This is a genomic window from Metallosphaera javensis (ex Hofmann et al. 2022) (assembly GCF_022064045.1).
GTDB classification, from domain to species: domain Archaea; phylum Thermoproteota; class Thermoprotei_A; order Sulfolobales; family Sulfolobaceae; genus Metallosphaera; species Metallosphaera javensis.
Genome location: NZ_JAKNCW010000012.1, coordinates 1 through 55852, shown reverse-complemented (window position 1 = coordinate 55852; position 55852 = coordinate 1). Strand labels below are relative to the sequence as shown.

The following is a 55852-nucleotide window of genomic DNA, read 5'->3' as shown; positions in this document are numbered from 1 at the left end:
CCCTAGAATTCTCAGACCGAATGTTGTGAAAATTGATAACATTTGAGGAAGATAAAGAAAAGTTACAAGGAGGCTGATCAAAACCATAATGGAACTAAGAAAGAAGTTTCCTTACACCTAAGTTGTATCTAGTGAAGTTATTCTTTACTCGCTTATGGAGTTTCCTTGCGCTCTGGGCTTGAATAATCACTTAGAGATAATTTATTGTGTGAGAACTTTTCAAATACCGAGATATGAGAGAAGTTATTTACCTAAATATGGTCATAGTGTCGTCATGTTGGCATTTTTGAAGTTTCAAGGAATTCAATGAGAAGGTACGAGGTCATAAGACGAATTTATGCAAGTTCGACAACACTATGGTCACACTCTGCTTCTCTGTAGTTTTTCATATAAAGAAGAACCTAGTCTTTCGTATGCTTTTTTGAGTAATAATCTTCTCTTTTTCTCATCAATATTTTTTATATCAGCTATTTCAAACCACTTTTCATAACCATGTTCAAAGGCGCGTTACGTAATTTTTCCTCTCGCGTTATGCTATGGGAATAAGACCGGCGGAGTTCAGTGAAAGTAACGTAAAAGTATGGACCCGGAGGGATTTGAACCCTCGACCTCAGCCGTGTGAGGGCTGCGTCCTAACCAGGCTAGACGACGGGTCCTCAGCACACTATTCGTTTATCCCATAAAAAATTTGCTAGTTCAAGCCTCCACAAGGATAGCGTAACCAGTATTAAAGTCCCCAAGGTCCGGGTCTATGTCAACTGCCAAAATTTTCTCCTCTGGTACTGATAGGTCCACAAGGGAAACGCGAAAGTCCGGGTAAAGTTTTCGCGCAACTCTAAGTGCCTCCTTGGCCTTATCAGCCTCGAGAAAATATCCGAAGACGCCAGAGGCACCAATTATCACAGGACCTACTGCGGATTTCATGTGATATTCAACGTCATGAGGATAATATTTTCATTTCACCGATCTCACGATCATCTAGCCCTTAAACTTGCCACCTTCAAGGCGAAATCCTTAATCTCTGGGAGAACTGGAAACTCCTCAAAGGTTCCTGTGAACTGGAAGAGGTCCTCTGAGAAGGGCAACAATGCACCAAACCTGGCATTCAGCCTTTTCATCGCGTTGTCCAGCACTCCTCTGAACCTCTCCGCCTCCCCGGGACGTATCATGTTTATGATGAAACCTAGCACTGTACCATCCCTGACAGAGCCTATCGATTCAGCGTAAGCTATGTTGTCCTCAATGGTCCTGTTGAGGGAATCTGACACGAACAACTGCCAGATGGGGAACCCTGGATAAACTTCCTTGAACTTCTCCAGTTCATGTTTCACTATGTCGTCCTCAGGCCTTACCAGCTGGGCATTGTCCACAATCACGAAGGAATATTCCTTCATTCTGAGGATCCTCGTGTATATAGCCCACCCCTTATCCCCAAGTTTACTATCCATGTGAAACTTGTCAATGTCAGTCTTGTATCGAGGGCCATCCCCAAAGTATTTCAGGACAGTGACGGAACCCTTGCCTACCGCTATGTCCCGATACACCGTGGACTCAATCCCGTCCGATACGCTGGATACCAATCCAGGACCCTTAATCCCGGCCGTATATGAGGCGTATCCCACAAGGTCCCTATCCACCAGGAGAACGGGAAATCCCATCATGGCGAGGACCTTTGAAAGTGAGATGGCTACTGTTGATTTACCAACTCCTCCCTTGGAGCTTAGAACTGATATTCTCATCGATTTAACTAAAGAAAACAGGTTGTTTTATTTTTTGTTAATCTAATGATTCCTTCCAGGTTAGTAGCTAAAAATCTACAGGCACGTAAAAGCAAAAATAGGTCATACAACATAGTTCTCTTATCTTATGAACTCTCTTACATTAGCTGAAAGAGTAGCCGTCACGGACAAGGTGGACTACCTCATCCTCAAATACCTTATTGAGAAGAGGGAGAGATTTGAGTACGTCCCGCAAAGCATTCTAAAGGACAGCTTGGCCCTAACTGAGAGGGAGATCCAGATAAGCCTGCTGAGGCTCACCAAGACCGGAGCCATAACCAAGAGGAGAGTAAGGGGAGAGGACTCCTTCTCCATAACCTTTACTGGACTTGACATTGTGGCGACCAAGTCCCTTTACTCCAAGGGAGTGATCAAAAGCCTGGGAATCACAATAGGTGAAGGGAAGGAGAGCAGGGTCATGTTTGGATACGATCGTGGGGATAACACAGTGGCGGTGAAGTACCACAGGGTCGGAAGGAAGAGCTTCAAGAAAAGGATCAGCGACTTTTCCAGTAAGAACTGGGTCTCCATGACCCTTGAGAACGCTAGAAGGGAGTACGAGGCGCTCCAGTGCGTAAAGAATAACATGGGCTATGTTCCTACCCCTATTGCCTTCACAACGAACGCTGTGGCCATGGAGTACTTCGAGGGGCTTCCCCTGTATAGGGTGGAGCTGAATGATCCTGAGAAGGTTCTGAACTCAATCCTTGGAACCATGAGGATAGCATATGTGTACTGTAGGGGATTAACCCACGGTGATCTGAGCCAGTTTAACGTTCTCGTGAACGGGGATGAGGAGGTGAGGGTCATAGACTGGCCGCAGGCAACCAGAGATGACGACGTTCTGGTTGAGGACCTGAGCAGGATACTATCCTATTTTGAAAAGGAATATTCCCTTGAAAGAGACCTCGAGGAGGTTTTGGACTACGTAAAGGGATACTCATGAGGGTAATGGGTATTGATATAGAGAAGGGCTCACCTAGTTCCACGGAACAGCCGAGATATTCGGTGGCCATTCTGGACGAGAACGGGGAACCGGTAGTCAAGGCAGAGGACGTCACGAAGAGCAGGCTAGTGAGACTGGCGTGGGAATATGACGTGTCCCTACTCGGAACGGACAACATTTACGAACTGGGTAGCAACGACAGGGAGGTAATATCCCTTCTCTCGCTTCTCCCAGAGAAACTGGAGGTGATCCAGGTCACGGTGAAGAACGGCGTCTTTCTGGACCTGAGGGACGTTGCCAAGGAGTACGGAATTGAGGTTCAGGGGAAGCCAACTCCAGCGAGAACTGCATTCATCGTGGCGACCCTAGCCCTTAAGGGAGCAGGTACCAAAATTAAGTTCGTTGAGAACAGGACCAAAATCATCATTTCCAAGGGGAGAAGATCAGGGCCGGGAGGAATGAGCTCCAACAGGTACAAGCGGCACCTGAGGGGGTTGGTGCTGAGGGTGTTCAGAAGGGTAAAGGAGGAGCTTGACAGACACAACTTCGACTATGATGTGGTTGTGAGGAGGACAAAGGCCGGGATGGAGGGAGCTATGTTCATAGTGTATGCCCCCAGGGAGAGCCTCTACGGGTTAGTGAAGAAGATGAGCGGTCACGACGTTAACCTAGAGATAAGGGCCTATTACAGGGACAGGATTGAGTTCGTGGACACCAAGAGAATCTCCCAGAGACCCGTGATCGTGGGGCTTGACCCGGGTCTGGAGGTTGGAATCTCCATCCTTGATATGTACGGAAATCCCGTCCTCCTCACAACCAAGAGAGGGGTGGACAGGGAATCAGTCATTGAACTCATCTTGGAGAAGGGAACTCCAGCCCTAATTGCCACCGACGTTAATCCCGTCCCTGATACCGTTAAGAAAATGAGTGCAGTCCTGAAGGCCAGACTCTACGTCCCTGAAAAGTCCCTCTCGGTGGATGAAAAACAGTCCCTCCTGGATGAGTACTCCACCAAATATGGTATTCACGTAAGTGATCCGCACATAAGGGACTCCCTGGCTGCTGCTATTGTGGCCTACAGGGAAGTGGAGAGGAAACTGAGGCAGGCTGAGGGCATGATAACCAGGTTCGGAATAGACATTGATAGAAATAACGTGTTCAGATGCGTGGTGAACGGGAGCACCATTGCGGAGTGCATAGAGAACGAGATAGAGAAGAAGATATCCGTTCCGCAGAACACAGGTGTGGTTAAACAGGAGGTTAAGGCAGAGCACAACGAGAAACTGGCAGAGGAGAACACACTTCTCAAGCAGGAGTTGTTGAGACTCAACAGGACGGTATCTAGGCTGATTCATGAGAAGGAAATGCTGGAGAGGAGGGTGGAGGAAATAAAGAGACTCTACAACGCTGAACTGGACAGGGATAGGCGAGTTGAGGAGCTGAAGAGAATACTTGAACAGAAGAACAGGGAAATAATCAAGCTGAAGGAACAGGCCCAGGCCCAGTCGGAGATGGAGACTAGACTTGCTTCCGTCATTGAGAAATTGGTCAAGGATAGGGTCACTGTGGTAAAGGGAAATATGAAGGGGTTGGAGGTTAGGGATGGGGAACTCTACTTTGGGGAATGGAGAATCAACAACGACCTGGCCCTGTACGTAGGGAAGGATTTCGCCATAGTTGACGAGTGCCTCATAAAGGATCTCAACCTATTGAAAAAGGAAAGGGAATTAAATCAGGAAATGAGTGAGGATCTGCTAAAAAGGCTGATTGAGGAATATAGGTCTTCTAGGTCTAGAATAGCATGACCTTTCCTTCCAGAATCATCTGGGTTATCTTGTCAAATGAGTCCAGGTACTCCTCGGCTATTCCAGATATCTCTGCCTTGGTGTCAGACGTTATTGTCCCGGAATGAGTGGCAACTTCAACGTTAACTATCAGAGGATCGTTTATGGGTCTACCTATCTGACCCAGGACCTCTATCTGCACATTTCTGACGTCCTTAACCTGTTCCGATGCTTTCTTGGCTATTAGGTTCGCCACGATGTTGTAGAGCTTGCCCACATGGTTAACGGGGTTCTTGCCCGCGGTGGCCTCAAGCGACATGGGCCTCATGGGAGTTATGAGACCTATTCCCCTATTTCCCCTTCCTGTCATTCCATCGTCTCCGTGCTCTGCGGACGTGCCGGTCACGGTAAGATAGAGTATTCCCTGGTCCTCCCTGTCACCCGTATTAACGTTAACCTTGACGCTGAGGTCTGGGGCTATCTGAGAGGCCAGGTCCAGTACCTTCTCTTTCACCTGTTCCTTCACGGAAATGTAATGGTTCTTATCCTCTATGAGTGGACTTATGGCGGCCATTGCTATGGTGAGCGTGACTTCCTTTCCTCTTCTAAGCCCCATCACTTTTATGTCCTCACCGACCTCCGGAAGCTCAGTTTTCACCTTTTTTGAGTTGAGCATTCTCTCGGTCTGGAACACCAACTGCTCCAGCTTGGAGTAGGGTGCGAAACCCACACCGAAACTGGTATCGTTGGAGAGAGGAACGGACTTCCTTCCCTTGTCAAATATGCCCACTAGATCCGCTGAGCCCTTTCCTATCTTGTAGTCCACTATTACGTGCTTCTCTGCATCGAGATATCTGAAGTTTTCCCTTATCCAGTTCTTGACGCTCTCCACTATTATGGTACCCACTGGAACGTTGTCAATGCCGTCATTGGTCCTTACCTCGGTTGTGGCCCTGCCAGCCACTACAATATAAATAGGATGAATCACGTCACCGCCCTTGAACTTGGGAGAGGCCTGACCTCCTACCAGAAGGGTCTTATCAAGGTTGTGGTGAAGAATGGTCCCGTACGTCTTTAGATAGTAAAGGGATAGTTTCCTACTGGCTTCCTCGGATGCTGAATCTGCAATGTAGTCCGGGTGTCCTGTCCCTTTCCTCTCGGCTAACTCAACTGGTAAGGAATCTGGTTCTAAAGTTCTGAATGATTCAATGTTGATGTTTTTCATTTCACCCTCAACTGCCCTGCTACTTTTAAAAAATTACTTGCCCGTGTTAATGATGTTTTCGTAGTCAACGCTTACAAATAGGACATTGCTACCCCTTATGAGTACCCTGCCATAATTGGCTATGGGTTCGTCACTACCTTCCCTCATTTCCTTGCAGTCCCTGAGGACTAGGTTCATGGTTCCGTCAGATTGTTCCATCTTACCAATATACTCTGATCCGTCCTTGAGCTTAACGAGAACTATTTTGTTTGTTGCCATCCTTAGGCTTTTCAAAGGATTCTCTACCTTTGCCTGCAAAATTTTACCTCCTCCTTTAATCTTAAGACTTCACCACTATAAAAGAATGACGTGAAGAATTCAGGGACAAACCCTTTTGAATAGAGCTAAAAATATAGTTTCATGGAACTGGTGATCTCTGACGTTGAGGATATTGTAAGAGTTACTGAAGCTCTTTCCTCCGTCACCCGTGTTAATATTCTCAGACTGATAGCCGAGGGCGAGAAGAGCATCACGGACCTCAGCGAGGAATTGCACATGACCAAGGGAAACGTTAGCTCTCAGGTGGCGTTACTGGAGAGTTCAGGACTTGTGGAGGTGAGATACACCGAGGGAAACAAGGGGTTGAAAAAACTGATCAAAGCCAAGTACTCCAGGATTATAATCTCCCTAGCTTCCGACGACCGCCTTGAGGAAGCTCATGAACAGGGGAGCGGGGTTTAGGGGTCTACTCTTGAACTCTGGGTGAGCCTGGGTGGCTATGAAGAACCTGTGATCCTTGAGCTCAATCATTTCCACCAGACCGTTCTCGCTGATTCCAGAGATGACCAGTCCATGTTTCTGAAGTAGATCCACATAAGATGGATTCACCTCGTACCTGTGCCTGTGCCTTTCGTAAATCACATCCTTACCGTAAATGGAATGTGCAAGAGTTCCGTGAAGCAGGTTTATCCTTTGCGCCCCAAGCCTCATAGTCCCGCCAAATTGGGTGACCTTTTTCTGCTCATCCAGGAGGGTCACCACAGGATGGGGAGCGCTAGGATCTATCTCAGTGCTGTGCGCTCCCTGAAGACCCACCACATTTCTAGCAAACTCCACCACAGCCAGTTGTAGCCCAAAGCATATACCCAAAAAGGGTACGTTGTTAACCCTTGCGTAGTTTATTGCCCTGATCTTACCCTCTGTTCCTCTAGATCCAAATCCGGGTAAAACTATGATACCCTCGGCCTGCTTTAGTACAACCTCAGGGTTCTCCTTCTCCAGGTCTGAGGACTCGACCCAAAGTAGTTCCGGAATCACGCCTAGATGGGCAGAAGCGTGATATATGGCCTCCTTTATGCTGAGGTAACTGTCCTTAAGCTTGGTGTACTTCCCCACCAGGGCTATCTTCACTCTCCTGCCCTCCTTCCTTTTGACTGAGTACACGAATTTTTCCCATTCTCCGAAATCTGGCTTCCTTTGCGGTAGCCCAAGCTTAGATGTCACCTTATCCCCCAGACCCTGTCTCTGGAGAATAAGGGGGACTTCGTATGCAGTCTCCACGTCGTAACTTGAGAAAATGTACTCGGGTCTCACGTTGGTGAAGAGAGCGATCTTCCTCCTGGTATCCTCGTCTAGCTCCACGATGGATCTGGCGATCACTATATCGGGTTGTATCCCTATTCTCCTTAGTTCCTGGACGCTGTGCTGTAGGGGTTTTGTCTTCAGTTCTCCCGTAACGGAAAGGTACTCCACCAGCGCTACATGAACAAATATTACGTTATGCTCTTCCTCCTCCAGCCTGAGCTCTCTCATGGCCTCAAGGAAGGGCAATCCCTCAATATCCCCGACGGTTCCACCTACCTCTACTATCACTATATCCGCCTTCTCCACCTCACCAACTTTCCTCACCATAGCCTTGATTTCGTCAGTGACGTGGGGTATTATCTGGACCGTCTGGCCCATATACTTGCCTTCTCTCTCCTTTCTTATGGCCTCAAAGTAGACCTTCCCGGCAGTTATGTTGTTGTGCTTACTTGTGTTAATGTTGAGAAATCTCTCGTAATGACCCAGGTCTAGATCAGTCTCGGCTCCATCCTCAGTAACGAAGACCTCCCCGTGCATGTAGGGGTTCATTGTGCCGGCGTCCACATTAATGTAGGGATCTACCTTGATTATGCTCACGTTATAGCCCATGTTTTTCAGGATGAGACCGAGAGAAGCTGAAACGGTACCCTTTCCGACACTCGAAAGTACTCCACCAGTAACTATGACGTATTTTGTCACTAGGAAATCACAGTAATCAAGTTTCTCACGGCGGGAATAAAAAGCCATTGCAGGTTAGTTTAATTATTACCCCCGAGTAACTAAAGCAAGTATGAGATCTGAGATTCTTGAAAGATTAAAACAAATGAAACATCTGCAGGTGGCGCTGGACTTCATTACCATGGATGACGCCCTCAAGGTGGCCAAGGAGGTGGCAGATTTACGGAACGTCATAATTGAGGCAGGAACTCCCCTCGTGAAATCCGAAGGAATAAGGGGGTTGTTGAAGCTCAGGGAGTTCAACAACATAGTCCTAGCTGACACCAAGACAGCTGATGCTGGAGATGTTGAGGTAGAGATAGCCCACAGGGGTAAGTCAGACATTATGACCGTGTTGGGCGCAATGGACGATTCCACGGTGGAAAGTGCGGTGAAAAGGGCTAGAGAGGTGGGAATAGTAGTTCAGGCAGACCTCATAGGCGTCAAGAACACCGTGGAAAGGGCAAAGGAGCTCTTCGGTCTCGGGGTGGATATAGTGGGATTTCACATAGGATTGGACGTGCAGAAGAAAAGAGGAGTAACAGTTGCCGACCTAAAGGAGGAGATTAGGCAGGCCAGCAAGTATGGATTGATCTCAGTGGCAGGGGGATTAAGTCCAAAGACCATACCGGAGCTAGCTGAGCTTCCCGTTTCCATTTATGTTGTAGGAGGGGCAATAACTAAGAGCAGTACTCCGAGAAAGGTGGCTGAGGAAATAATTAAAATCCTATCCACCAGTACTATAGCAACACGGTGATTGAATGTCTCAACCAAATCAGGGAGGACAGCCGGGTAAATCCAAGGAGCTGAAAACGTCATCAAAGCAGGTTATCTCTCCCTCTGTACTTAAGGAGGACAAGAGAAAGCTCCAATTGCTTTATATCATAAAGGTTCTTGGGGGAGTTACGGAAAAGGGTCTTATCACCTTACTCTACGAAGGGGCCCAGAAGGGATTGAATATGGGTCATCAGTTTAACACACTGGGAAACAACCTGATCAGTCCAACAGTCAAGGAGGACATAACTTCGCTTCTCTACCTAGGTTATATAGAGACTGACCAGACGAAGAAGCTAAAACTGACCAATGATGGAGAGGAAGCCTTAGCGGCAAATAAGCAACTACTGGATGAAGGTTTCATGAACACAGTGAATAGCGTGGTGACAGAGTTGAAACAGAAAATAGTATCAATTGACCAAGAGTACAATCTCAAGTTAAGATCCGAGAGGAGAAGGAGAAGATAAGAGTTTTATCCCGAACAAAATTTCTATCTTACTTGGTTAGTAACTAACTGTAATTTCTCATTTCACGTTTAAAGAGTGAAAATCTGATACCTTAGAATTGTCGCGTGCCTCAAAAGGTTTAAGTGATTAAAAGGGATCACATTGTGGTGAAGGTTCCCCTCTTTGGCTGGCTAGGCTGTTCCTCCACGGGTGGCCTACTCCATATAAGTGGGTCTAACTTCCCCTCCTTTCCCAGTTTTGTTATGAGTTCCTTGGCTTGGCTGGTATGCCTCACATCAAGTTCCAAGAGCTGTTGAAGTATGGCCCAACTTGTCTTTTTGACGTCCTCCAGCATCTCCCTGGGCATATGCTTAATTATCATGGGGTCCTGCAACCACTGATCGAAGGCCTTCAGGGTCCTCATCATATGCTGAAAAGCTACCCTAGATGCTAGAATTAAATCCAGCCTGTCCTCTTCCATTGTCTCCTCTCTCTTCTCCATGTCCTTGATCGTTGCAAGGAGGTTCTTCTGCATTTTTATCCATTCATCCAGATTACTAATGAATGAGCCTTCCATAATGTTTACACCAATGTAACTTAGGGAATGGCCATTAATAAGCTCATTTTAATTTTGATATCGCGAAACTAGTTAACTCTTGAGGTTAAAGGGAAGTCCGCTCTCCAGCACCTTTTGAGGAATTTTGGATCTATACTTTTCCAGAAACTCTAGATCGCTCTCCCTTTTCCTCAGTTTATCGGGTAGCATCCTTGGTATTTCGTCTATTATTGGGTACCATCTGTTACAGGAGGGGCAAACCAGAAGGCCTTCCACTACCTCCTTCTTTATGCACTCGCCACATGGAGGAGATTCCAGAGACCTGACATCAGCGTTCTTGTAGGCACAGTAGATTTCGCAGAGTGGAGGTTGCCCATTAGGCTCCCTCTTGGGATAGTCCTTTTCCTGAAATACGTAGAGATCCAGATGGAAGTGTTTGCACATGGGACAGGCAAGTATATCCATTAACCTGTACTTCATGATGAAGCACCAATTATGCTCTTTACCTGAGTTGCCAGCCTCTCTGCCATACCTTCATCCTTGGCCTCGACCATGACCCTTATGATGGGTTCAGTACCGCTCTTCCTCACCAGGATCCAGAAGTCCTTGTTAATGATCTTAACTCCGTCAATTTTCACTATCTGATTCCCAGCACCCAGTTCTCTCTCCACCCTTTCATACACCTTGGAGACGTCCATTCCTGGTTTGAGGTCTACCTTGGTCTTCACCAGGTGATACTGGGGTAGTCTATCGAAGAGTTCAGCAGAACTCACACCCTCAAATGCCATCATCTCCAGCATTAAAGCCAAGGACATGGCCCCGTCCCTCACGTATTGATGACCCGGGAAAATGAACCCTCCATTTTCCTCGAAACCTGCTATTCCCTTTTCCTGGATCAGCTTTCTCGCTATGTCCACACTTCCTACCTTTGTCCACACAACCTCTATTCCATACTGCGACAGAAACTCCTGAACAAGAGAGGAACTGGAAACAGCGGTGAACACTCGTCTCGGGAAGTTCACCTTTCGTGAGGCCCACCAGCTGAGGAGAGATCCACTCCTGTCTCCCCACTGTACCCTCCCCTTGGAGTCAATGAAGATTGCCCTGTCTGCGTCTCCGTCGTGTGCAACAGCGAGATCCACCTTGAGCGAGGACGCAATACCTGCAGTCTCCCTCAGGGACTCCATGGTTGGTTCTGGATTCCTTGCAGGGAATGTGGGATCTAGGTTCGCGTTGAGGGTGAAGATCTTGCATCCAAGCAGTCTAGCGACAATAGGAGTGGAAATTGATCCCACGCTATTGGCGCCATCCATCAGAACCTTGAAGTTTCTCGCCCTTATCTTCTCTACGTCCACATGAGAGAGAACTCCCTGCACATAGGTGTCTATGACCCTATCGTCCCTCTTTACGTCGTGAGTTAGCCTGTTCCAGGGAATTGTGTTGAATCTCCCTGAGAAATATATTTCCTCTATTCTGTCCTCCTTCTCTCTGGACACTTCCACGCCGTCTCTATCCAGAACCTTGATCCCGTTATGCTCCCTGGGGTTGTGGCTTGCAGTTATTATGACCCCACCGTCATATCCAAGGGTCTTCACGGCATACTGAAGTGCCGGAGTGGGAGCAAATCCGCCCTCGAAAACCCTTACCCCAGTGCTAAGGAGACCGCTCTCCACAGCCCTGCTTAGCATGTCTCCCCCAGCCCTAGCATCTCTTCCCAAAAGGATGTTACTCCCCTCACCGAAGAAGGTACCTATTGCCTTCCCAAGTCCCAGAGCCAGTTCAACCGTTAACTCCTGGTTTACTATTCCTCTAACTCCATCGGTACCAAACAGTTTTCCCATAACAATCTAAATGAGAGAAGATTAATAAAAACGCCCGGCACCTGTAGCCAGAAATAGGCCATGTGCACTGGCTTGTTTCGCGACGTTAGAAACCCAATAACCTGCTAACTGTTCACGTTAGATAACCATTCTCTCATCTACTAGCCTGTTTTTCTCAAACCTTTCTGGACTGAAAATGTCAATAAATCTACTCTTCACGTTGTCTAGAATCAGATCCGCCATTATCTTTCCAGAGTAGGGTGAAAACATCATTCCATGACCGCTGTAACCGGCGTCAACGAAAAGGCCCTCTGGCCATGACTCAGAGTAGCCCATCACATGGGAGTGGTCCGGCGTCATCTCGTAATAGCCTGCCCATCCCCTTAATACCCTTATTCCCTCAGCCCCTTTAACTAACCTTCTCACGTCTCTCAAGAAGAGTTTCATCCTCTCCAGCGACACGTTAAAATCAAGAAATCCTCTTTCCCTAACGTCCTCAACTCCACCTATTATTTCGCCCTTTAGAGTATGGGAGAAGTAGACCTTAGGGGTTATGACAAGGGGTTTCACGCGATACTTAAGATCCTCAGTGATGAAAATCTCCTTCTTCTCCGGCTCCACTGGAAGAGATATTCCGTTTTCCTTCATGAACTTACCGCTCCACGCACCGAGAGTGACCACAACAGCGTCAGCACTTATCAACTTTCCATCAACCTTGACTCCCTTAACCTTTCCTCCGGAGATAACCAGTTCCTTTGCCTCTCCAGGTATCAACGTTACCTTGTCCTTAACTTCCTCATACATCCCAAAGGTTAGGTAGTCGTGGTGAAAGGCTCCATCCTGGGGAGCCAAGTAGCACTGAGCTTCACTCTTTATGTCCACCTCTGCACAGTCCAGGAACTTACCACTCACACCCAGGGATTTCCATATTCCATCCATTCTTTTAATGGTATCCAGGGTCCTATCATCTTCAAGAACCCAGAGATAACCAGTTTTGACACAGACCGGATTGAGGGGTAGCTCCCTGCACATTTTCAGAAGATAGGGAATGGCCTCCTTGGCGAACTCCACGTTCTCCCTTGTGTAGAAATGATATCTGAACCTCCCCGCGTTCCTCCCGCTCGAACCATAATTAATCCTGAACTTCTCAACCACTGTGGAAGGAACGCCTTTCTTAGCCAGGTGATAGGCCAGGCTTATCCCATGACCTCCAGCACCCAGAATAACCACCATGATCATCACATCGGATAAAGCGGTGATCTGAAGGTTATCAGCTTCTGACTTGAAAGAACGCTACCCGTAACGTAAGTACAGACCTTTCCCTGACACTCCCCAAGGCCAATCCCTCCTACCCTCTTGGCCAGTTCCACATTGTCGTAGCCCATTTTGGTGACCTGCTCCACATCGCTCCAGAGCACATCCTCACAGAAACAGGCGTATCCACCAGGAGAGTAGTAGTATGGACTCCTCACGGACACGAAGTTCCTCGTATAATATTCGTGAAGGGGCATTTCCTTGAGGTGATAACTCAGGGAAGATAGGGCCTCAGCGTTAAATGGTGCCTCCCCGCTTAGCATTGATGCCTCGTCATCCCAAATCCCCCTAGCCCCTCCAACCACGAAATGCCCACAGCTCCTCATGTAACCGTCCATGTCGTGCTCCGGGAGATATATTCCCATGTTGGGGTAAAACCTGTACTCGCAACCGGCATTGGCCATTGACTCTATCCTTGGTTGCTTCACCGGAGCGAACACCACTGCATCCACAAGCTGATTGCCCCTATCCCACTCCACGGAAAGCTTGCTGTTCTTAGGTTTCACCCTCAGGAAGCTGACCTCTTCTATCTCCACCCCTTTAGTCTCAGCCAACTCCAGGTACCTCCTTGAGAAGAGTCTCACCCCGCGCGGAATGAGGATCTTGGCACCGGCTACCAAAGCTGTCTTAATTGCGTCATCTGAGGAGCCAAGGACCACAACCTTACTGTAAATTGATCTCCTCTTGAGATATAACCTTCTAGAAATCACGTTCGGGTAGTCGTTACCCTCGAAAATTGGGGGCAAATATCTTCCGCCCACGGCAAAGATAACCTTGGAGGGTGAAATAAGGAGCAGTTTTTTACCCGCTCTGACCACGAAACCTTCCGTGAACTTTCCCATGAAGTCGCCCTGGATGATTCTGCTCTCGTTCTGCTTGATCACTTCCTTGATCTTGCTCACTAGTTCTCCTTGATGAAGGGGATCATCAAAGAGGTCAGTAAAAAGGTCGTTTGTCACCAGTATACCCTTACTCCTGGAGAGTGCGGTCAGGCCAGAGAGTCCTGATCCTATTATCAATGTATCCACGTTAATCCTCTCCTCCGCATATTCCTCCAGGGCAGAGTAGCGTTCTGGAACGTTCATTCTTTCAGCTATCTTCTCCAGGAGCCAAGGAACATGTCTTATGAACTTAACGCGGTGCAGGTACATCCCGCTGAAGGGGAGACTGAAGCCTTTAAGTCTCGTTACAGGCTCGCAGTTTTCCATCAGTTTCCCATTCAAATTGACCTCGGTGTAGGGCAACCCCTTCTCGCAATCAAAGGGTGCCCTGATCCTACCATGTCTCTTACTCCTGGCCTCCATTACTCAGGGCCTCCACCAAGACCCTTCCCTCCATCTTGGAACCCTGAACGTCCATGATTTTCAGGATGGTTGGAGCTATGTCAATGATCTTTGCCTTTATCTTCCTACCCTTAGCCAGACTGGGACCTGACCCCAGCACTACCCCGTAAAGATCTTCCTTCCTGTAGAATCCGTGATCACCCGTGGAGGTGGAATAGGGTCTTACAGGATCTATTTCGTTCTCATGGTCAACGTTGGAGCTCAGCGAATAATAATCCCTTATACTTAACTCTATGTCGCCCTGCCTATCTGAGGCCGGCGTATCCCTCATGTAAATTCCGGTGAAAATTGATTCTCCGTCATCCTTCAGTTCCTCCAGGTTCTTCACAATGTATCTCACAAGCTTCTGATACTCCTTTGGATAAACCACGCCAGCCTCTTCCCTATCCCTGAGGTTTATTCTGATCATCCCTCCTCCACCATAGTAGGCCTTGGTCTTCCCCCAGTTTATCTTACCGTCATCCATCTTCAACACGTTCAACCTCTCCAATATTTTATTTACGTAGACTCTCTTCTTTATCTTTGTTATTCCATGATCGGAACAAAGGAATATATTTTCTGCTAAACCCCGATGTAACATTAGAAACTTATCAGCCATCTTGTAGGCTTCAAAGATGAAATCCAACGCCTTTCCATCATCTACGCCATACAAGAGATGCTGAAGATTGTCCACTATGGGAAGGTAAGTTATCCCGAAGTCCCAATCCCTCTTCCTGAGGAGATAGAGGGAGTACTCCACAAAGAAGTTAAAGGAAAGCTCCGCAGTCTTCAGGTACTCATCGAAACTTATGATACCCTTGTTCAAGCCCTTGTAGTCCCCATCCAGTAGCATACCTACTCTCTTGACCACGTTCTCCCAAACCTCAAGTAGAAGCTCCCTGTTATTACCCCACTTGAAGTTCAGAAAGGCTGGAGGAGTCACATACACTCCGTGATTGTTCCCGTGAAGGAAGACTGAGAACTTCAGCTCCTCCTCTCCGCATTTACCATCAAGTTCCAATGGTCCAAGCCATGAGTCTTTCTCTACCTTGAATTCCCTTCCTTCCACCTGGACAATGTAGGCCCGGTCCTCTCCCTTCACGCTCCACTTCATTCCAAGAAACTCGCTTTCCCCTTCCTTGAGGACTATGCTCTCCGAGCACTTCTTCAGCTTTGCCTTATACGGATCGAAGAGAATTACGTTATCAAGTTTCCACTTATCTGGCAAAGCCTGGGGAGCAGAGGTTACCATGACCCTGTAGCCCTTCCTTCCCAGTATAGTCCAGAGGGGATCCACCAAAAGGGAATTACTGGAGAAGGCGGAGATACTGGATTGGATCTTTCTACCTTTAACAAATATTCTAGGTGCCACAACACCGTGAACCTTAGGTGATACTCCGGTAAAAAGTGAGGCCAAGGCCACAGGAGTTATGGATGGGAAGGTGCTCTCCAGTGGGCCGTATACTCCGTTCTCAGCCATTTCTTGGATAGCTGGTAACTGATGTATGAATCTCTCCATTAGATGATAGGCCAGCCCATCCACAACTACCAATAAAACTTTCAATCAATCACCTTTATCGTAAACTTTACGTTCTATGTCATCCCTGATTTTGTGAGGGGCTATCATGTTAACATGTTCCCTCTTTATGTTCCCCTTGTTATCAAAGCTAACAGCGAATTCGTAAATTCCCTTGGCGTTCTTGAACTGTCCAAATACGTCATATCGATCCTTGAAGTTCTGTATGAACTTTATGTCCACGGTATCCTCAACCACTGTAGGATCTATCTTCCTGAGCACCTTGAGGAGCAGATCCCTAATATCATCCATTCATTTCACCTCCTCTCAAATTCTTCATAACCTTAACGGTCCCTTCTATTGTGGACTCGTCGCTTTCAATGAAACTCAAGTCCGGTCTAAGTGTTTTCAGTGAAGCAGATGTCATTGGTCCTATGGTAACTACTCTATGACAATCCCTTATGAAATTAGCTACACTTTTAGCTATTAATGAACTCGTGAGCACCACAACGTCCACGGAACAGGTTGAGAGAAGTTCCCTAACCTGGTTTAGTTTGCCGTCGTCGAGAATGAGGTCGTAGTTATACACCTCGTGGTAGGATATGGAAACGAGGAGTTTCCTCATATCATCTGAGGCCTTAAGACTTCTGAACGCGGTGACCTCTCGAATCCCGCTACCCAGAATGAGGAGGGCCAGATCCCTGCTGGTATACCTGGTGGGGTAGGTTGACTCAAAGCCGTGCTTCCTCAACTCCTCTGCTGTCCCTGGCCCAATGGAAAATATCCTTTTATTCCCTATCCTGTTGAAGTCCTTGAAACATTTCACCGCGTTCACACTGGTGAAGGCTATTCCCTCACTACCAAGGTAGGAGTCATTGTACTCCAGACACTTCACGGAGAAAATTGAGACGTTAAGCACTTCAAACCCTGGAATCTCCGGTAGAGAGCTCCCCTCAGGTCTAAGGTATAAGACCCTCATTTTTCATCGCCTTTACCAGCATCTTTCCCAGTTCGCGTCCCGCGATCTGAGGTGATTCGCGGGTGGAAACCTTAACCGTAACGCGCTTCATCCCATTACTGTAACTTGCTATCCCAGATAAGACGTCATCCTCCAGTCTAAATAAAACCCCCAATGGGGAGTGACAGCCACCTCCCACTACCTTCACTGTCTCCTTTTCAGCCAGGGCCTCCATCATGGTCCCTACATGATTAAGTTCTTGGAACATACCCCTGAGCTTGGAGCTTCCCACAACTGCTATTATTCCCTGATTGGGTTCTGGAGTGAAGCTATCAACATCAAGGGGAAATCTCTTAATGTCAACCCCAAGTCTCCTTAATCCTGCCTCAGCTAGGATGATACCATCATACTCACGGTTCCTGTATTTCCTTAACCTCGTGTCCACGTTGCCCCTTATGTTCTCTACCACAAGGTCTGGCCTCATGACCTTGAGGAAGTTGGCCCTTCTTAGACTCCCTGTACCTATTCGCGATTTTTCTGGCAATTCGCCAAGGTCAAGCTCAGAGACCAGAACATCTACAGGGTCCTCCCTCCTGGGAGTTGCGAGCAATTCAAGGCCAAGGGGTAACTCTGAGGACATGTCCTTCATGCTGTGCACCGCCACGTCTGCCCTACCCTCCAGGACGGCCTCGTTCACTTCCTTCTCGAAAACACCCTTCCCTATCTCATGGAGGGGTTTGTTTCCGAACAGGTCTGCCTTAGTCTTGATCTCAATGAATTCTGTCTCATATCCCTGGCTTTCCAGGAAAGAGGTCACTATCTCTACCTGTTTAAGGCTGAGCTTGCTCCCCCTGGCTGCAATCCTTATCTTCACGTTAGATCCTCCAGGACCTTCTTGAAAACCTTGGCGCTCTGGTTCACAACCTCCTCGTCGTGAGCCCCGGAGGTAAATAGGGCCTCAAACTGGCTTGGAGGGATAAAGACCCCATCCCTTAGGAGATTCTCGTGAATTCTGACGTAAAGGTCCCTCTTTGCCTTACGAGCGTCACCGGCGTTCTTAACATCTCTCACCCCCAGGAAGAATTGGAAGAAGTTATAGACCCTGTTCACCACGTGGTCCATCCTTATTGCACCATCTATTTCCTCAGAGAGTATCCTTGCGGCCTTTTCACTAACCCTGTATACTTCCCCTCTCTCAAGTTCATGGATTGTGGCTATCCCAGCTGTCATGGAGATAGGGTTGGCATTAAAGGTTCCAGCATTGAACACCCTTCCAGAGGGAGTGAGCTGGTCCATTATATCCTTCCTTCCGCACACCGCGCCTATGGGAAAACCTCCTCCTATAATTTTCCCCAGTGTTGTCAGGTCGGGTTTCACTCCAAAATACGATTGCGCACCGCCCAGTCCCAGTCTGAAACCCGTTATCACCTCATCGAATATGAGCACTGCCCCGTATTCGCTGGTTAGTTTCCTCAAACCCGGTAGGAAGTCCTTCTCTGGAGGAATAACTCCCATGTTTCCCATTACTGGTTCCACTATAACCCCAGCTATTTCCTCCCTCCTTAGCACAGATTCCGTACACACCAGATCATTGTAGGGGCAAACCAGCACTGTGGATGATACCTCGCTTGGTATGCCATGGGAAAAGGGTACACCGAACTCTGAAGCTGCGCTTCCCGCGTCAATGAGAACGTAATCATGTGCCCCGTGATAGTTACCGTCAAACTTGAGTATCTTACTCCTGCCTGTGAATCCCCTGCTCAGCCTAAGTGCAGTCATGGTCGCCTCAGTGCCGCTGTTCACAAACCTGACCTTCTGGGCAGTGGGTATATGCTTCGTTATAAGGGAGGCCAATTCCACCTCAGCCTTGCTTGGGGTTCCATACAACCATCCCCTCTCCAGCTGATCCTTTACAGCCTCAATAACTCTAGGATGAGCGTGACCTAGGATGAGGGGGCCGTAGCCTAAAACGAAATCGATGAGCCTTTTGGAGTCCTCTGTAACCAGATATGCCCCCTTTGCCGACCTAGTATAGAAGGGAAAAGGTTTCACTGCTGCCCTAACGGGACTATTCACTCCCCCGGCAAAGAGGCTCTGGGCCTTGTTCCATAACTCGCTGCTCAAAACGGACTCGCCTCCGAAATCCATTCAGCAAGTTTCGGGGCATAATATGTCAGGATCATGTCGGCTCCCGCACGTTTTATGGCGTAGGTGATCTCCAGAACAGCCGCTCTTTCATTTAACCAGCCGTTGAGGACCGCGGCCTTAATCATGGAGTATTCCCCACTAACATGATAAGCCGCCAGGGGATATTCGGGATAGGTCTCCTTCACCAGCCTAATCACATCAAGGTAAGTGTGAGCAGGTTTAACCATGAGGATGTCAGCTCCCTCCTCCACATCTAGCCTAGCCTCCTTTATTGCCTCATGGGCATTGCGTGGATCCATCTGGTAACTTTTCCTGTCACCAAAGGCAGGGGCTGAGCTCGCTGCCTCCCTGAAGGGGGAATAGAAAACTGAGGCATATTTCACGCTGTATGACATTATTAGGGTGTCGGTGAAGCCGTTCTTATCAAGTTCCTCTCTTATGGCTCCAACTACTCCATCCATCATGCTGGAGGGCGCTACCACGTCTGCACCCGCCTCAGCTTGAGATAGAGCTATCTTGGCATGAACCTTCAAGCTCTCGTCATTATCAATGTAATATTGACTCCCCCTGTAATTCACTATCCCGCAATGCCCGTGACTTGTGTACTCATCGGTGCACTCGTCAGCGAAGAGAAGTATCCTGTCCCCGAAGGTTTCCCTCAATATTTTCAAAGATCTCTGAATTACCCCATCCTTCTGAAAGGCTGAGCTTGCCACGTTGTCCTTGAAGGATGGAATCCCAAAGAGGATGACCTTCCTTATGCCCTTAGAGTAATTCTCCTCGACGAACTTGATGAGAGGGTCCCCCACGGGGTATCTGTAAACGTCGGGCATTGAAGATATTTCCTCAGGTTTGGATATACCTTCCTTGACGAAGATGGGCAGGATCAGATCATCACGACTCAGCTTCGTCTCCGCTACTGCGTCCCTTATATTCTTGTTCTGCCTTAACCTTCTCGGTCTTATCTTGGGATATCCCACCATGAGTGAATAGTGATGTGGCTAAGTTAATGTAGTTTATCTCATTGTTTTCAACTGCCCGTCTCATGTTCTGAAACATTGGAGAGAAAATCTTCTTGATCATGGACCTAGTCATGGCATCCAAGACATCCCTGGTTTCCTGGCTATTATCTCCGAGTACCCTCAGGGCCCTCTCCACTTCCTCCTTTCTAGTCTCCTCAACTCTAGACATGAAAGATGAAACAAAATCGTCATAGACCAGTTTCAGACAGTCCTTCCTGAAGTCCTCTAACCCCTCTTCAATTATAGACTGTGCCTTCTCAACCTCCTTCTGCCTTTCCTCCAGCTTAGCCCTTGATAGTTCCTCTAGATCCTTGAGGGTGTACACGTTTGGACCCTCAAACACTGGCGGAGATCCCAGATCTATGACAACCGTTCCTTCAGGGGCCTTAACCTTGTCTGGATAGAATATGGCTGAGAAAATTATATCGTAGTTATGTAGCCTGCTGAAGTCCAGTGGGAAGTAACTATATCCGTACTTGATAGCCAAGTTCCTCCCGCGCTCAAAGGTCCTGTTGAAGATGGTCACGTCAGTTGCCCCTTCGTTGTGGAGAATGAGAGCGAGTTTTCCCCCAATCTCTCCTGCCCCAAGAATGGCTATTCTCTTATTCACAATGTCGCCGAAACGACTTTTGGCGAACTCCACGGCAAGTGAATATACGCCTACCTTACCACGAGAGATTGCAGTCTCTAGTCTGACTCTTCTTCCTACCTTCAGGGATCTCTCAAGAAGCGCCCTCATGTAACGGGATCCTATGCCCAACTTCATGGAGTCCCTCATGGCATCCTTTATCTGCTTCAGTATCTCATACTCGCCCACAGATAGGGAATCAATACCTGATGCAACTTCGAATAGATGTTTGACCGCGTCCCTTCCCCTCAGAATCGTGGCATCTGTGGATATGACCTTGTTGTGAACCTCGTTAAGATAATGGAGTATCTCGCTTACGCTTGACCTGTCTCTCGAGAAAAGGTAAATTTCTATCCTGTTGCACGTCTGTAGAACGGCCATCTCCCCGTCATAATACTTGGAGAGCTCCTTTATCTCATTCCAGCCCAGATAATGGGAGGCCAGCTTATCCACTCCAACGGTCTTGTGAGTGTAAACTATTGCAGAGTACGAGTCCATGATATCATTGGCTATGTTCATTGACGATCTCCTCTGCCCTTTTTAATGCATTACTCACATTTCCGTTATTAATGAAACTTTCGAATTCTCTATCAACAAATATTTTTTGATAGAGAGTATATCTAGTGCCTGGGTCACTCACCCTTCTCTTCAGCATTGTCTTTACGTCAGACATAACCTTCAATTCAAGCAATATCCTGGGGTCCTCCCTCACAGCTTCCAGGGCCCTGTCAAGTATCACCTTTGACATTATGCTCGACTTTCCCATGGTAGTAACGGCAATACCTATGTCCTCGTCTTCATAAAAAATGGGAACAATGAAAGATGAATCGGGCGGGTTAGTTGGGTTATTACACAGCTTCCTTGCCTTCCTGCAGAGGTCGCATATCCTGGAGTTTAACTCGGGGCTATTGGTTGCCGTCACCACTATGTCGTAATCCCTCAGGAATTCCTGATCGACTTCCCTCGCATCCAGCTCGATCCTCCTGATGTCTTCCCTCTTGGAGAGTTCATCTGAAAATGATAGGGAAACAACCGTAACGTCAGCTCCGTATTCCCGGAACTTGAGAGCCCGTTTAGTCCCAACCTTACCTCCACCAACAACTAGGATTCGCATTCCTGCCAGGTTAAGAAATACAGGAAAATAGCGAGTACTCGTAAATGACACAAATCAAATATGCGTGTTAAGATTTAAATTCACATTATGAACCTGTTAAAACCACTGATCCAACCCTGTTTGCCTTTTTATGTCCCTTATCTCCTTCATGGCTTTCTGAAGTCTCTCTACGGCCCCTCTCACCCTCTCCTCATTAAAATCGTTTTCATTCACGAGAAACTGAATTATCTTACTGGGATCTGGATCGCCTAGTTCCAGAGAGACTGAGGGAAGAACTACCTGGGGTTTCAGGAACAGTTCCCTTATCTTCTCATAATCGAAGTAGATTGGCTCGGGCAGTTCTTTTTTATCTATATTTTCAATTTTCTTGTAAGTCTTTATCAGTTTATAGGCTTTCTTGGGACCTATTCCCTTTATCCCTTCAGGATTGTAATCTGTCCCCACCAGGATCGCAATATCGATGAGTTGCTCCCTCGTTATCTCCAGTTTCTTCAAGAGAATGCCCGATTCAATAATCTCAGGCTTTACTTCCACATAAACGTCCTTATTGGGCAGTTTCCTTTTCCCGCTAATGGTGAGGTTTCTTATCAACCTCTCTGCGCCGAAGAGCAATGAGTCGTAATCCTGGCTTGCGGAGGCGTATACAATCCCCTTGGAATTAAGGAAGGCAGCCTCAGCTTCGCCCTCTGATGGAGCTTGAACGGTGGGGATCCCCATATACTCTAGAAGTTCCTTGCTCTCCCTCGCCATATCAGTTGTCAGTCTGGACGTCATTTGGGAGTATTTCCTGACTTCCTCCAGCTTCCCGGATTCCTTGGCCTTTTCCAGCTTCTTTTCAGCCTCTTCCTTTATCCTTTTCCTGTTCTCCAGTTCCTGAGCTTTCAACTCTGGTGGTTTTCCGTCAAAAACATAAATGGGGATTACTCCCTCCTCGAGCAAGTTCACTGTTCTGTAAAATACCCCATTCAGGTGACTGGTCACCTTGCCCTGTCTATTCATGAGGGGAGTTCCGTCATACTGCCTGATGGCAGCAAGAAACTGGTAAATGGCATTATACGCGTCAATTCCGACCTTCTTTCCCTTGACCTCAGCAAGGTTAAGATCCCTCTTTATATCCGAGACCAGATCGGAAAGATCTACGCCTATTCCTTTTCACCTAGATAAGTAACCATTCTGGTGTTCTCCCTAATTAACGATACGCTAATGACCCCCCTTATTTCCAGAGCCATTAGCGCCTTAAGAAAATCGCTAAATGAAAACTCGTAATTCACGTCCTTCTTTATTTCCTTGTAGAGGTCCTCATCCCTTATGGTTCCATTTATCTTGCGTAGCTTCTCGAGCACGATGTAAATCAGAGGTGTGTCTCTCCACATGAATTGTCACGTAAATGTGCTGGGTTTTACGGTTTGCCTGGGTAGTTGCTGCCTCGCCTTATCGATCCACGTCTGGTAGAATTGTATCATTTCCTGGCTCAGAGATGGCTTAACCTTGGTCAACGCCTCATTGAAATGTCTGTTCTCTACCTTGATGGTCGCTCCCTTCATGCAATCTCTCATCTTAGCGTCGCGACAATCCTTATCGTTGGGCGGACAGGCTGCACTGACCTTGTTCACGCATTCCCTCATACCCTCCCTGATGGCCCTCATTGCAGCTTCTCTTACTAGAGCTGCTAGATCTGCACCCGTATATCCCTCGGTCCTTTCCGCCAGCTCCTCCAAGTTGACCTCGTCTGATAGGGCTACCTTCTTGGTATGAACCTTCAGGATATCGTACCTAGCGTTCTTATCAGGTGGAGGTACGTACATAAGCTTCTCAAACCGTCCAGGTCTCAGTAGGGCCGGATCCAGTATGTCTGGCCTGTTGGTTGCCGCCACTATAACCACATTGTCTAGGTTCTCTATGCCGTCCATCTCGGCAAGTAACTGATTAACTAACCTCTCTGTTACACCGGAGTCTGAGGAAATTCCCCTCATGGGGGCTATGGCATCTATTTCATCGAAGAATATCACTGAAGGCGCGTACATCCTAGCCTTCCTGAATATCTCCCTGATTGCCCTTTCGCTCTCACCCACCCACTTGGAGAGAACCTCTGGCCCTCTCACAGCGATAAAGTTAGCTCCGCTCTCTGTGGCAACGGCCTTAGCCAGCATAGTCTTACCTGTGCCTGGGGGTCCAAACAGTAGTATACCCTTGGGTGGCTCAACTCCTGCGGTTTCATAGTAATCAGGGAACTTTAAGGGATATTCGGCAACTTCTCTTAATTCTTCCTTAATCTCGTTCAGACCGCCTATATCATCCCACTTTACCTCTGGAACCTCAATGTAAATCTCCCTCATGCCGCTGGGCACAATTTCCTTGAACGCGTTCATGAAGTCCTCCATTTTTACCTCCATCCTTTCTAGGATCTCTGGTGGAATCTTATCCTGGCTGATATCTATCATGGGTAGGTATCTTCTCAGGGCATTCATCGCTGCTTCCCTAACTAGAGCTGATAGGTCGGCTCCAGTGTACCCGTGGCTTATGTCAGCTAGTTTCTCAAGTTCCACATCCTTGGATAGAGGCATATTCCTGGTGTGAATCTGAAGTATCTCTAGCCGGCCCTGTTTATCTGGTAGAGGTATCTCTATTTCCCTGTCAAATCTTCCAGGTCTTCTCAGGGCAGGATCGACAGCGTTTGGCCTGTTTGTAGCAGCTATTACTATCACATTTCCCCTGCTCTCTAGACCGTCCATAAGGGTTAACAACTGGGCCACAACACGTCTCTCAACCTCACCAATCACCTCATCCCTCTTGGGTGCTATGGCATCCACTTCATCTATGAATATTATGGCTGGAGCATGCTTCTTGGCATCCTCAAAGATCTCCCTGAGTCTCTGCTCGCTCTCACCATAGAACTTGCTCATTATTTCTGGCCCATTTATCGAGGTGAAATAGGACTCGGTCTCATTAGCCACTGCCTTAGCCAATAGGGTCTTACCCACACCTGGAGGACCATACAGCATTATTCCCTTAGGCGGTTCAATGCCTAGTCTCTTGAACAGCTCTGGATGCCTGAGTGGTAGCTCCACTAATTCCCTGATCTTCTGTATGACATTCTTCATTCCTCCTATATCCTCATACGTGACCCTAGGATACCTAGTCTGCTCTATGGGTTTGTCGGAAATTGATATACTGGTCTCATCAACGACCATGACAATTGATGCCGGCCTAACTTGAATCACAGTGAAGGGGATAGCCTGACCCAGCACGGGGATCAGAACCGTGTCCCCCTCAACAAGGGGAAATTCCTTGAGCTTCTTCTTTACGTATGCCACAAAGCCTGGATCCACGGTAATGGAGAAGTTTGAGGGGGCAAGCTTAATGGACGCCGCTTGTTTCACAGAGGCCTTCCTCACCGTTACCTTGTCACCTATGGAGACGCCAGCATTCTTTCTGGTTATTCCATCCATCCTGATTATATCCCTCTCACTGGTAGCATCATCGGGGGAGAGTGGCCAAGCTATTGCAGCAGTTTTCCTCGTACCCTCAATTTCAACCACATCTCCTGGGCTTACATCTATTTGAGCAAGCATCTCAACGTCTATTCTTACCTTTCCTCGGCCTACGTCCTTTTGCCTTGCCTCCATAACCTTCAGAGACAATTCTCGCCTTGGCGACCTTTGCTCTGGGGTAGAACCAGCACTCAAATCTAATCAAGTTAAATATGCACTACAGGATAAAAGAGATTAACTTATACACTGCTTTAAAACCCGAGCCTTGTTATTCCCACTACTTCTGCGTGACTGACCCCTTCTATGCCAGATGCTAGCTCCTCCAAGGTATCAGTCCCACCTTCTGTTTTCTCAGGCATGGAAACATATACAACTAGGGCCTTCAATCCAAAGGCTATGGGCTCGGTTTCCTTCCTAACTAGCTTGTAACCCTCTGGAAGTTTTGAGACCAGCTCGTTGGCGACTTTTTCGAGATCCGTCTCATCTCCTTCTGGGAAAACCTTCAAGACCACCATAACATCCGTCATGAGATCACCTCAAGGACCAACGAATCCGCATTTGGGGCAGGTGTAGGAAACTCCCTGCAGTCTACAGTACATATCCCTGTATATGGTGACTTCGCCACAGTTGGGACAGTTGAAAATCGCGCCCTTCTCCTTGGGATGCATTATCTTCCCGCAACTGGAACACACAGGCGGTTCCACTTCTTCCCTTAGACTTAGCCTCATCGACATAATGAATAACCTCTCTAATACCAATTCTCTGGGTTTATAAAATCTAATATATCTGACCGTACAAGATCCTGGACCAGGAAGGGCAAGGCTTAGTTCTATCTGATTACATTAAAATGGTTGTTGGCGTCCATAGATGGGGAATCATATGAAAATGGTGGTAATGGTAAGAACGGACATCAGTATGGGGAAAGGTAAGATAGCTGCACAGGTCGCCCACGCTGCGGTCAGTCTTGTCTTGGACTGTCTTACCAGATCGAGCTGGAGGGACTGGCTTGATCTCTGGCTTAACGAGGGGCAACCTAAGGTGGTGGTTAAGGTGAGCTCCCTGGAAGATCTTTTGTCAAGGGTGGATAGAGCTAGGTCTCAGGGATTGCCAACATCTATAATATCGGATGCGGGGAGAACTCAGGTGGAACCTGGAACCATAACGTGTGCAGGAATAGGCCCTGGGCCCGATGATCTAATTGACAAAATAACTGGAGACCTTAAACTGCTGTGATAGGATGAACCTACTTGATCTTGCCATAGGAATAGAGTTTAAGGTACATCAATGGCCACCCATTCACGTCACAATCCCAAGGCCAGACGGATTCAGGGTAACGGAGGAAATTGACGGAAAGCCGTGCACTCTTTGGCGGGGATCGGAGAGGGGGAGATATGCCGTGTACCTTCTGAAGAAGAGGGGAATGGAACACAACGCTGTCATGACTAGGCTGGCCTCACTTCTGGGTGAAAGACCAGGTTATCTAGGGATTAAGGATGCCAATGCAGTCACGGAACAGCTAATATACGTATCAAGGAAGGCCTTGGATTTTCACGCGGAGGAATCCTTCTCCATAGAGTTCGTGGGCTATACCTCAACTAAATTAAATCACACTGGCAATATCTTCTCCATTAACCTGGTTACAGAGGACAGGGAGGAGATTGGGGAGAGGATTAACGCGATCAGAAAGGAGGGTGTGTTACCAGCCTTTGTGGGATACCAGAGGTTCGGAACCAGAAGACCTATAACCCATCTGGTGGGAAAGGCCATAACGCAGAGAGATTGGTGTAAGGGAGTAGATTTCATCTTGGGATATCCCTTCATCTGGGAGAACGAGAACATCAGGATATTCAGAACGCAATACATGGAGGGAAAAGTGAAGGGAGAGCTTCTCAAGAAAATACCAAGCCAGGAGAGAAATATCTATCTGGAACTTATGAAGACTCAAGATTGTCTATCAGCCCTGAGGAAGTCCCAGGTTAAACTTAGCTTTTATGTGGAGGCATACCAAAGTTACCTTTTCAACAGGATCCTGTCCAGAAAACTCAGGTATTCCACTGTGTATGAGACCGACCAGATTGTGGTTCCCACAGATCCAAAACAGTGTGATGCTGAGTGCATGGAAGTCTTTGAGGAGGAAGGAATACAGAGGGGTAGCTTTCACATTGAGGAACTGGGAATCTCCCTGAGACCTGTAAAAAGAAGTGCCTTCATGAGTGTAAGAAACTTGTATTTCGACGGGAACTACGTGACATTTTCCCTAGAGAGAGGTATGTATGCCACCGTGGTCCTATCGGAGATCCTTAATACTGATCCAAAAGAGTTCACTTGATCAGGGGACGAGTCTCTTCTTATCTCTAGGGAACAGGGATACCTCTTTGACGCTCTGAAGGCCAGTTAGCATTAGCATAAATCTCTGCAGTCCCATTCCAAACCCGGCGTGTGGAGGAATGCCGTAGTCGAACCACTTCAGGAAGAATTCAAAGTTGATGGGATTAAGACCACGCGCCCTTAACTCCTTTTCCAGAACCTCCCTGGTGTGATTCCTGCTACTTCCAGAGACGAGTTCCAGCCACCTGTAAACCAGATCGAAGCTCTCGCTTATCTCGGGATTACCCTCCTTTCTCTTAGTGTAGAATGGGCGTGCCTCTGCCGGCCAATCCGTGATAAAGTAAAGGTCCTGTTCCAGTACCTTGTTAAGTACTCTAGATTCGGGAGTGCCTATATCATCCCCGAACTTTGTGGGAAGCCCCTGGGACTGCAGTATCTCTATTGCCTCCCTATACGTAACCCTCTTGATGGGTCTGGTTATGGAGGGAAGTCTGTGATTAAGTATTGCCAGATCGTTCTGATGGTTCTTAGCTACGTTATCAAGCACGTTAGCTATTACGTCCTCAACTATGTTCATGACGTCATTGTAGTCCGCAAAGGCCATCTCCACATCCATGCTTATAAACTCAGCCAGGTGGTAAGGGGTGTCCGATTCCTCAGCCCTCCATGCTGGGGCGACCTCGAAAACCCTTTCAACTGCCCCCGCAAGTAACTCCTTGTATAACTGTGGGCTCTGGGCAAGAAATGCCTCCTTCCCAAAGTATATCACTGGGAAGAGCTGGGCGCCTCCTTCGGTTCCTGTGGCGATGATCTTTGGTGTAAATATCTCATAAAATCCGTGTTTGTAAAGTGTATCCCTGAAGGTTCTCACGGCTGTGGACTGTATCCTGATCATTGCCTGCATTTCCTGCCTTCTCAAATCTAGGAGCCTTTCCTTCAGCCTAACTTCTATATCAGCCTTAACCTTATCAGAGACATCTAGGGGCAGGGGTGCCTTAGCCTTGCTGAGAATCCTCAGTTCATTGCAAGATACCTCAACTCCGTTGGGTGCTCTCCTGTCAGCCTTAACCGTACCCTTAACCTGTATCGCTGACTCCTGGCTTAGCTCCCTGGCGACTTCAAATGATGGGGAGGACTTATCAACCACAACCTGACCTATTCCGCTCTTATCCCTGAGAAGGATGAACTTCTTTCCTCCCAGGTCCCTAACGTTGTGAACCCAACCGGCTAAAACAACTTCCTTTCCATCCAGATCTGGTGTTACATCCTGAATGAAATGCGTCCGGAGCATTACTCAACCCTTATTTTGACCTTAGTGTCATGGATCTTGGATAAAGCGTTTTCTAGATCCACCGCGTTTGCTGGTAAGAGCCTCTTCTCATTCTTTGCTACCCTTATCACGTACTGAACAGAACCGTCAGGTAACCAAACCGTATTCACACCGAGCACCCTAGCCGGAGAGAGAAGCTGGACCGCACTGTTCTTTATGCTTGTGGTCTTCTCCAGAATCCTGACCTTTAGCTTGAGTTTGTCCTGAAGTGCGCGGGCTATCTTAATCCATTTAGATGAATCTATGGAGGGCGGACTTTCCACCAAAAGTATCAGCAAGTTCCCTGACCTTATGGCCTTATAGTAGGTAGCATCCTTCAGTTCCCTGAACTGCGTCTCCTCTAGGTCCAACAAAGCTTCCATTACCTTAACCTCAAACTGGTCGACTTGACCGCTGTCCACCAGACCTTGGCAACGATTGCAAAGAAGGCCGCTCCTCACACAAAGGTAATCAAGAGGAATTTTCATTCTAAGTCCACTCTCCCTTTACCGCAATACTTTTGAATCTAGCTATTATATAAGTACTGGGTAGGAACGGATGCCTTTAACGGATCAGGCAAAAATTCAGATAGTGCAGGAGAGAGTGTTTATAAAGAAGGTATGCAGAAACTGCGGCGCTCTCAACTCCATCAGGGCCACAAAATGCAGAAGATGTCATAGCACCAACCTTAGACCTAAGAAGAAAGAGCTACCAACTAAGAGAGCTTGAAACCTAGGGAAGAGAGCCTCTCTCTCACACTTTCGCTATTTTCTTCGAAAGCCTTGCTATGTTCCCTCAAAAGTTTCAAGTCGATTTTTAGTTTCTTCTCCCCTATCAATTGTACGATTTTCTTTAGTTCCTCCTCGTCCTCATCCCTGAATGCGTTGGCCTTAAGGAGAATATAATCCTCCAGCTTTATGACCTTAAACGTATCCCTTCCTATCTCCCTTTCCTCTGCACTCTCAATGACGACAGGCGGAACAAAGAAGTCTTGGATATTCTCGTAGAAGTCTATCTGCAATTGCTCATCACTTAGTGGAACCACTATCCTAGGAGTGTCAATCGGGGTGGAACCCATATCCCAGCCCTTTTCGTCAGCGAGGCTCCGGAGAACGTCGTATTCCACTAACACACTAAAGTTGGTGGGAAACAGATCCACGTCACTCTCCGTTCCCTTCCTTCCCAGTTCCAAGTCCACCACCGTGTCACCAATTATAACGAAGTCCATCCTCTCCTTTATTTCACTCAAGATTTCTCCAATTTTCTCAAATGTGATCAACTAAACCACACATCATCAACCACAATTACTTTATAATTTTTTACTCCAACTCTAATATCGCCGGGGTGGCCGAGCGGTCTAAGGCGGCACTACCATTGGTAGCGCTAGGGGCTGCAGTGGGTTCCGAGATGGAAACCCGTTATTTCGCGGGTTCAAATCCCGCCCCCGGCTCTCAAGTTTATATTGAACAATTTCTGGTATTATAGCGATCCAACTTTGAGCCAGCCCAAGAGAAAGGAGGAGACTGTAGGTAGGGAGATGACAGGGGATGAGGCTCTAGCTTACGTCCTTAAGGAAATAGGTGTAAAGAGAGTATTCACCTCAAACTCGATTCCCGATTTCCTCAGAGAGAGGTTAGTACAGTATGGCCTTGAAATAGATATTTCCCTGAGCGTTAGGGACGCGCTGGAACTGGCGGACGCCTTTGCCAGAGATTCTGGAGATGCAGGAGTTGTAATCAGCGCTCCTGGAAGCTCGTTACTTGAGGGCAGTGGTATAGTTGCGCAGGCTTTCTCGGATTCCGTTCCTCTGCTGATGATCGGGACATTGAGGTCCTATAGAGATGTGGGAAAGGCGAGAGTGGGTGAATTGAGATCCCCTGATGACGTATCGGGTTCCCTTTCGCCCTTCATTAAGTTCAAGGAGAGAGTGATCAGCATAGAGGAAATTACTGTAACTGTGGAAAAGGGATACAAGGAGGCGCTGAGCAACAGGGCAAGACCAGCCCTCGTGGAGATCGCCGAGGAATTGTTCCGGTTAAAGGCTTACCCTCTTTCCACCGCTGAACAGAAACCGGAGAGGAAGACCCCTGACAAGAACACTGTGGCCAAGGTAGCCGAGGTAATGGGAAACTCAAAACTGCCCGTGATTGTGGCAGGATATGGGGTTAGGGCAAGTAACGCATCTCCGCAACTACTGGAGCTAGCGGAACTGTTGGATGCCCCGGTGATAACAACCTTCCGGGCCAAGGGAGTTTTCCCCGCATCCCATCCACTCTATGCAGGTGAAGGATTGGGAGCGTTTTCCACGGACATCGCCTCAAAACTCATGATTGAGGCCGATTCCATTCTGGTGCTTGGCTCCAGACTACCTCAATTGAGCACAGCCGGCTGGTCCATGAAGTATAAGGGCTTCCTGATGCACAATAACGTTGATGGGGAGGACATAGGTAAGGTGGTGATGCCCCAGCTCCCAATTGTAGCAGATACTGGCCTCTTCCTCAAGGAGTTGATAACTACGCTTAAGCAGAAAATAAAGGAAAACGTCAAGAGGGACGTGAGAAGTGAGATAGCTTCTGGTAGAAGGATCTTTACAATGAAACCACACTCTGGGTTGTGGCCATACGACATAACGAGGCTGTTACAACAGTTTAGATTCTCCAGATACTTCGTGGATCTGAGCGCTCCAACTCTGGACTTGGTTAGACTTCCTGTGGAAAGCCCCGTGTGGAACACCAGCGAATCGATCCTAGAGAAAGGAATCGGTGTGGCAGGAGTGCTACAGTCCAACGATCCAGGGGCTTTAGGGATCACTGATCTGGCCGGTATACTCAAGAACGTGGGTCTAGTTCAGCAGAGAGCAGAGAAGGCTAAGGGAACCGTGCTTATATTGAACGATGGTGGAGCGACCTACCTTGACACGTTTAAATCGGATATACCATCCATAGGAAAATCAGGGACGTTCGTGGATGTGGATGAGTTCCTAGAGAGATCCGTGGGAGCCATCACCGTGGATACCTACGGAGGATTGAAGGATTCTCTAGAGAGGAAGGATTCCAAGCTGAAGGTAATAAACGTAAAGATAGATCCTGATTACGATTCCATTGTGTTATTGAAACCGTGATTTTTAGATCTCGCTCTATTATTCAAACTCTATTGTAGCTGGAGGCTTCGTGGTAACGTCATAAACTACCTCGCCAACCCCTGGAATTTTAAGCAGTTCATCTGCGATCCTTGAGAGCAATGATGGTTCCACTTCAAGTATATCAGCAGTCATGAAATCCTCAGTGCTAACAGCCCTGATGGCCACTGTGTACTTTCCTTTGGCGCTCTTCACTCTCATCAGGGCCCTGGTATACTCACCGCTAGTTATCTTCTGGGATATCTCCCTGATCTCCCTGTAGCTATTCCTAAGACTGAAGGAAGCCATCTTTCCGTAAGTTCTGACATCCCCCTTAACTCCCGTTGACTTAACGGAATAGACCATGATCTCGTCTCGAAGGAGCTCAGATAACCTCGTGTCACGGGTTGAGTCGCTCTCAAACACTGCGGCGAAGTACTGGGAAGGTTTCAAGGGCTCCAGCGCGTTCTCCACAATAAAATTACTTCTCCTGGTTATTTCCAGTTTCTCCCTAGAGAGTCTCCCCACGCATCTAACCAGCAATCCGGGCCCGGGAAAGGGTTGCCTCTCGGATATCTCTCTGGGCAGTCCCAGATATCTGGCCAATTCCCTGACCTCGTTTTTGTACAGATCAGCCAGAGGTTCCACAAGGGAGAAACCCCACGTTTTTTCCGTATTTATGCCCAACTGAACCAGGACATTATGTTGCGTCTTAATTCCCCCCTGCGTTTCTATCCAGTCTGGCGCTATGGTACCCTGGACTAGAAACCTTGAATTCTCCTGGGCTACTATTTCTGAAATGGTTGAGTAGAAAACGTCCCTGAATTTCTTCCTCTTCTCCTCCGCGTCGTCAAGACCCTCTATTGAGCTAATGAATCTCTCACTTCTGTCCACTATTTTAAGGGGCATCACGTTCTTCAGCAGGTCCCTTACCTTGTTTGCCTCGTTCTCACGGAGGAAGCCGGTATCTATCATGACCGGGGTGACCTTATTTCCCAAAATCCTGTACATAAGGGCCGCAGCAGTGGTGCTATCTACTCCACCGCTTACAGCTGCTACCACCCTGTTCTCTCCCACTACCGATCTAATCTGAGGCTCTATCTCCTCGATAAACTTCTCTGGTGAGAACATTTAGGCTTGTTTAGCCATGCTATCCATATAAATCTGTTCTATGGCGTCCAGATCCAATACCTCCTTTAGAATCCGGAACGCCCTTTCCACCGACGCCTTTATCTCATCCTGCATGGAGCCGGTTCTAAGCCTTATCCCAAAATCCTCGAGTAGTTTCCTCCCTCCCTCGGAGAAGAGGAAACCGTGAACGCTTAACCCCACATACTGATCCTTTCTTGCCCCGTCATAGATCTCAACGCGCTCATCGTTCCTCCTAGTTATAAGAAGCAGGGGTTTGCCCTCAACGTAGTCTATCTCCCCCCTTCTTATTTCATATCCCTCTATTATACCATAGTCTGACTCTCCAAGGGATAAGGAGACAACCTTGCTTCTCCTGAACTTAACGTCGATCGAAAGGAGACCCAAGCCGGAATATGAGGAGGGCTCCCCTGCCTCCAGTCCGTGGGGATCATAAAGGGTTTTACCCATAATCTGAAATCCGCCACAAACTCCCAAAACAGGCTTTCTCTTGAGAGCTTCCACGAATCCCCTTTCCACAAGCCAGGATAGGGAAAGCTTGGTATTCCTTGTTCCTGGGAGTATGATCAAGTCGGCCTTGCTCAGATGGGAAGGCTTAGTAACGAATCTCAACCTTGCGTTAGATCTCTCAAATGCGTGAAACTCATTGAAGTTACTCATGTACGGATATGCCACCACGTCAACCTCCAGCTCTCCGTCTCCAAGATCCGATACGTTCATGGAATCCTCGGCCATTATCCTGAGCCTTTCGTCGTATGGAATGGTTCCTAGGTGCTTCATTGAGGTTCTTGACTCAAGCCAGGAGATTGCTGGCTCAAGCAATTTCTCGTCTCCCCTGAACTTATTAATGATGAATCCCTTCAACCTCTCCCTTATAGAGGATGGCAACATTTGATATATGCCATAGGCTGAGGCGAAAGCTCCTCCCCTATCTATGTCCAGTACCAGTATGGAGTTTATGCCCTCCTGCATTAACCTGTAACCTGTGAGATCCCTCTCCATGAAATTGGGCTCCCCGAGTCCCCCAGCGCTCTCTATGATCATGTCATCCCTGACCCCAGACCTAACCTTCTCCCAGTACTCCGTGAGCCTAGAGTAGTATTCTTGTGGTGAGAAGTTCCCCTGAGACTCTCCCCAGAAAATCACCTCTATGCCCTTTCCTGATGGTTTGAGGAGGATTGGATTCATGAACCTTTCAGGTTGTTGCCCACTTCCCATGGCCTGAAATGCCTGTATGAAGGCTATCTCCCCGCCATCATGGGTGGGATAGCTATTCAGTGACATGTTCTGCGCCTTAAAGGGGACGGCCCTGAAATGTCTCACCAGCGCTGAGGTAACCAGTGACTTGCCGGAATCGCTCATGCTGGAAGATATTATAATGGCCATGTTACCAGTATGGGAATGTGCGAGTATTAAAGGGAATTTTGGGGCAGTTGAGCTTCTTCACCGTGATACCAGCGGGAAGAGTGGACTTTGATCTTGTGATGGAGTTCGCCTTTCTTTCACCTCTGGTAGTTGGACTGGTAACTGGAGTGATAGATTACCTTGTGGTACTCTCACTTTATCCAGTAATGGGGCGTCTAGCATGGGTTCTACTGATTCCCGTGGTTGAGGTTGTGAGAGGGTTCAACCATTTGGACGGCCTCCTGGACTTTGGCGATGCGCTCATGATCAGAGGAACTCAAGAGGAGAGGAAGAGGGCCCTGAAGGACGTTTCTGTTGGAGCTGGAGGGATTGGTCTGTTGTTGGTTTACCTTACCATATTTTACGTTGCAACCCAAGTGATGGGAGGGACGGGGCTCCAGACCCTTTATCAGCTGATCTCAGCAGAGGTCCTCTCCAGGGTGGTAGGCCTGCTCTCCCTTGCCCTATCCAATCCCATGGAGGGGAGCACGCTTGGTAGGATGTTTCACGAAAAACTCAAGGGAAAATGGGTTGCCCTGCTCATTGAAAGCGTTCCTTTCCTCTCCCTATGTTCCGCAGTGCTCATGACAGTGTTAATGCTACTCTTCATATACGCAGGTAAAAGGGTACTGGGAGGTTCATCCGGGGACCTAACTGGGGCGGCAATCACGTTAAGCTTCCCCATTATACTGATTGGTGAGATAAAGTGCTCCCTGTTCTCATTGCCTCACTTGCTCTAGACCTGATAATGGGCGAACCGCCCACCCTTGTTCATCCGGTCGTCTATGTGGGGAAAATATCGGAAAGACTCATAAAACCTTTCAAGGGGAAGGGTTATGGCGTAGTGCTCTGGTTCGTCTCGGTGGTTCCGGTGCTTTTCCTCTGCCTAGTTTTCCTTTACTTGCCCTTTAAGTTGATCGAGATCCCTTTGCTCGTCCTCGTTCTGAAGACCACCTTCTCGATAAGGATGCTTTACACTATCGTGAGTTCCTCCATTCCCTTAAGAGAGGAATCCAGAAAAATCGTGCAGAATATAGTGAGAAGGGACCTGAGAGAGGTATCGCTGGGACACGTTGCGTCCGCCTCAATTGAATCCCTTTTCGAGAGCCTCGTAGACGGTATAACATCACCCCTCTTCTGGTTCCTGGTGCTTGGGCTTCCGGGGGCATTGCTCCAGAGGTTTGCCAACACCATGGATAGTATGGTTGGCTATAAGACCCCTCAACTGATTGAGGAAGGATACTTCTCAGCCAAGATGGACACCATTCTCAACTATATTCCCGCAAGATTGACTGGACTTACAATGCTACTGGCCGGTCTCCTGATGGGACTCAACGCGAGAAGTGCAATAAATTCCCTGCGTAATGCCAATATGGAGAGCCCAAACGCCAAGTACCCAATAGCCATGGCTGCTGGCCTCCTTGGTGTGAGGCTAGAGAAGGTCAATGCGTACTCGGTGGGCTCAGGAAACCTTCCCTCAACGGAAGACGTGAAGAGGGCACTGACCCTCTTCAGGCTCACCCTCCTGCTCTATCTCCTGTTCCTGCTAACTTGTTATTACTACCTTTATGGCGTTGCCCTGCTTAGCTACCCTTACGGCCTCATGGAACTGCTCTAGGTCGTATTTGTGTGTCACAAGCTTACCCACATCAACTCTCCTCTCTGCAATGAGTCTTAAGGCCTCCCTGGTATCCTCCTCAACAGCTGCGTTGCTTGGGATCACTGAGATTTCATTATTGAGCAGGTCACTGATATCATAGTTTAGTATTGTTCCTTTATACGGAACACCAAATAGGAGAACCCTCCCACCTTTCCTGACTGAGTTTAGGCCCGAGAGAATGGCCTGAGGTGCACCTGACGCCACTATAGCCACATCAACGCCTCGCCCATCGGTTACCTTCTTGGCTTCCTGCTCTACTTGTTGCTTAGTGGGGTTCAATAAATGGGATGCGCCCAGTGACCCGGCAAACTCTAGCCTGTACTCTGAAACATCGGAAATCATCACGTTGGAAACACCCATCTCCCTGACCTTCAGTAGATGTAAGAGCCCCATGGGACCTGCACCAACTATGAGGACTGAGTCGTCACGTGAGATCCCAACACGCCTCTGAGCCCTGATCACTGTGGCCAGCGGTTCCACAAATGAGCCCTCCTCAAACGACACGTGACTGGGTAACACAAGTATTCCTCCCCTTTCCACATTCCATGCAGGCACCCTGAAGAATTCGGCGAAGCCTCCAGGATCAAGGTTAGTTTTCCTGTAATATGGACACATGGTAGGGCTTCCCTTCTTGCAGTAGTAGCATTCATAGCACGGAACGTGATGGTGTGCGAACACTCTGTCGCCAGGTTTAACCGTGTTGGACATGGACTCTGCAACCACTCCTGCAGGTTCATGTCCAAGTATGGGCTGGGACGCCGTGTATTGCCCGCACATCTTCTCAATATCTGTTCCGCACAACCCGCAGGCCTTCATCTCCACAAGAACATCGCCCTGATTCAACTTGGGAACTGGTACTTCCTTGAGGACAGCTTTCCCACCCTCCATGATAATAGCTTTCATTTGTTACAACAACACTTTCCAGCTCTTTTAAAGTGAAAGTATCAGTGAGCTGCTCAAGGTTAAATAGTACTACGGCTCATAATATCATGTGTCATTGATTATTTTCATCCCAGTGTGTCTCTCAGTTTTAACGAGTCTGTACTTCTTAATGCCCGCCGTTTTCCTTAAAAGGTTCAGGAGTTTAGAAGACCCAACTCTCAATGAGCTCAGGTTAAGGACCGGAATAAGATTCTCATTGAAGGTCAAGGAAGATCCCCTTGTCAATGCTTTCTCCCTTCCCAATAACGTGATTGTGGTTACCTCAGGATTAGTTAACGAGGGGGTTGATAACTTGAGATCGGCCATTGCGCATGAACTGGGCCATCTGCGGGGAAAACATCATCTTAAGACCTTCCTTTCCCTTCTTGGGATTACGGTGGCTTCTTTATACCTTCTTAACCTTGACGTGATGCTAGGGCTGGCACTTATGTTCGCGGGTATAGTGGTGGTGAGGTATATTTCAAGGCATTTTGAGTACTTGGCCGATAAATACGCGATAGAGCTAGTCGGGAGGGACGAGTACATTCGTCTCCTCGCCCTTCACGTGAATCCCGGGGAAAAGCAGTCACTGCTCTCCACACACCCCACAGTGCTAAACAGGCTTAAGAAGATTTAAAGTATCCTCCATCTAGTAAAAACAAATGAGATACGTAGGTAAACCCGTCAAAAGGATTGAGGATCCGAAACTTATAACGGGCAGAGGTCTATACGTAGATGATATTCAACTACCCGGAACTTACTACGTGGCATTTGTGAGGTCGAAATACCCACACGCACTCATAAGGGTTAAACCCGGTCAGAACGTTTTCACAGGCTCCGAGATAAATCCAGGCAAGGACTTTCCCATACCAAGCAATGAGGTCACATATGTTGGCCAACCCATCGCGGCAGTAATAGCTAGGGACAGATATGAGGCATATGATCTTTTGGAGAGCGTGGAAGTGGAATACGAACAGATACCCCATGAGACTGACCCCTTCAGAGCCATGGAGGATAAGATCAAGGTTTACTCCAAGCTCGAAAGTAACGTTTTCGCCAGGAAGGAATTTCTGGGAGGAGAGGCCAAGAAAGAACTGGAACAATCCCCCGTAATACTCTCCGGCGAGCTACACAACCAGAGAATAGTAGCCTCTCCCATGGAGACCAGGGGGACGCTGGCCTGGTTTGACGGGAACAGACTAAACGTTTGGTCCTCAACCCAATCCGCCCATTACCTGAGAAGAAACCTGGTGAGCTTCCTAGGAATCCAGAACATTAGGGTCATCCAGCCCGATGTGGGAGGAGCGTTTGGGAGCAAGATAATTACCCATCCGGAGGAATACGCTGTTAGTTTCCTTGCCCTGAAACTTGGCATTCCTCTGAAGTGGATACCAACTAGGACAGAGGAGATGATGAGTGCAGGACATGGAAGGGATAAATGGCTAAGATACAAGGTTGGGGTGAGGAGAGATGGAACAATCACGGCCGTGGTTGGAACAGTGGTCGGAAATCTGGGGGCACCCTATCGAGATGCCAACGATGATGATTCTGGGAACGTTATGAGCGCAGCTAGAATGCTCCCTGGACCATACAGAATAAAACATGGGGTGATCACGGCCTACAGCGTAAACACAAATCTAACCCCAACAACCTCATACAGAGGCGCCGGCAGACCCGAGGCAACCTATTTCATTGAAAGCATTATGGAGGAGATAGCAGAGGAGTTGAAACTAGATCCGCTGGAGGTCAGGCTTAGAAACGTAATTAGGCCTGAGGAAATGCCCTACACCAACGTGTTTGGTATAACTTACGACTCTGGGAACTATCCAGAGTTACTGAATTCAGCCAAACCCTACTACGAACAGCTCAAGGTTGAGGCCAGGGATAACCAGTGCGTGGGGCTGGCGATGTACGTGGAAATAACGGGTTTCGGTCCATGGGAGACGGCCAGAGTGTACGCAAAATATGACGGCAGGATAGTCGTGGTCACGGGAACAGGACCGCACGGTCAGGGTGATGCTACAGCCTTTGCCCAACTTGCGGCCGATGCCCTGGAGATCCCCATGGAACTAGTAGAGGTCAGATGGGGGGACACGGACGTGATTGAGGATGGAATTGGGACCTGGGGAAGCAGAACGGTGACAGTTGGGGGTTCAGCCGTATTGATGGCGTCCCAGGAACTCAAGAGGAGACTAACCGAGGCTGGAGCTAAAGCCTTGGAAGCTGACGTGGAGGAGGTAGAATACAGAGAGGGTAAGGTAGTTCACAAGAAGAACGCAAAATCTTTGGAACTAATTGACGTGATCAAGTCGGCATATAAGTTCGGCATATCCCTGGATGTGACCTCCGTATACCCTGTCAAAAAGCCCACGTCGCCTTACGGTGTGCATATGGGGTTAATGGAAATAGACAGGGAGACAGGACTGATCAAGGTAAAGAAATACATAGCCATAGACGATGTAGGTAACGTTATCAATCCCCTACTGGCAGAGGGTCAGATTCACGGTGGAGCGCTTCAGGGAATAAGCCAGGCATTATATGAGGAGGCGGTAATTAACGACGGTGTTTTGCAGAATCCAACCTTCGGAGATTACGCTTTGCCCACGGCTGTTGAGACGCCACACTTTACATGGAAATATATCACCAATGGCCTCTCGCCCCACCCAACGGGGAGCAAGGGAATAGGTGAGGCTGGGGCAGTTGTAGGTACCCCAGTAATAACTAGCGCGCTAGAGGGATGCCTGAAAAGAAAAATGAACACCATGCCGATTCTCCTGGAGAAGGCACTGGGTGAATGAAGGGTTGCAGAGACATCTCCTTTCTCAAAAGGAGGCCAAGGAGTTTAGGGAGAAGGTAAAGAACCTTTACGGTGTTGAGCTAACCTCAGAAAGAATCGAGATAGGGAAGGAGAAAAGGCAGGTATTTTACTTCGTAGATGATATGCTGAGCTTTTTTGGAGAAAATTTAATTCCAACGTTATGCTTTCTGTTAAAATTTAGGGCAAACCTACCTTGGGTAAAAATAGATGAGGGTGCCGTAAAAGCTGTGGCCAGAGGGGCGGATCTTTACGCCCCGGGCGTTGTGGAATATGCAGAGGACGTGAAACCGGGCTATCTTCTCCTTGTAAAAACCAAGACGGATCAGCCGGTGGCCGTGATGGGTACGGTAGAAGGAGCCATGGAGGCCCTAAAGAATAGAAAGGGGAAGGTTGCATCTGCACTGCACTGGATAGGAGACGATATATGGAATCTTTGTAGATCTAGATCTTAAGAAGGACCACTTATGCTCTGCCTCTCCTCTTTAATTTCTGAAGCTCCTCCCTTAGCTCCTCCATCTGTTTCCTAAGCATGGAGATTTCGCCCTCGTGGATTTCAACAATTTTAGTAATCCTCTCAATGGGGTCCTCTGAAGCTAGGATGAGTCTCACGTTCCCGCTCTCATCCATGGATACGTAACCCAACCTCACAAGTTCCCTGACATATCCCTTAGCAGTCTTAGGTGATACCTTGAGGAAAAGGGCTATCTCTTGGACGTTAATTTCTCCTTTGTTTCTAATAATATTAATAATGTCCTGTAATCTGGGCGTTAACTCCATAAAAAGTATGGTTAAACCGTTCTGTTTTTAAGCAATAGGGCCCCTATCATACTGAGGACCTTCGTTGACGCTGTTAATAAAGGAACAGGAGGTAAATGCTCTCCTGAATTTCAAGGACGCATATGAGGCGTTGAGGGAAGCCTTCATCCTAGAGGATAGCAAAAAGGCTGTGAATACCAAGAGGGTCAGAACGTCGTTTTCCGGATCTACCCTAACCTATCAAGCTGGGGCAATGGAAGGATATATTGGTTTCAAGACATATATGAGGGGAAATTTTGTATCCCTTCTTTTCGCAAACGACGGCGAACTTCTCATGATAGCTGAGGCTGACAGGCTGTCCCTCTTGAGAACTGGCGCGCTGTCTGTGTTGGCCTCAGACGTGATGAAGAAGGATTACTCGTCCGTGGGAATCATAGGGTTGGGTAAACAGGGAATTGCCCAGGTTGAGGCATTTCACCACCTAAAGCCCGGAATAAAGATCCTTGGATACACCAGAACCCAGGAAAGGGAAGCAAGAGCCAAAGAAAAGCTATCCAAGTTGGGGATTAAACTGGAGACTGTCCCCAATCTGAAAGAGCTGGTTTCTAGAGTAGAGGTGGTGGTAACAATAACCACCGCCACTTCTCCCTTCCTAAAACTGGATCACCTCACCGAGAAAGTCCACATAAACGCCATGGGATCCAATCTACCTGAGAGGGTGGAACTTTTCCCTGAGGTAGTTAAGGCATCCACCATGATAGCCGTTGAGGATGAGATGCAGGCCAAAGATGAGGCAGGAGACCTAATTTTGGCTGAGAAGATGGGAATGATGGATTGGAAGAAAGTGGTTACTCTCTCGGAGCTAATTGGTGGAAAGGTCTCGGTGAAACCAGGGTTAACCATTTTCAAGTCTGTGGGAATAGGCCTAGAGGATGTCGCATCCATGAAAAGGCTCTTCCTCAAAGCTAAGGAGAAGGGCGTTGGCACAAACCTGGAGGTTAGGGGAAGATGGTCTCAAGGATAGGAAGGGAAATAGAACTCTCACCAGTGGAGATGGGATCTAGGTTAGGGCGTAATGCTGAGATTAACATGGCCAGTGGATCGCCCGACCCGTCAACCATCCCGGTAAAGGAGATAGAAAGGGCTTACGAAGACGTGTTGAATGAGCTGGGGCCTAAATCTCTTTTCTATCCAGGTGCGGGAGGTCAGCAAGAACTGATAAAACAGGTGGACGATTACCTTCCGGCAATAGGAATTACAAGCAAGGATCCTGTAGTGATTACCAGCGGTGCTCAGCATGCCATAGAGCTTCTCTCCAAATATTTCCTAGAGAACGGAACGGTTATGGTGGAGAACCCTACGTTCGTGGAGACCTTCTCAGCTTTCAGGTTGAGGGCATCTATCACGATACCCGTCAAGGTAGACGGAAAGGGTATCTCCACAGATGAGCTGAACGTTCTGACTAAGATAGTCAGGCCAGATTTGGTATACGTTATTCCTGACTGTCATAACCCTGCGGGAGTAAACATGGCAGAGGAAAGGAGAAAGGAGCTGGTCGAACTAGCAGAGGAAAGAGACTTCTACGTAATTGAGGATGATCCCTATAGACCCATAGCTGGTTGTGTTCCACCTCCATTGAAGAATTATGATAGGAGTGGTAGGGTTATCCACGTCAGCAGTTTCAGTAAAATCCTGGCACCTGGTCTCAGGATAGGTTTCGTCCAAGCTCCCCCAGAAGTTGCGGAGAAGTTGGGTCTCCTGGAGCAACTTGACTTTTCCACTTCAACCCTGAATCAATACGTTGTTTCACGTCTTTTGAGATCGGGATTTATTCTGTCTAGGACCAAATATCTCCCACAGCATTACAGCAAGAAGATGAAGGTGCTCGTGGACTCTTTGACTGACGCTGGAATCCTAGATTTCAACATGCCCAGTTGCGGGTTCTTCCTTCTCCTTGACCTCAAGAGAAATGCCCATAGGGTTCTGGAGGAGGCAGTGAAGCATGGTTTAGCCTTCGTTCCAGCTAAGGACTTCTTCCTGCGAGGCGGGGAGACTATGGCCAGGCTCAGTATCACACTTCCTGATGAGGAACAGATCAAGAGGGGTGTGGAGATATTAAAGAGAATTATCCGTGCCTAAACCAGGTAGATTTCCCTTGATAGTGCAGAGAGGATCCTGATCCTATCCTCCATGACTACCATGTCCTCAATTCTGATTCCAAATTTCTCAGGAATGTAAATTCCAGGCTCTATGGTGAAGACAGAATTCTTAGGTATCACGTTGACGTTATCTGGGGAGATGTAGGGATGCTCATGAACATCTATACCAATTCCATGTCCGGTTCTGTGGATGAAGTACTTGCCATAGCCCCTGTTCTCTATGACATTTCTGGCCCTTTGATCTATCTCCTTCCCTGATAACCCATAGCTGGCCTCCTCGGCTCTTTCCACTGCGTCATTAACTATTTCCCATATTTTCATCACCTCTTCTGATGGCTTACCGATGGTGACAACCCTAGTTGTATCCGTGGAGTAGCCCTTGTACCTGATGCCAAAATCCACTATTATGGGCTCTCCCCTGTGTACCTTCCTCTCTGTGCATCTAAGATGTGGCATAGCCGTATTTGGACCTGAAGTGAGAATGGTGGAAAAGGAGTATGTGACCCCCTTCTCCCTAAAAATTCCCTCCAATATCTGGGACAGGTGACATTCGCTCTCTCCCTCTTTTACCCTAGCAATAAACTCCATGAAGGACTGTTCAGCGATCCTAAGTCCTTCTTCCATTATCCCTATTTCCTCGTTGTCCTTTACCGATCTCATTAGGCTCATAATGGGGGAAGCGGGGATCAAGTCGGATGGCGAGAATCTGTTGACCATAGCAATTAGGAATACTGACCAGAGCTGATCATCTATAGCTAGGGATGAACCTTTCCTGATATCCAGAAGGGAATAAGGGTCCTCACCATCCACGTATGTTCTTACTTCAAGATTCAGGTTAGATAGTTGTTGTTCATACATTTTTGGAGCTACCATGTAGTCCTTGTCCCCAAGTATCAAGAGGATGGGCCTCTCCATGGGCTCCTCCGTAAAGCCCGTGAGGTAAAACATATTGCTTCCCGGACCCAGAACCAGATAGTCCGCCTTTCCCTTCAAGAGTTCCTTTACCCTTTGCACCCTGTTCTTATAGTCCATGATAGCATTCGGGACAGCAAGATAAAACGGTTTACCGTATCTGGGGATATTCTGCTAACAGGTGTAGTAGCACTTTAACGCAAGATTGTAGGCCGCATTGAAATCTCTGTCCACCTTATACCCGCACGCTGGACAGACAAATAGGGACCCCATGACTTCACCCTTCTTATAACCACACTGGGAGCACACCTTCGATGTATTTCTAGGATCCAATCTTCTGAATCGTATACCCTTCTCCAGCAGTTCCCTCTCCAGTTCGTCCTCAATTAGCTTGAGCCCCCTGCCTATCCTCGCGTCGTATAACCTCAAGTCTTCCAGTGCAACCATTTTGGGGCTCAGCTCACTTAGGAAGTCCATTAACTCCTTCAGAGATGCCCTGACTTTTTCCCTTATTTCCCTGACGTAGGAAAGACCCTGAGTTTCGCTCATATATTTTGTGAAGGTCTCCATAATGCTCCCGTTCCCTATATACTTGGTCTTGTATATCTTTCCGTTCTTGGTCACCGCGACGACTGTGAACAGGTGCCTTATCCCTAGGTCAATCCCCACAATTGGGTCCTCTACAGGATAAGCCAGAAACACCTTGATGCTGTCAGCAAAGTCCACTATGGCATATAGTGGAGTTCCTGGGAAATCCACGCTTACGGTGGCTCCTACTTTATCCAACTTGTAGATGGGCCCTTCTCCGCTCAATTTCAGCGGGCCTATCCTCGGCTTCGTGTAGATTACGTTCATGTCTTTCAGGCTAGGAGGAGGAGAGGGCTTAGTTTTAACCCCCGTCTTCTCCAGCGTTTTATAATATGACACGTAATATATTATATCACTATGAATTGCTTTTAGCTTACCGTAATCAATTATTTTTGCCTCTACCAGGTGTTCTTTCATAAGAATAATTATTCTTGCACATGTTTATGAACTTAAGCCATAAATCTTCTAGAAAGAATATCTGAATTTTGCTATATTAAATAGTCAAGACTGTTTAGAAACCTGGATCTGCGCTAAACATTCAGGTTTCTGCAGAAAAGAGTACGTGTAGATCATTAGTTTATTCTATAAACTCTATCGAAGGGTAATTCCTTTCCTTTGCCTCCTAGATAGTAATTCACAGTTGCGGAATATACGTAGGAATCGTGGAAATAAATTCTGTAATATTCTTCCGTCTCTCTCATATTATTCCTGTTGTAATAGTAGTAGGCAAAGAGCTCAGGTCCAGATGCCTCGCTATAGGACAGAAATGCCGAGTTTAAACTGGTGACGTTTCCCTTCAACCTGCTCATTACTCTTTCATAGGCTTTAGCCGGGTCCGTGAGGGAAAGTTCCTCAGCTATTTCCCTTAATATCATGAAACTATCAGTGTAGGGTAATTCAGGGTTCTTGAAAGAGGATCTGGATACCGAGCCGTTATGAGCGAAGAACAGGTCGTAGGGACCGACCCTAACGTGATAGGGGTGAGCGTGAGAAACCCCTCTAAGAAATTTTTTCAGGGTCTTCCTAGCGTGAATTATTCCAACCAACCTCTCGCCCCTTATGGAGTAAAGAATGGAGAGATTATCATCAGAGTACATGGGCCTTGCAGAGGCATAATGGAATCTGCTCCACTCACCATCCAGTACGTAAATCACGTACCCCCACCCGTCAGGATGGGAATTGCTAGAGAGAACATCTTTCTTGGAGGACTTCAGTAGGGCCCTTATAACCTCACCATCAATTTCTCCCTTCTCAGCAAAGGCCACAAATCTACACATTCAGGGTCAACCCATCTTTAGCGAGGGTAGCCTTACCCCTTATAATGCTTTCCACCTCGCTCTCTATCTGAGCTGGAACGTGAGTCAACACTGGATTCCTGAACGTGGTGATCGCCTCCTTAACGGAAGTATGCCCCCACTCCCTACAGTTCTCCAGGCAACTAGCCTCATGAATAACCAAATCCACTCCTGAAACTTCCCTCAATACAGGCTCGCAAGGTTGCAGAGTATCACCAGAGTAAAGTACTCTCCTTTTTCCATCCGTGATTATGTATGAGACTGCGTATATCTTGTGGCAGGCTTCCACGGAATATATCTCTAGGTCTCCTATCCTTCCTGTAGGAAGTGGGTTCTCCCTAACCTCTGCCGATATATTGTTAGTTCTTTGGTAGACCTTCAACACCTCCGAAAATCCAGGTGGAGAGAACACCTTAAGTTCTGGAACCCTGTCTATTTGTCTCCTAACCAGATGGTCAAATATCCCGGAGAAATGATCTATGTGCAAATGAGTTATGAAAACTGCATCTGGAACTAACTGCATGTCCTCCAGTCTCATGTTAATTCCCGATCCGAAGTCCAGTAAAACCTTTCCTTCATCCCCTTCCACAAGTATCCCAGCCTTGAATCTCCTTGAACCTATTGTGCTTCCGCTTCCAGTACCAAGAAACCTAAGTCTCAAGGGTTATACCCTCTCGTCCGCGTCTTCCAGATCGCAGAGGCCTACGCACTTATCTGAGTGAGACTTCCGGGTACTTTTTCTCGATCTCTTCGATTTTTGGTCCAAGTGCTCCATATGTGGTAACCGAAATTGAGGCTATAATATTTGCCTTCTCAACAGCAGTTTCTAAGTCATAGCCTTTCTCTAGGAAAACTGCCAGAGATGCATTGAACACGTCGCCAGCCCCCGTGGTATCCACTGGGTCTACCTTTATGGTGGGTATTCTGACTGACTTATTTTTGGTAAAAATCATGGCACCATTCTCCCCAAGGGTGACCACAATAGCCTGCTTAACCCTCTTTAACAATATCCCTGCGCCATACAACATGTCATCCGAATTACTAATTTCCTTAAACTCCACCTCGTTTGGAGTAAGAATGTCCACGTGATTGAGTATCTCCACATCGTTAAGCTCAGCAGGTGCAGGGTTCAAAATCCTTAGTCCGGGGAAGGTTAATAACGCTCTCTTCACCGCATCTTCCCTGATCTCTAGCTGTGTAAGTAGAACGTCCCCTTCTAAGCATGCGTCCAAGTCCTCTGGTGTCAACTCGTAGTTTGCTCCACGGTTTACCACTATCATTGTTTCCCCTCCGCCATTGAGCAAGATGTAAGCCGTTCCAGTGGGCGCATTTTTCACCCTTACACAAGACGTGTCCACACCCTCAGACTTGAGGAAGTTTATGGCGTTTATCCCATTCACATCATTTCCCACAGCGCCGATGAATCTTGTCTTTCCTCCCAGTCTCGATGCAGAGACAGCCTGATTGGAACCCTTTCCGCCATGACCCACTCTTACCTCCTGCGCAAAAACCGTCTCTCCAGGTATGGGAAAACGGGATAGCTTGAATGTCATATCCACATTATAACTACCTACTACCGTTATCAAGCCCTGAGGACCTCCAGCTTCTCAATAATCTCGCTTAAACTATTTCCCACCAAAACAGCTCTCCCATCTATCATTACCAAGTCTCCATATATGCCACTTTCAGAAATCTTCAATTTACCCCCCTCGCAAGCTTTCAATATCTCGTTTGTTAATGAGACCGATACGCCCAGTTTCTTTCCGGTGAGCTTCAAGGCCTTATACACCAGGTTGGTATACCAGTTCACCACTATAGGTCCGTCCACTTTAATCCAGTCAATATACCTTATGATACCGCCAGCTAGGGTTGCGAAATCGCCGTATTCCGTGAGTAGGCCAACGTTCATCTTCTCCTCGTGGGATATCATCTTCTTTACAATTTCCTTGTTCCTTTCAAGGAACTCTACAAGCTTCTCCAGATCGTCTCTGGCCTCATTGATCCTGACCACTCTCTCCACAGATGAAAAAGGATCAACTGGCCCGTTCCCGTGACCCATGGAAAGGGAATACCTTATAGCCTCGGTTACAATTTTCTTGGCTTCCCTTAACGCCTCCTTTAGGTCACGGCCCTTACTGAGAAAAGCTGTAATGGAGGCAGAGAACACATCACCGCTCCCGTGAAGGTTATCAGTATTTATAAGCTCCCCACGTAATTCAATTTCATCTCCATCCACAACAGCAAAGTCATATCCTCCGATTGCCTTCCCGCCCTTCACCACCACATTTATCCCCAAAGTCCTGTGGAGATGTATCGCCGTATTCCTTAAGTCCTCCTTGGTTCTTATCCTAAAACCTGTCAATCTTTCAGCCTCATACTTGTTGGGAGTTATTATCAGGGCCTTTCTGGCCAGTCTCATTATGTCCCTCACTACTTCCTCCGTTACTAGAGGATAACCACTCTTGGATATCATGACTGGGTCCAGGACCAAGTTAATTCTGTACTGAGTTACCTTTCTCTCAACAGCCTCCACAATCTTGGTTGAAGCCAGCATTCCAGTCTTGGCAAACCTTACCTGAAAGTCTTCCATTATTGTGTCAAACTGGGATTCAACGAACTCCGGAGGCACATCCAATACCTTGGTAACCCTCGCAGTGTTCTGGGCAGTCAAGCCAGTTATCACAGATACGCCGAACACTCCCAGGCTAGTGAAGGTCTTAAGATCCGCCTGGATACCCGCACCTCCTCCTGAATCGCTTCCAGCTATGGTCATTGCAACAGGTCTTTGCAACATCCCAGGTAAATGTGGACGGAGTTAGAGATATTTCTTTGGATCCTAATGTTTCCAGCAAGGCCTCTCTTTAATATGCGAGGACTTATCAGCGATTCATGATTACCCTTAAGCCCCTCCAAAACCCCAGTAAAATTTTTACGACATCACGGTCTTGGGACATCTACTGTGATATTTCCAGACCTCTCAGTCTTGCTCCATCCCTTGGGGGCTCCGGTTAACTCAAGGACAATGGAGACCAAGTGCAGACTTATGGTAAAATTGAGATATAATGCGGATAGAAGTATGTAAATCGTCTCTATCATGTGCCTCCTGGATATCATTATTATCAGAGTGAGGGTCATTATGGATGAGAGTGATACTATGGTCGCAATGAGAATGTGTAACTGATAAGAGTAGATAAAGACCAGTGAGTAATTTGCCAGGCTTAAAACCATGAAGACCGGAGTGCCCACCAACATTGCCGCGTCTATTAACTTCCAAGTCAGCTTGAACTTGGAAATTCTTAAGGTCAGCTCAAAGTTTCCCCTGTACCATCTCAGTCTCTGCCTTACTAGGGAGACAAAGGTGGTCGGCACTTCCCTCCAACTCTGGACGGACGGAGAGTAAACGATCATATAGTTGAGGCTTGTTAACTTGAGGCTGAGATCAAGATCCTCAGTGAGCACATTCTCATTCCACCCTCCAACCCTCTCCAACGCATCTCTTCTCACAAAACTACACGTGCCCTCTAGGGGTACGAAAAGACCTGCCCTAGCTCTACCAGATATGGAGTACTCGCTAAATAACTCCTCTAGTGAAGCTAGTCTAGCCACAATACTTTCTCTAACATTGATGGGAATCAACCTTCCCTGAACCCCTCCCACTCTGGGATCAGAGGAGAACTTTTGAGCAACGTACCCCAGTACGTCAAGCCTTGGTACAGTATCCGCATCGAAGACCCCAATGATTTCTCCTTTAGATAATTTTAATCCATAATTGAGCGCCCTACTCTTTCCGTTTACTACATCTGCCTTCTCGAGGTGAACGCACTTAACGTTACTGTACATTTCGGAGAATTTATTGCATACACCCAGAGTATTATCTGTGGACCCATCTTCCAATACAATTATCTCGTACTTAGATCTGTCGTATTCCTGGTTAAGCAGTCTTTCGAGAAGCCTCCCAAGGACCTTTTCCTCATTCCTGGCTGGTACCAGCAGGGAAAAGGATGGGCCTGACGAAGATTTTGGTTCACTGGATCTCCATGATAGTCCGTAGATGGCAAAGGCGGAATTGTAGACACTCCATATGGATACTATGATACTGAGACCAACAACAATATCATCAAGCATTGAAGATAATTCTCAGGACTCCTAATATATCTTGCCGATATCCTCAACTTGTTGGAAGTTTCACGTGCTTTCTGAAACAGGGAAGTAAATTTCCATTAACTGAAATAAATAGATATCACTGAATTCTGATCCCGTGCAATTCCTCTACCAATTTTTTCAACTCTACCATGGTTAGGGTCATGTCAATCTTGGCTCTCCTTAACCCATAGTTGCTTCTCCTCTCCATGAGTTTGCCGGCCCCATATATTGCTAGCCCGGTGACCGTGGTTAAATGAAACGGATCATCCAATCCAAACGCGATGAACTTACCTATTCCCTGCACCACTTTCCCCTTGGGTTCGTAATCACCCAACAGATCTTTCATGATACTGTATTGGAAGCTAGTCTTTAATTAGAATTGGCTGAAAGAGTCTTCTGACCCAACTCCTATTCACCCTTTGGGAATACTCTCTCTGTTGTTTAGCAAGCTTCAAGGCAAGCCTCTTGCTGATCCTGAACCTCCTGTTTCTCCCATTCCAGCCAGTACTATACAGCTTGGATCTGTTACCCAATGATTTGATGTAAAAGGAATACTATATAAGGCTATTCAGAACGTTTCATGAAACTGCTCTTGTCCTACAATTCTTGAGTAAAACCAGGCGCGATTATTCAAATAGAGAAAAAGTTATGGTGGCTTTACATCTATTGCAGCCACGGGACACACGTTAACGCATGCCATACAGAATATACATGCCTGTTCGTTTACGGGGTCTGCCTTCTTCTCGCTGGCTGGGTGGCCAGGAGTATCGTACCACTGAAACACGTTCACCGGGCATGCATTTATACATGAACCGTCTGCTAGGCAGAGATCGAAATCCACACCCACTATGGTCCCGTGAATACCCAGCGCCTTTTCCTTAGGAACAGGCGGAGGATCTGCGGGCGCATATACCTTATGGCCAGCATGGTCCCCAGTTACTGGCCTAGAGGTCCTGAAGTTAGGATCTATTCCCATGTGTATCCGCGATCTACTATCTAGCACACTAAAAATAATTTGACCCCGAATATTTACGTGATATCTTCCAGCTAGATGACCCCTATAACACAGCGCTGAGAACTGGAGATCCTTGGAAGGAGTCAATGACTCAATCTAATTTTTGGTAATTCCCACTTCCTGAGGAGAGCTATTATCCTTAGTACCGTGACGAATATGAATGTGGAAACCAGCGCGTAGCTTCCACCAAGATAGTAGTAGGACGGATAGAAAAGTAAACCGCCCAGTATTGTGGGAGTCGCATAAAAGTCCCTTTTCAGGATAGTAGGGACCTCATTGGAGAGCAGGTCCCTTATCACGCCTCCTCCAACTGCGGTAACAGAGGCAAGTATGGCAACGCCTATTATGTTAAGCCCATGCCCCACAGCTATCTCCGCACCTGTAGCGGTGAATGTGCCGAGTCCTATAGCGTCTGCAATGAGAAGTGCCTTAGATAGATTTTCAATGTATCTATAGAAGAACACGGTCAGTATTGAGCTTATGATTGCCAGTAACGGATATTCCATGACCCTGAGGTTGGTTGGGGGATATACGCCCAAGAGAACGTCCCTTATGATGCCTCCCGCCAGAGCTGTGGAAAATCCCAAAACCAGCACACCCAGCAGATCAAGTCCCTTATCGAAAGCCTTCAAAGATCCGGAGATGGAAAAGGACACTATACCAATCAAGTTCAATGCATAGATGATATCCTGAAGCATTACCCCTCAATTACGCCTTGAGGATTTAGCTTAAAGAGATTATTTGATCGCAAACGGGAAGAATGTCCCTATCATGGGTTGCCAAGATCAATCCTCTCTTCTCCTCCCTCAACAGCCGAATCATCCTCACAAAGCTCAGGAGTCCATCTCCATCCATGGCCGTAGTTGGCTCGTCCAGGCCTATAACCCTATAACCCGAGGCGTAGGCTGAGGCTAATAATACCCTCATCTTCTGCCCCAAACTGAGCGTGAAGGGGCTACGATCTCTCAGCTCCTTAATATCAAACAGAGATAGGGCCTGTTCGCTCCCAACCTCTTCCTCAACTGTTTCGCGGAAGAATTGCAGGTCAAGATTCTGAAAGACAGAATATATCTTCCTAGAAAGTCTCTTGAGGATAGTGGTTTTCCCTGCACCGTTTCTGCCCACTAAACATACAACTTCTCCCTCCCTTACCCTTATTCTAGGCCCCACTTGCACGTCCAGAAGCTCAGAGCCCGGTGAGCCCCTCTCCGGGTCCAGCTTGAATCCCCTGAGTCCATTCTTTCTTAAGAATCCCTCATCCTCTAACTTATCCTTATCTATCTCCCTGACCTCGTTAGACAGGAGATAGATCCGCTCTACCAGGCTAGAAAGGTACCTGGTTCTATGTTCTGAGATGAGACTACCCTTGGGAATTAAGCTCAGCACCAGTTTGATCCCCTCTTCATCCAAGTTCGAGAGCGGTTCGTCAATTAACAGGTACTCGGGAGAGTAGGAAAGCACAGAGGAGATAACGAACCGCTTCTTGTAACCGTCAGACAGCTTAAAAAACTCCTTGGAGAAGTAGGGGCCCATCAGTCTTCTCCCTATCTCGAAATCTACCCTATGAAAGTGAGACATAACCATGAGTTCCTCCTCAAGGGTACTGGCCAGTATCTGAGAGCTCGGCTCCTGGAATATCGCAGAAACTACTGAGTAATCCCTTCTCTCACAGAAGTCCGCGTTATCCAGGAAAATGCTGTGCTTCTGACATAGAATTGAGTTGATCAGAGTAGTCTTTCCACTCCCATTTCTTCCCACGAGCCCTACTATCTCGTCCCTGTCGAGCTCTACTTTACCGGGAAGATAGGGATGAGCAATGACAAGCAAATTGACACTACCCCTGCAGTTATAGGTAAGAAGTCCCATCTGGATGGCTTGAACTCTACTCTTCTCGAGAACTTCCCGTACAGCTTTATCTCGTAGGCCCTGTTAAGATCCTCGGCTATCTTTACCATCTCCACCACTATTGGCCTCGATAGTTCCTCCACGTTAAAGCGCAATTTCCTTGCCCTTCTATAGAAGAACACATCCGATGCTAACTCGTAAAATAGGGGAATGTAACTTAACGTCACCACGAACGGTACGCCCTTTTCACCCAGCAGGCCTAACAGGGAGACCCTATCCAGAAACTCGGAGAGAGAAAGGAAGAGGTTTATGAAGGTGAACGCTCTCATAACATACGTAAAAATCGCAGGGTCAAAGCGGGACGTTATCAGGTAAGACACGAGGAGAGCGACAGCCTCCAGCACAAGAAATCTGAATTGCCTGTACGTTAATCCCAGGGAGATCAGGAGGCTCCAGATGGGAACTATGTAGGAAGCCACGACGACGCAGGAGGCGTAAAATAGGCCATACCATACCTTCCATTTCACTTTATCACACCTGACTTGATCAGGAATCTCCCTATATTGTTGGATATGATTCCCATGACAGCGCTTTCTCCAAAGTAAAGTAGACTAAAGACCAGGGTCAAAAGTGGTAAGTCGTGGATATTTGGTATTCCAAGGAAAATGAACCCAAAGATTACGCTCAAAACTCCAGCTAATCCTCCCGCTAAAGTAGTGTTAATCATTACTGCCCTAAACCCTCTGTAACCCACTTTCCTGGATACGACCTCAACGACCAGCCCCACAACCAGGAACGTCGCACTTAGGAAAAGGAGAAAAAATACGCCATATAGGATGGCACTTATAAGACCAACGAGAAGTGGGCCGTTCTTCTGATTAATAAGCTGTATTCCCACTGAGATGATTATGAGAGGAATTGTAAGGGTAAGAATGGGGTCAAGAAAGACGCTGAGGGCATAGAGGGAGAGGGAGAGGCTCATGACTGCTGCCACACCAAAAGAAGCTACCGAGAAAATCGAGGAGTAAATTAGTAGTCTTCTATCCATGAGATATTATTACCTAGAAGACGGTAAAAGTTTAAGCTATAGGGGTCCCCGGATTGTGATTCTGGCCAGATTGTATCTTCGACCTAAGTGAATCCTCAAACCGTTCTCCATAGGAAGATAGGTTAGTACTTTGTGTAAGTTTTTATCCAGTGCTCTCTGAATGATGCCCATACCAGAAGGTAAAAATTAATCAAAACTACTAATGTACACCCTGTCCGGGTCGTTATCCCCATCCTGAGAGAGGAAGCTGTGGTGGAGTAAACCTCATACCTCTACTGCTCTTCCGCCCGTAAAGGGAGAAGTAGCTCCTCAACCCCTGCTGGAGGCACTCCTCCTGCTTCACGTTGAGGCTTATCTCCAGCCCTATCACGGGTCCCAGGGCGGGTCCCAGCCCTGAAATTGATCCAACAACCTGAGCCATACTCATTCCCCCATCAAGAAATATATCCCCATTGGACTTGAAGAAGGTATTATCATGCAAAAGATAAGGGTGTGGCGGGCCCGCCGGGATTCGGACCCGGGACCTACGGGTTAAAAGCCCGCCGCTCTACCTAGCTGAGCTACGGGCCCCGTCATAAATGAAAAACTCCACGATATAAATTTTTGGAACTCAGTTCATGATGTGTCACACCTTATCCCGATGGCCAAGGTCATCTTAACGGTATGGGCTCACTAACGCAGTAAATACTGAACTCTCATGAACAGCACTCTCAGATATCCTTATTTGGATTATAGTCTAGATTATCCTATGGAGAAATATAAGGTCAGAGTCGGAAAGAAAGGGGAGCTGTATCTTCCAAAGGCTCTTAGGCAGAAAACAAGGATTAAAGCTGATTCTGAGGTGGAAGTTCGGATCGAGGGCGATAAAATAATAATAAATGTCATTCCTTCCCTGGAGGATCTTCTGGCCAAGAAAAAGACAGTGAAGCTGTCCCCGCAGGAATTCGAGGAAATAAGCGAGGAAATTCAGCGTGAAATTGAAGGGCAGAATACTACTTGATACCTCATTCCTCTTACCTTTGTTTAACGTTGACATCAAAATCGAGGATTTCAATGAGCTTTTCCCCAAGTTGATCAGGCAATTCGAGGTAAGTTATAGTCCGCTGTCTCTGGTTGAGGCCAAGTGGGTATTTTTAAGGCTCAAAAGGAGGGGAATCAAATACCAGTTAGAAGACTATATCGATGGACTGAAATATATATTGAACAGCCAAGATTTACACCATGTAGATGTGACCACGCCGGAGATTGAGGAGGTAGCTGATAAATATATTGAAACCATCACCGATTATTTCGATAGAATGCTTTACGCCTCCAGTCTGGTATATGGGATGAATCTCTTGACCATGGATAACACTCTCCTGGGACTGGATAATGCAGTAAGCTGGGATAGGGTTAGAAGGATGGTTAAGTAGTCGCGAATCGTCATCAATTAAGAGATTAGCCATGAGAAATTCAGAGATTATTGTCCATGAATAGAAGTAATAAGAAATTAATGCGAGATTGATTAAAATTTCTTAATGAATTACATTCTAGTCTCATCGTTTTATTCGATACAGACTTAATTGGGTGAACATGGCTGGGTCATAGAGGGTTTATGGATATATTATCCCATTCATATCAAAACCCATTGAAAACTGTTCTGGATAATAGCCCACGCAATCTGAAAGCTGTAGGAGATGTGTTCAGGCTGGCCATAGGACGTCGGGGGTCTCCAGCCTATGTGCTCAACGCTCAGGCCCTTAGATACATTAGCGATGTCAATACTGCTCGTATGTGGAGGCGCAGTCGTTAACCATCTCGGCTAGATCGTCGTAGGAGTAGTCGGGGTGATCCTGGATGGCCTCGGAGGCGCAGTTCTCCACCCTGAGCTTGCGCTCGTACCACTCCCTGTAGAGTAACCTGTCCGTGATTGGGGGAGGATTTCCGGAGAGCTCCTGGACAAGCCTGTTGTAGGTGGCCTGAAGCTCCTGGGCTATCTCCCTGGCCGAGGCCAGGGCCTGCTCGTAGGACTGGTCCATCCAGTCAACAAGGGTTGCAGCGGCGAGGGAGATGAAGGGGGCGAAGCCCAGCTCGGAGAGGGCCCTCCTGAACCGCCTCTGGGCGTCCAGGAGGGCGGAGAGCTCCTGCTCGAGGCCCAGGTCTCTTGCCCAGGTAGAGACGCCCGAGGAGGTGAAGGGAGGTGGTGTCACGGCGCTGATGGCGACAACCTCGAGTCCCTGAAGGGAGATCCTCTCGTACCCTGAGACGAGACCCGCAATCCCG

63 protein-coding genes, 3 tRNA genes and 1 pseudogene are annotated in these 55852 nt (G+C 47.6%); 19 read left to right on the top strand and 48 right to left on the bottom strand.

What is annotated here, in order from left to right; all coding sequences use genetic code 11:
• Nucleotides 1-581: 581 nt before the first annotated feature.
• The 3 genes from L3N51_RS08600 to L3N51_RS08590 all read right to left on the bottom strand — a co-directional run bounded on the left by L3N51_RS08600 (nucleotide 582) and on the right by L3N51_RS08590 (nucleotide 1739).
• Nucleotides 582-656 (bottom strand) — tRNA-Val (locus L3N51_RS08600).
• A gap of 40 nt (nucleotides 657-696) precedes the next feature.
• Nucleotides 697-924: a hypothetical protein gene (locus tag L3N51_RS08595; protein ID WP_238026738.1), complete on the bottom strand. Its 228-nt coding sequence runs from the start codon at nucleotides 922-924 to the stop codon at nucleotides 697-699.
• A 50-nt stretch (nucleotides 925-974) separates the two neighbouring features.
• On the bottom strand, nucleotides 975-1739 hold the full coding sequence (locus tag L3N51_RS08590; RefSeq protein WP_238026737.1) for an AAA family ATPase: 765 nt from the start codon (nucleotides 1737-1739) through the stop codon (nucleotides 975-977).
• A 127-nt stretch (nucleotides 1740-1866) separates the two neighbouring features.
• On the opposite strand from L3N51_RS08590, the gene L3N51_RS08585 reads away from it, so the two are divergent.
• Nucleotides 1867-2724: an RIO1 family regulatory kinase/ATPase gene (locus L3N51_RS08585; protein ID WP_238026736.1), complete on the top strand. Its 858-nt coding sequence runs from the start codon at nucleotides 1867-1869 to the stop codon at nucleotides 2722-2724.
• Nucleotides 2721-4529 (top strand): DUF460 domain-containing protein, encoded by a 1809-nt coding sequence (locus L3N51_RS08580; RefSeq protein ID WP_238026735.1) that lies wholly within the window; start codon nucleotides 2721-2723, stop codon nucleotides 4527-4529. The genes L3N51_RS08585 and L3N51_RS08580 overlap by 4 nt, the downstream gene beginning before the upstream one ends.
• On the opposite strand, the gene L3N51_RS08575 is transcribed toward L3N51_RS08580, so the two are convergent.
• Nucleotides 4516-5733 (bottom strand): methionine adenosyltransferase, encoded by a 1218-nt coding sequence (locus L3N51_RS08575; protein ID WP_238026734.1) that lies wholly within the window; start codon nucleotides 5731-5733, stop codon nucleotides 4516-4518. The two genes, L3N51_RS08580 and L3N51_RS08575, sit on opposite strands and share 14 nt — an antisense overlap.
• Nucleotides 5734-5766: 33 nt before the next feature.
• Nucleotides 5767-6030 carry a U6 snRNA-associated Sm-like protein LSm6 gene (locus L3N51_RS08570; protein ID WP_238026733.1) on the bottom strand — a complete coding sequence of 88 codons (264 nt, stop codon included), beginning with the start codon at nucleotides 6028-6030 and terminating at the stop codon, nucleotides 5767-5769.
• Nucleotides 6031-6132: 102 nt separating this feature from the next.
• Here L3N51_RS08570 and L3N51_RS08565 point away from each other — a divergent pair, with 102 nt between their 5' ends.
• Nucleotides 6133-6453: an ArsR/SmtB family transcription factor gene (locus L3N51_RS08565; protein ID WP_238026732.1), complete on the top strand. Its 321-nt coding sequence runs from the start codon at nucleotides 6133-6135 to the stop codon at nucleotides 6451-6453.
• On the opposite strand, the gene L3N51_RS08560 is transcribed toward L3N51_RS08565, so the two are convergent.
• A complete protein-coding gene (locus L3N51_RS08560) occupies nucleotides 6400-7995 on the bottom strand; it encodes a CTP synthase (protein ID WP_238026731.1) in 1596 nt (531 codons plus the stop codon). The two genes, L3N51_RS08565 and L3N51_RS08560, sit on opposite strands and share 54 nt — an antisense overlap.
• Nucleotides 7996-8086: 91 nt before the next feature.
• Here L3N51_RS08560 and L3N51_RS08555 point away from each other — a divergent pair, with 91 nt between their 5' ends.
• Both L3N51_RS08555 and L3N51_RS08550 read left to right on the top strand, forming a co-directional pair.
• A complete protein-coding gene (locus L3N51_RS08555) occupies nucleotides 8087-8770 on the top strand; it encodes an orotidine 5'-phosphate decarboxylase / HUMPS family protein (protein ID WP_238026730.1) in 684 nt (227 codons plus the stop codon).
• Nucleotides 8771-8774: 4 nt separating this feature from the next.
• Nucleotides 8775-9254, top strand: a complete 480-nt coding sequence (locus tag L3N51_RS08550; RefSeq protein ID WP_238026729.1) for a hypothetical protein — start codon at nucleotides 8775-8777, stop codon at nucleotides 9252-9254.
• Nucleotides 9255-9390: 136 nt separating this feature from the next.
• On the opposite strand, the gene L3N51_RS08545 is transcribed toward L3N51_RS08550, so the two are convergent.
• The 18 genes from L3N51_RS08545 to L3N51_RS08460 all read right to left on the bottom strand — a co-directional run bounded on the left by L3N51_RS08545 (nucleotide 9391) and on the right by L3N51_RS08460 (nucleotide 25856).
• Nucleotides 9391-9810 (bottom strand): DUF2153 domain-containing protein, encoded by a 420-nt coding sequence (locus tag L3N51_RS08545; protein WP_238026728.1) that lies wholly within the window; start codon nucleotides 9808-9810, stop codon nucleotides 9391-9393.
• Between the two features lie 72 nt (nucleotides 9811-9882).
• On the bottom strand, nucleotides 9883-10269 hold the full coding sequence (locus tag L3N51_RS08540) for a Trm112 family protein (RefSeq protein ID WP_238026727.1): 387 nt from the start codon (nucleotides 10267-10269) through the stop codon (nucleotides 9883-9885).
• Nucleotides 10266-11630, bottom strand: coding sequence for a phosphoglucosamine mutase (gene glmM / locus L3N51_RS08535; protein WP_238026726.1), 1365 nt, complete (start codon nucleotides 11628-11630; stop codon nucleotides 10266-10268). The genes L3N51_RS08540 and glmM overlap by 4 nt, the downstream gene beginning before the upstream one ends.
• 117 nt (nucleotides 11631-11747) lie before the next feature.
• Nucleotides 11748-12842: an NAD(P)/FAD-dependent oxidoreductase gene (locus L3N51_RS08530; protein ID WP_238026746.1), complete on the bottom strand. Its 1095-nt coding sequence runs from the start codon at nucleotides 12840-12842 to the stop codon at nucleotides 11748-11750.
• A 5-nt stretch (nucleotides 12843-12847) separates the two neighbouring features.
• Nucleotides 12848-14227 carry an NAD(P)/FAD-dependent oxidoreductase gene (locus tag L3N51_RS08525; RefSeq protein WP_238026725.1) on the bottom strand — a complete coding sequence of 460 codons (1380 nt, stop codon included), beginning with the start codon at nucleotides 14225-14227 and terminating at the stop codon, nucleotides 12848-12850.
• Nucleotides 14211-15809 carry an alkaline phosphatase family protein gene (locus L3N51_RS08520; protein WP_238026724.1) on the bottom strand — a complete coding sequence of 533 codons (1599 nt, stop codon included), beginning with the start codon at nucleotides 15807-15809 and terminating at the stop codon, nucleotides 14211-14213. The genes L3N51_RS08525 and L3N51_RS08520 overlap by 17 nt, the downstream gene beginning before the upstream one ends.
• Nucleotides 15810-16073 carry a hypothetical protein gene (locus L3N51_RS08515; RefSeq protein ID WP_238026723.1) on the bottom strand — a complete coding sequence of 88 codons (264 nt, stop codon included), beginning with the start codon at nucleotides 16071-16073 and terminating at the stop codon, nucleotides 15810-15812.
• On the bottom strand, nucleotides 16066-16740 hold the full coding sequence (locus L3N51_RS08510; protein ID WP_238026722.1) for a uroporphyrinogen-III synthase: 675 nt from the start codon (nucleotides 16738-16740) through the stop codon (nucleotides 16066-16068). The genes L3N51_RS08515 and L3N51_RS08510 overlap by 8 nt, the downstream gene beginning before the upstream one ends.
• Complete coding sequence (hemC, locus tag L3N51_RS08505; RefSeq protein ID WP_238026721.1) at nucleotides 16721-17593, bottom strand: hydroxymethylbilane synthase; 873 nt, start codon at nucleotides 17591-17593, stop codon at nucleotides 16721-16723. The genes L3N51_RS08510 and hemC overlap by 20 nt, the downstream gene beginning before the upstream one ends.
• On the bottom strand, nucleotides 17590-18867 hold the full coding sequence (gene hemL, locus L3N51_RS08500; RefSeq protein WP_238026720.1) for a glutamate-1-semialdehyde 2,1-aminomutase: 1278 nt from the start codon (nucleotides 18865-18867) through the stop codon (nucleotides 17590-17592). Before hemL ends, hemC begins: the two co-directional genes overlap by 4 nt.
• A complete protein-coding gene (gene hemB / locus L3N51_RS08495) occupies nucleotides 18840-19850 on the bottom strand; it encodes a porphobilinogen synthase (RefSeq protein WP_238026718.1) in 1011 nt (336 codons plus the stop codon). Before hemB ends, hemL begins: the two co-directional genes overlap by 28 nt.
• The gene (locus L3N51_RS08490; RefSeq protein WP_238026716.1) at nucleotides 19762-21036 is read right to left on the bottom strand and encodes a glutamyl-tRNA reductase; all 1275 of its coding nucleotides are present in this window, start codon (nucleotides 21034-21036) and stop codon (nucleotides 19762-19764) included. The genes hemB and L3N51_RS08490 overlap by 89 nt, the downstream gene beginning before the upstream one ends.
• On the bottom strand, nucleotides 21020-21682 hold the full coding sequence (locus L3N51_RS08485) for a precorrin-2 dehydrogenase/sirohydrochlorin ferrochelatase family protein (RefSeq protein ID WP_287689949.1): 663 nt from the start codon (nucleotides 21680-21682) through the stop codon (nucleotides 21020-21022). Before L3N51_RS08485 ends, L3N51_RS08490 begins: the two co-directional genes overlap by 17 nt.
• Nucleotides 21683-21727: 45 nt before the next feature.
• Nucleotides 21728-22777, bottom strand: coding sequence for a flap endonuclease-1 (gene fen, locus L3N51_RS08480; RefSeq protein WP_238026745.1), 1050 nt, complete (start codon nucleotides 22775-22777; stop codon nucleotides 21728-21730).
• Entirely contained in the window at nucleotides 22774-23004 is a 231-nt protein-coding gene (locus L3N51_RS08475; protein WP_238026713.1) for a hypothetical protein, read from the bottom strand. Before L3N51_RS08475 ends, fen begins: the two co-directional genes overlap by 4 nt.
• Nucleotides 23005-23010: 6 nt before the next feature.
• Nucleotides 23011-25317 (bottom strand): CDC48 family AAA ATPase, encoded by a 2307-nt coding sequence (locus L3N51_RS08470; protein ID WP_238026712.1) that lies wholly within the window; start codon nucleotides 25315-25317, stop codon nucleotides 23011-23013.
• Between the two features lie 56 nt (nucleotides 25318-25373).
• Entirely contained in the window at nucleotides 25374-25649 is a 276-nt protein-coding gene (locus L3N51_RS08465) for an elongation factor 1-beta (protein WP_238026710.1), read from the bottom strand.
• Nucleotides 25650-25658: 9 nt separating this feature from the next.
• Nucleotides 25659-25856: a zinc finger domain-containing protein gene (locus L3N51_RS08460; RefSeq protein ID WP_238026708.1), complete on the bottom strand. Its 198-nt coding sequence runs from the start codon at nucleotides 25854-25856 to the stop codon at nucleotides 25659-25661.
• Nucleotides 25857-26001: 145 nt separating this feature from the next.
• On the opposite strand from L3N51_RS08460, the gene pth2 reads away from it, so the two are divergent.
• Nucleotides 26002-26355, top strand: a complete 354-nt coding sequence (pth2, locus tag L3N51_RS08455) for a peptidyl-tRNA hydrolase Pth2 (RefSeq protein ID WP_238026706.1) — start codon at nucleotides 26002-26004, stop codon at nucleotides 26353-26355.
• A 4-nt stretch (nucleotides 26356-26359) separates the two neighbouring features.
• Nucleotides 26360-27451 (top strand): tRNA pseudouridine(13) synthase TruD, encoded by a 1092-nt coding sequence (truD, locus tag L3N51_RS08450; RefSeq protein ID WP_238026705.1) that lies wholly within the window; start codon nucleotides 26360-26362, stop codon nucleotides 27449-27451.
• On the opposite strand, the gene aspS is transcribed toward truD, so the two are convergent.
• Complete coding sequence (gene aspS, locus L3N51_RS08445) at nucleotides 27452-28741, bottom strand: aspartate--tRNA(Asn) ligase (RefSeq protein WP_238026703.1); 1290 nt, start codon at nucleotides 28739-28741, stop codon at nucleotides 27452-27454. It lies immediately after the preceding gene.
• Nucleotides 28741-29247, bottom strand: a complete 507-nt coding sequence (locus tag L3N51_RS08440; RefSeq protein ID WP_238026701.1) for a transcription elongation factor NusA — start codon at nucleotides 29245-29247, stop codon at nucleotides 28741-28743. The genes aspS and L3N51_RS08440 overlap by 1 nt, the downstream gene beginning before the upstream one ends.
• A gap of 70 nt (nucleotides 29248-29317) precedes the next feature.
• Here L3N51_RS08440 and L3N51_RS08435 point away from each other — a divergent pair, with 70 nt between their 5' ends.
• Nucleotides 29318-29488 (top strand): 50S ribosomal protein L40e, encoded by a 171-nt coding sequence (locus L3N51_RS08435; protein ID WP_011921348.1) that lies wholly within the window; start codon nucleotides 29318-29320, stop codon nucleotides 29486-29488.
• Here L3N51_RS08435 and L3N51_RS08430 read toward each other — a convergent pair.
• On the bottom strand, nucleotides 29475-30038 hold the full coding sequence (locus L3N51_RS08430; protein ID WP_238026700.1) for a nucleotidyltransferase: 564 nt from the start codon (nucleotides 30036-30038) through the stop codon (nucleotides 29475-29477). The genes L3N51_RS08435 and L3N51_RS08430 overlap by 14 nt on opposite strands.
• Before the next feature lie 59 nt (nucleotides 30039-30097).
• Here L3N51_RS08430 and L3N51_RS08425 point away from each other — a divergent pair.
• Together L3N51_RS08425 and L3N51_RS08420 are read left to right on the top strand one after the other, a co-directional pair.
• Nucleotides 30098-30209 (top strand) — tRNA-Cys (locus L3N51_RS08425).
• 45 nt (nucleotides 30210-30254) lie between these two features.
• Nucleotides 30255-31880 carry a thiamine pyrophosphate-binding protein gene (locus L3N51_RS08420; protein ID WP_238026744.1) on the top strand — a complete coding sequence of 542 codons (1626 nt, stop codon included), beginning with the start codon at nucleotides 30255-30257 and terminating at the stop codon, nucleotides 31878-31880.
• Nucleotides 31881-31898: 18 nt separating this feature from the next.
• Here L3N51_RS08420 and L3N51_RS08415 read toward each other — a convergent pair whose 3' ends face one another.
• Complete coding sequence (locus L3N51_RS08415; RefSeq protein WP_238026699.1) at nucleotides 31899-33008, bottom strand: ATP-binding protein; 1110 nt, start codon at nucleotides 33006-33008, stop codon at nucleotides 31899-31901.
• Nucleotides 33009-34412, bottom strand: a complete 1404-nt coding sequence (locus L3N51_RS08410; RefSeq protein WP_238026698.1) for a cobyric acid synthase — start codon at nucleotides 34410-34412, stop codon at nucleotides 33009-33011. It lies immediately after the preceding gene.
• 17 nt (nucleotides 34413-34429) lie between these two features.
• Here L3N51_RS08410 and cobS point away from each other — a divergent pair, with 17 nt between their 5' ends.
• A complete protein-coding gene (gene cobS / locus L3N51_RS08405) occupies nucleotides 34430-35170 on the top strand; it encodes an adenosylcobinamide-GDP ribazoletransferase (RefSeq protein WP_238026697.1) in 741 nt (246 codons plus the stop codon).
• On the top strand, nucleotides 35137-36048 hold the full coding sequence (locus L3N51_RS08400) for a cobalamin biosynthesis protein (RefSeq protein ID WP_238026696.1): 912 nt from the start codon (nucleotides 35137-35139) through the stop codon (nucleotides 36046-36048). Before cobS ends, L3N51_RS08400 begins: the two co-directional genes overlap by 34 nt.
• Here the strand turns inward: L3N51_RS08400 and L3N51_RS08395 are convergent.
• Nucleotides 35977-36993: a zinc-dependent dehydrogenase gene (locus tag L3N51_RS08395; RefSeq protein ID WP_238026695.1), complete on the bottom strand. Its 1017-nt coding sequence runs from the start codon at nucleotides 36991-36993 to the stop codon at nucleotides 35977-35979. The genes L3N51_RS08400 and L3N51_RS08395 overlap by 72 nt on opposite strands.
• Before the next feature lie 88 nt (nucleotides 36994-37081).
• On the opposite strand from L3N51_RS08395, the gene L3N51_RS08390 reads away from it, so the two are divergent.
• From L3N51_RS08390 to L3N51_RS08380, 3 genes are read left to right on the top strand one after another with little or no spacing between them, the layout of a single operon-like run.
• On the top strand, nucleotides 37082-37648 hold the full coding sequence (locus L3N51_RS08390; RefSeq protein ID WP_238026694.1) for a M48 family metalloprotease: 567 nt from the start codon (nucleotides 37082-37084) through the stop codon (nucleotides 37646-37648).
• 25 nt (nucleotides 37649-37673) lie between these two features.
• Nucleotides 37674-39809: a xanthine dehydrogenase family protein molybdopterin-binding subunit gene (locus tag L3N51_RS08385; protein ID WP_238026693.1), complete on the top strand. Its 2136-nt coding sequence runs from the start codon at nucleotides 37674-37676 to the stop codon at nucleotides 39807-39809.
• 4 nt (nucleotides 39810-39813) lie between these two features.
• Nucleotides 39814-40281, top strand: coding sequence for an RNA-binding protein (locus tag L3N51_RS08380; RefSeq protein ID WP_238026691.1), 468 nt, complete (start codon nucleotides 39814-39816; stop codon nucleotides 40279-40281).
• 10 nt (nucleotides 40282-40291) lie between these two features.
• Here L3N51_RS08380 and L3N51_RS08375 read toward each other — a convergent pair whose 3' ends face one another.
• Nucleotides 40292-40606: a winged helix-turn-helix transcriptional regulator gene (locus L3N51_RS08375; RefSeq protein WP_238026689.1), complete on the bottom strand. Its 315-nt coding sequence runs from the start codon at nucleotides 40604-40606 to the stop codon at nucleotides 40292-40294.
• A 64-nt stretch (nucleotides 40607-40670) separates the two neighbouring features.
• On the opposite strand from L3N51_RS08375, the gene L3N51_RS08370 reads away from it, so the two are divergent.
• Together L3N51_RS08370 and L3N51_RS08365 are read left to right on the top strand one after the other, a co-directional pair.
• Nucleotides 40671-41609 carry an ornithine cyclodeaminase family protein gene (locus tag L3N51_RS08370; protein WP_238026687.1) on the top strand — a complete coding sequence of 313 codons (939 nt, stop codon included), beginning with the start codon at nucleotides 40671-40673 and terminating at the stop codon, nucleotides 41607-41609.
• Complete coding sequence (locus tag L3N51_RS08365) at nucleotides 41594-42724, top strand: PLP-dependent aminotransferase family protein (RefSeq protein WP_238026685.1); 1131 nt, start codon at nucleotides 41594-41596, stop codon at nucleotides 42722-42724. Before L3N51_RS08370 ends, L3N51_RS08365 begins: the two co-directional genes overlap by 16 nt.
• Here L3N51_RS08365 and L3N51_RS08360 read toward each other — a convergent pair.
• The 16 genes from L3N51_RS08360 to L3N51_RS08285 all read right to left on the bottom strand — a co-directional run bounded on the left by L3N51_RS08360 (nucleotide 42721) and on the right by L3N51_RS08285 (nucleotide 54160).
• Nucleotides 42721-43776 carry a M24 family metallopeptidase gene (locus tag L3N51_RS08360; RefSeq protein WP_238026683.1) on the bottom strand — a complete coding sequence of 352 codons (1056 nt, stop codon included), beginning with the start codon at nucleotides 43774-43776 and terminating at the stop codon, nucleotides 42721-42723. The two genes, L3N51_RS08365 and L3N51_RS08360, sit on opposite strands and share 4 nt — an antisense overlap.
• Before the next feature lie 54 nt (nucleotides 43777-43830).
• Nucleotides 43831-44661, bottom strand: a complete 831-nt coding sequence (locus L3N51_RS08355) for a transposase (RefSeq protein ID WP_238026681.1) — start codon at nucleotides 44659-44661, stop codon at nucleotides 43831-43833.
• A 155-nt stretch (nucleotides 44662-44816) separates the two neighbouring features.
• A complete protein-coding gene (locus L3N51_RS08350) occupies nucleotides 44817-45521 on the bottom strand; it encodes a glutamine amidotransferase (protein WP_238026679.1) in 705 nt (234 codons plus the stop codon).
• Nucleotides 45514-46200 carry an MBL fold metallo-hydrolase gene (locus L3N51_RS08345; RefSeq protein ID WP_238026677.1) on the bottom strand — a complete coding sequence of 229 codons (687 nt, stop codon included), beginning with the start codon at nucleotides 46198-46200 and terminating at the stop codon, nucleotides 45514-45516. The genes L3N51_RS08350 and L3N51_RS08345 overlap by 8 nt, the downstream gene beginning before the upstream one ends.
• A gap of 49 nt (nucleotides 46201-46249) precedes the next feature.
• The gene (locus L3N51_RS08340) at nucleotides 46250-47125 is read right to left on the bottom strand and encodes a ribokinase (protein ID WP_238026676.1); all 876 of its coding nucleotides are present in this window, start codon (nucleotides 47123-47125) and stop codon (nucleotides 46250-46252) included.
• Nucleotides 47122-48333 carry a bifunctional hydroxymethylpyrimidine kinase/phosphomethylpyrimidine kinase gene (gene thiD, locus L3N51_RS08335; protein WP_238026675.1) on the bottom strand — a complete coding sequence of 404 codons (1212 nt, stop codon included), beginning with the start codon at nucleotides 48331-48333 and terminating at the stop codon, nucleotides 47122-47124. Before thiD ends, L3N51_RS08340 begins: the two co-directional genes overlap by 4 nt.
• 143 nt (nucleotides 48334-48476) lie before the next feature.
• Nucleotides 48477-49664 carry a glycosyltransferase gene (locus L3N51_RS08330; RefSeq protein ID WP_238026674.1) on the bottom strand — a complete coding sequence of 396 codons (1188 nt, stop codon included), beginning with the start codon at nucleotides 49662-49664 and terminating at the stop codon, nucleotides 48477-48479.
• 115 nt (nucleotides 49665-49779) lie between these two features.
• Nucleotides 49780-50031 (bottom strand): hypothetical protein, encoded by a 252-nt coding sequence (locus tag L3N51_RS08325; protein WP_238026743.1) that lies wholly within the window; start codon nucleotides 50029-50031, stop codon nucleotides 49780-49782.
• Nucleotides 50032-50044: 13 nt separating this feature from the next.
• Nucleotides 50045-50215: a hypothetical protein gene (locus L3N51_RS08320; protein ID WP_238026673.1), complete on the bottom strand. Its 171-nt coding sequence runs from the start codon at nucleotides 50213-50215 to the stop codon at nucleotides 50045-50047.
• A gap of 113 nt (nucleotides 50216-50328) precedes the next feature.
• Nucleotides 50329-50658, bottom strand: coding sequence for a 4Fe-4S dicluster domain-containing protein (locus L3N51_RS08315; RefSeq protein ID WP_011921326.1), 330 nt, complete (start codon nucleotides 50656-50658; stop codon nucleotides 50329-50331).
• A gap of 122 nt (nucleotides 50659-50780) precedes the next feature.
• Nucleotides 50781-51395 (bottom strand): trimeric intracellular cation channel family protein, encoded by a 615-nt coding sequence (locus L3N51_RS08310; RefSeq protein WP_238026672.1) that lies wholly within the window; start codon nucleotides 51393-51395, stop codon nucleotides 50781-50783.
• Between the two features lie 25 nt (nucleotides 51396-51420).
• Nucleotides 51421-52524: an ABC transporter ATP-binding protein gene (locus L3N51_RS08305; RefSeq protein ID WP_238026671.1), complete on the bottom strand. Its 1104-nt coding sequence runs from the start codon at nucleotides 52522-52524 to the stop codon at nucleotides 51421-51423.
• A complete protein-coding gene (locus tag L3N51_RS08300) occupies nucleotides 52485-53069 on the bottom strand; it encodes a hypothetical protein (protein ID WP_238026669.1) in 585 nt (194 codons plus the stop codon). The genes L3N51_RS08305 and L3N51_RS08300 overlap by 40 nt, the downstream gene beginning before the upstream one ends.
• A complete protein-coding gene (locus L3N51_RS08295; protein ID WP_238026667.1) occupies nucleotides 53066-53590 on the bottom strand; it encodes a hypothetical protein in 525 nt (174 codons plus the stop codon). The genes L3N51_RS08300 and L3N51_RS08295 overlap by 4 nt, the downstream gene beginning before the upstream one ends.
• 223 nt (nucleotides 53591-53813) lie before the next feature.
• Nucleotides 53814-54011: a hypothetical protein gene (locus tag L3N51_RS08290; protein ID WP_238026665.1), complete on the bottom strand. Its 198-nt coding sequence runs from the start codon at nucleotides 54009-54011 to the stop codon at nucleotides 53814-53816.
• Nucleotides 54012-54083: 72 nt separating this feature from the next.
• Nucleotides 54084-54160 (bottom strand) — tRNA-Lys (locus tag L3N51_RS08285).
• A 178-nt stretch (nucleotides 54161-54338) separates the two neighbouring features.
• Between L3N51_RS08285 and L3N51_RS08280 the strand changes: the two genes are divergently transcribed.
• Both L3N51_RS08280 and L3N51_RS08275 read left to right on the top strand, forming a co-directional pair.
• Nucleotides 54339-54590, top strand: coding sequence for an AbrB/MazE/SpoVT family DNA-binding domain-containing protein (locus L3N51_RS08280; RefSeq protein ID WP_238026663.1), 252 nt, complete (start codon nucleotides 54339-54341; stop codon nucleotides 54588-54590).
• Entirely contained in the window at nucleotides 54562-55002 is a 441-nt protein-coding gene (locus L3N51_RS08275; protein ID WP_238026661.1) for a PIN domain-containing protein, read from the top strand. Before L3N51_RS08280 ends, L3N51_RS08275 begins: the two co-directional genes overlap by 29 nt.
• 345 nt (nucleotides 55003-55347) lie before the next feature.
• Here the strand turns inward: L3N51_RS08275 and L3N51_RS08270 are convergent.
• Nucleotides 55348-55852: pseudogene (locus L3N51_RS08270) on the bottom strand (hypothetical protein); the annotation flags it as partial.

What these genes read in the sequence shown, in the direction of transcription:
- L3N51_RS08545 (WP_238026728.1), bottom strand. Translation starts at nt 9,810, where the DNA reads ATGGAAGGCTCATTCATTAGTAATCTGGATGAATGGATAAAAATGCAG.
- L3N51_RS08440 (WP_238026701.1), bottom strand. Translation starts at nt 29,247, where the DNA reads ATGAAAATTCCTCTTGATTACCTTTGTGTGAGGAGCGGCCTTCTTTGC.
- L3N51_RS08415 (WP_238026699.1), bottom strand. Translation starts at nt 33,008, where the DNA reads ATGTTCTCACCAGAGAAGTTTATCGAGGAGATAGAGCCTCAGATTAGA.
- L3N51_RS08490 (WP_238026716.1), bottom strand. Translation starts at nt 21,036, where the DNA reads ATGAACATAGCCAATGATATCATGGACTCGTACTCTGCAATAGTTTAC.
- L3N51_RS08525 (WP_238026725.1), bottom strand. Translation starts at nt 14,227, where the DNA reads ATGGAGGCCAGGAGTAAGAGACATGGTAGGATCAGGGCACCCTTTGAT.
- L3N51_RS08465 (WP_238026710.1), bottom strand. Translation starts at nt 25,649, where the DNA reads ATGACGGATGTTATGGTGGTCTTGAAGGTTTTCCCAGAAGGAGATGAG.
- L3N51_RS08280 (WP_238026663.1), top strand. Translation starts at nt 54,339, where the DNA reads ATGGAGAAATATAAGGTCAGAGTCGGAAAGAAAGGGGAGCTGTATCTT.
- L3N51_RS08315 (WP_011921326.1), bottom strand. Translation starts at nt 50,658, where the DNA reads ATGGGAATAGATCCTAACTTCAGGACCTCTAGGCCAGTAACTGGGGAC.
- L3N51_RS08435 (WP_011921348.1), top strand. Translation starts at nt 29,318, where the DNA reads ATGCCTTTAACGGATCAGGCAAAAATTCAGATAGTGCAGGAGAGAGTG.
- pth2 (WP_238026706.1), top strand. Translation starts at nt 26,002, where the DNA reads ATGAAAATGGTGGTAATGGTAAGAACGGACATCAGTATGGGGAAAGGT.
- thiD (WP_238026675.1), bottom strand. Translation starts at nt 48,333, where the DNA reads ATGTTGCAAAGACCTGTTGCAATGACCATAGCTGGAAGCGATTCAGGA.
- L3N51_RS08365 (WP_238026685.1), top strand. Translation starts at nt 41,594, where the DNA reads ATGGTCTCAAGGATAGGAAGGGAAATAGAACTCTCACCAGTGGAGATG.
- L3N51_RS08375 (WP_238026689.1), bottom strand. Translation starts at nt 40,606, where the DNA reads ATGGAGTTAACGCCCAGATTACAGGACATTATTAATATTATTAGAAAC.
- L3N51_RS08595 (WP_238026738.1), bottom strand. Translation starts at nt 924, where the DNA reads ATGAAATCCGCAGTAGGTCCTGTGATAATTGGTGCCTCTGGCGTCTTC.
- L3N51_RS08580 (WP_238026735.1), top strand. Translation starts at nt 2,721, where the DNA reads ATGAGGGTAATGGGTATTGATATAGAGAAGGGCTCACCTAGTTCCACG.
- L3N51_RS08350 (WP_238026679.1), bottom strand. Translation starts at nt 45,521, where the DNA reads ATGTGTAGATTTGTGGCCTTTGCTGAGAAGGGAGAAATTGATGGTGAG.
- L3N51_RS08395 (WP_238026695.1), bottom strand. Translation starts at nt 36,993, where the DNA reads ATGAAAGCTATTATCATGGAGGGTGGGAAAGCTGTCCTCAAGGAAGTA.
- L3N51_RS08310 (WP_238026672.1), bottom strand. Translation starts at nt 51,395, where the DNA reads ATGCTTCAGGATATCATCTATGCATTGAACTTGATTGGTATAGTGTCC.
- L3N51_RS08530 (WP_238026746.1), bottom strand. Translation starts at nt 12,842, where the DNA reads ATGGTGGTTATTCTGGGTGCTGGAGGTCATGGGATAAGCCTGGCCTAT.
- glmM (WP_238026726.1), bottom strand. Translation starts at nt 11,630, where the DNA reads ATGGGAAAACTGTTTGGTACCGATGGAGTTAGAGGAATAGTAAACCAG.
- L3N51_RS08585 (WP_238026736.1), top strand. Translation starts at nt 1,867, where the DNA reads ATGAACTCTCTTACATTAGCTGAAAGAGTAGCCGTCACGGACAAGGTG.
- L3N51_RS08555 (WP_238026730.1), top strand. Translation starts at nt 8,087, where the DNA reads ATGAGATCTGAGATTCTTGAAAGATTAAAACAAATGAAACATCTGCAG.
- L3N51_RS08330 (WP_238026674.1), bottom strand. Translation starts at nt 49,664, where the DNA reads ATGCTTGATGATATTGTTGTTGGTCTCAGTATCATAGTATCCATATGG.
- L3N51_RS08590 (WP_238026737.1), bottom strand. Translation starts at nt 1,739, where the DNA reads ATGAGAATATCAGTTCTAAGCTCCAAGGGAGGAGTTGGTAAATCAACA.
- L3N51_RS08290 (WP_238026665.1), bottom strand. Translation starts at nt 54,011, where the DNA reads ATGGCTCAGGTTGTTGGATCAATTTCAGGGCTGGGACCCGCCCTGGGA.
- truD (WP_238026705.1), top strand. Translation starts at nt 26,360, where the DNA reads ATGAACCTACTTGATCTTGCCATAGGAATAGAGTTTAAGGTACATCAA.
- L3N51_RS08360 (WP_238026683.1), bottom strand. Translation starts at nt 43,776, where the DNA reads ATGGACTATAAGAACAGGGTGCAAAGGGTAAAGGAACTCTTGAAGGGA.
- hemL (WP_238026720.1), bottom strand. Translation starts at nt 18,867, where the DNA reads ATGGATTTCGGAGGCGAGTCCGTTTTGAGCAGCGAGTTATGGAACAAG.
- L3N51_RS08355 (WP_238026681.1), bottom strand. Translation starts at nt 44,661, where the DNA reads ATGAAAGAACACCTGGTAGAGGCAAAAATAATTGATTACGGTAAGCTA.
- L3N51_RS08550 (WP_238026729.1), top strand. Translation starts at nt 8,775, where the DNA reads ATGTCTCAACCAAATCAGGGAGGACAGCCGGGTAAATCCAAGGAGCTG.
- L3N51_RS08385 (WP_238026693.1), top strand. Translation starts at nt 37,674, where the DNA reads ATGAGATACGTAGGTAAACCCGTCAAAAGGATTGAGGATCCGAAACTT.
- hemB (WP_238026718.1), bottom strand. Translation starts at nt 19,850, where the DNA reads ATGGTGGGATATCCCAAGATAAGACCGAGAAGGTTAAGGCAGAACAAG.
- L3N51_RS08475 (WP_238026713.1), bottom strand. Translation starts at nt 23,004, where the DNA reads ATGTGGAGAGACACACCTCTGATTTACATCGTGCTCGAGAAGCTACGC.
- L3N51_RS08565 (WP_238026732.1), top strand. Translation starts at nt 6,133, where the DNA reads ATGGAACTGGTGATCTCTGACGTTGAGGATATTGTAAGAGTTACTGAA.
- L3N51_RS08540 (WP_238026727.1), bottom strand. Translation starts at nt 10,269, where the DNA reads ATGAAGTACAGGTTAATGGATATACTTGCCTGTCCCATGTGCAAACAC.
- L3N51_RS08515 (WP_238026723.1), bottom strand. Translation starts at nt 16,073, where the DNA reads ATGGATGATATTAGGGATCTGCTCCTCAAGGTGCTCAGGAAGATAGAT.
- L3N51_RS08575 (WP_238026734.1), bottom strand. Translation starts at nt 5,733, where the DNA reads ATGAAAAACATCAACATTGAATCATTCAGAACTTTAGAACCAGATTCC.
- L3N51_RS08510 (WP_238026722.1), bottom strand. Translation starts at nt 16,740, where the DNA reads ATGAGGGTCTTATACCTTAGACCTGAGGGGAGCTCTCTACCGGAGATT.
- L3N51_RS08460 (WP_238026708.1), bottom strand. Translation starts at nt 25,856, where the DNA reads ATGTCGATGAGGCTAAGTCTAAGGGAAGAAGTGGAACCGCCTGTGTGT.
- L3N51_RS08410 (WP_238026698.1), bottom strand. Translation starts at nt 34,412, where the DNA reads ATGGCCATTATAATATCTTCCAGCATGAGCGATTCCGGCAAGTCACTG.
- aspS (WP_238026703.1), bottom strand. Translation starts at nt 28,741, where the DNA reads ATGCTCCGGACGCATTTCATTCAGGATGTAACACCAGATCTGGATGGA.
- L3N51_RS08295 (WP_238026667.1), bottom strand. Translation starts at nt 53,590, where the DNA reads ATGGATAGAAGACTACTAATTTACTCCTCGATTTTCTCGGTAGCTTCT.